Origin of the sequence: Planotetraspora sp. GP83 (assembly GCF_041262585.1) — a bacterium.
Lineage (GTDB): Bacteria > Actinomycetota > Actinomycetes > Streptosporangiales > Streptosporangiaceae > JAOEGB01.
The window spans coordinates 1-57,671 of sequence record NZ_JBGCBZ010000014.1; the positions used below are offsets into that span (position 1 = coordinate 1).

Here is a 57,671-nt window from a genome sequence, read left to right on the forward strand (position 1 = left end):
ATCGCCTTGCTCGACACAAGTTGATCTACCAGAAGTCCCGTTCGCGTCCTCAAGGCCCTTGACTCAGCCGCAGACAGCCAAACGCAACGGCGTTGGGGTTGAGCAGGTCAGGGGGGTTGGCACGGGAACTCGCGCCTGATCACCAACGGGGAAAACCAGATCAGCGGGCACGCGGGGGAACCTGTGCATGATCACGCCGGTGGGAGGCGGGGCGGCGGGAGTACAGAATGTAGCGGGCAACGGACAACTGGCGGCGGACAACGGGCGGTGGGAGAGCGGCATGGCGCGCGCGGTGGTGATCGGGGCGGGAATCGGCGGCCTGACAGCGGCGGTCGCCCTGGAACAGAACGGCTGGACGGTGACCGTCTTCGAACAGGCGGCGTCCATCGAACCCGTCGGGTCAGGGCTGGCCATCGCTCCCAACGCACTGCGGGCGCTCGACACGATCGGCGTGGGCGACGACGTGCGGAAGCTGTCCGCGATCCAGGGCGAGGCGGGCATACGCCGGCCCGACGGCCGATGGCTCTCCCGGACAAGCGCCGAGGAGGCGAAGCAGCGGTACGGCGAGCCGACCGTGCTGCTCCTGCGTTCGACGCTGGTCGATCTCCTGTCCGTACGGCTCTCGCCCGGCGCGCTGCGCCTCAACTCTCGGGTGGAGTCGGTCGACGCCGACAGCGGCCGGGTCACCACGAGCGGCGGCGCGGTCGACGCGGACCTTGTCGTGGCGGCGGACGGCATCCGGTCGGAGATCAGGAAAGTGCTGTTTCCCGATCACCCGGACCCGGTCTACGCGGGTGTGACGAGCTGGCGCGTGGTCGTCCCGGCGACCGGGCCCGTCCGAGCGTCCGAGACGTGGGGCCGCGGCCTGGTGTTCGGCGTGATGCCTCTGGCCGACGACCAGGTGTACTGCTATGCCACCGCCGTGGTCCCCGCGGGCCAAGTCAACGGTGACGAGAAGGCGGAGCTGGTCCGGCTGTTCGGGGGCTGGCATGAGCCGATCCCGGCGCTGCTCGCCGCCGCCGATCCCCGCGCGGTGCTGCGCCACGACATCTACTCCATGGACACGCCGCTCCCCGCATTTCACAAGGGAAAGGTGGCGCTGCTCGGGGACGCGGCTCACTCCATGACGCCACACCTCGGACAGGGCGCCTGCCAGGCCATCGAGGACGCCGTCATCCTCGCCCTCCATGCCGGGCCGGCGGCCGGTGGTCTGGCGGCGTACACGGAGGCCAGGCTCGGCAGGACGACTCGGATCGTACGGCGGTCCCGGGCGATAGGGCGGCTCACCCTGTGGAGCAGTCCCCTGGCCGTGTTCGCCCGTGACGGCGCGATGTCGCTGGCCGGAAAGCTCGGCCCCAACGTGGCGTTCCGCCAGTTCGACGAGGTCTTCAACTGGCGCCCTCCGGTGTGACCGGGGGCGGGTCCGTCCGGTAGAGGACCACGTAGCCCTCACGGTCGAAGAGGGCCTGGTAGCCCATCGCCTTCAGCTCGTCCACGCGCTGGCGCATGCGGTCGGTGGAGGCCCAGGGGAAGGACATGCGGGCGGTGTCGGCCACGATCCACTGTGCCACCGGGGCCCGGTCCGACCAGAGCAGCACCGTCGTGCGGGCGGACAGGTGCGGGCCCACATGGTTGACCGCCTCGACGACCACCCCGCTCGGCACCATCCTGACCGCCTGCTCCGCCGCGGCCACGTCCGGGTGAGTCTCGTAGAACTCAGGGCGGATGAGCTGGTCGAACGGGAAGCGCGGGACGAGCGTGAGCGCCACCACGAACACACCGCTCGCCCACACCAGGGCACCGGTCCGCGCGTCCAGGTTCGTACGGCGACGCCCTATCCACCCGGTGAGCCGTACGGTCCCGTCGACGCCGGCGCAGAGCAGCACGGCCACCGTGAAGGCGCTGTACTGAAAGTCCGACGCCCACCAGTTCGGGCGGTCCGACAGCATCCGCTCCAGGAACTGCGGCAGCGCCATCAACGTGAGCGGCGAGAACAGGCAGGTCAGCAGCGCCGGCCAGAGCAGGAACGCCCAGGTGTCGATCTTCATCTGAGGACTGACCAGCGTCTTCAGCACGCCGAGAGGATCGGTGACCAGCGTGGCCAGCACCTCCGGGGCGTTCTTCCCGAGCTCGTTGTAGGCCCAGAAGTTCTCCGGGTCGCCACCCAGCGCCGGGATCAGCAGCTCACGGGCGAGGAAGGTGTAGATGAGCCCGGTCATGACATACATGACCCCGTCGAAGCGCCGCCCGCGCAGGAAAACGAAGCAGCCGAAGCCGGCCACCATCAGGCCCATGTCCTCCTTGACCAGGAGGAGCGCCAGCGCGGCGACCGCGGTCGCGCCATGCCTGCCCGCGTGGAACCGTTCGATCATCACCGCGGTCAGGACCGGGACGAAAGCCACCTCGTGGAAGTCGAAGTTCACCGCCCGCGCGACCGGCCATGACACGGCGTACGCGATGGCGACCAGATAGGCCGGTGCGGTGCCGAGCACCCGCCGCGTGTACAGCCAGATCGGCGGGATGGCGAGCGCGAACAGCACCGCCTGGGCCACGATCAGCGTCTCCGGACCGTTGTGGAGCCAGTAGAGCGGGGCGAGCACCGCGAGGAGGGGCGACAAGTGGTCACCGAGCTGGTTGAACTCCGGGCCCTGCCCGAGGTCCATTCCCCGCAGCGGGCTGGTCGGCGCACCGAAGGCGGCGAAGCCCCGGACCGCCTGGTCGAAGATCGTGAGATCGTAGCTGGTCGCCCGGTAGAGGTCGAAGCGGACGAGCCCGAGCAGCGCGTAGATGCCGATCGCCGCCACCGTGATCGCCGTGACGGAGACGAGATGCTGGTCCGGCCACCGCCTCGGTGGGACCGGTCGCGCGCCCCACCCCAGAGGCGCGAGGGTTCGCGTGCGTGTCCCGTCGAGTCCGGCCATCATCACGTTGGCCGGTTTGGCGCGGCGTCCTGTCTTGCCCCCAGCATGCTCACGGACGCGGATCCCCCTGTGATCGCTGATCCCCAACCGACAGGACGGTACACCGGATCGCTCCCGACCGAGGGCAACCGGGAATGAATTGTCGTCATACTCGCGGCAACCCGGCCTCCGGCACCTTGCCGGCAGGCCCGCTTCCTACATGGAGACCCCCCGCACGACCGCGGACATCAGGCCGGGCGGAGGTTCGCTGTGATTCCGAGCGGTCACGGCCACTGGGAGACGTGTGGGCCGCTTGGGGGTCAGGGCGAGTTGGAGGTGAACTTACAGTCGCCGAAGGTGTTCGTGCCGGGGCCGCCGGCGCACGAGTCCGACGGGCCGGGGCCACCGTTGAGGTAGTCGTCGCCGGCCATGCCGACGAGGACATCATGGCCGTCGCCGCCCCAGAGCTCGTCGTTTCCGTCCATGCCGAGGAGCAGGTCGTCACCGGCCAGCCCGACCAGCTTCTCACCGTTTTCACGGCCGCTCAGGGTGTCGTTGTGGATCGAACCGTAGATCCACTCGAAGTCGTTGAAGACCTGGTCACCCTCACCCGGCATGCCGTTGGGGGTCACCCGGTTGAGGCTCACATCCACCCCGGCCGTCGCGTAGCGGTAGAGCAGCGCGTCGGTGCCGGCGCCCCCGTTCATGCTGTCGGCACCCACACCGCCCTCGACCACGTCGTTGCCCTCGTTGCCCTCGATCCGGTCGTCACCCGCGCCACCGTAGACGGCGTCGTCACCGAGACCACCATCGATGACGTCGTCACCGCCCAGCCCGCAGATCACGTCGTTCCCGCCGCCGCCATTGATGGTGTCCGGGCCGGGAGACCCGTACAGGACGTCGTCCACCGGGGAACCATAGAGCGTCCCGGAACCGGAGCCGGTGACGAAATCACCCGCGCAGTCCTGCGCCTGGTCACGCAGACCGATGCCCCACCGGCCCGTCTCGGTCTGGACGGCCGACAGCAGGTAGCGGCCGTTGCGGGACAGCACGCCCCAACCCAGGGACGTCGCCGTGCCGTCCATGCCGGTCAGCACCCGCTTCGCACCCGTGGTGAGATTCCAGAAGACCCGCTCACCATTCGTGCCAGGGCGTCGGTAGATCATGTAGTGGCCGTCCGCGGTGATGGTCGTCCGGGAGCTTTCGTCCGTACCAGTGGCCGCTCCGCTCTCGTCGGTGCTGGCCAAGGTGACCGTTCCGTTCACCAGATCACGGATGTAGGCGTCGGCCACGGTGTTGGTGTCCTCCGGGACCAGCTGGTCAGTGGTGGTGAACGTCAGCTTGCCGCCGTTGCTGATACCGCCGATCGCCGACTCCGGCCGGTTTGTGCTGGTCACCCGGGTGTATTGTCCGGTCACCTGATCGTAGACCGACACCGCGGATTTGCCGTCGGCCATCTTCCAGGTGAAGGCGATGAACCTGCCCCCCGGGCTGATCGCCGAACTGACGCCGCCATAGCCGACGCCGTCGTAAGTAGTGGGCTGGGGAGCCTGGGGGTCCTTCAGCAGCCCGGTCACGCCGGTCACCACGTCACGGAAGTACATGTTGTTGGGCCCCGCCGACGGGAGCAGGGGAAGTTCGGATCGGAAGACGACCGTACGGGATCCGTCGAACGTGGCGGCGTCGACGGGATTGTAATCGCTCATTTTCGGCTGATCCACCCGGGTGACGGCTCCCGTGGTGAGGTCCTTCACGAAAAGGCCTCCGTAGCAATCGGCGCAGCCGGGGTAGTAGACCACCTTGCTGCCGTCCTCGCTCAGACCGGCGACTATCTGGTAGTCCAGGAAGAATTTCGTCCCGGTCTTCCTGTTCAGCACCGCATTGCCGTACGTAGTCGAACCCGAATGACCGGAGGGGGTGCTTATGCCGCCGTAAGCGATCGTATTGCCGTCGGCGCTGATCGCAGAGGGGAACCGGTAGACAGGAAATACCTGATCGTCTTCGTACTCGCGATCGAGTTGACCGGCCACGATGGCTTCACCCGCTATGGTGGCCACCGGAAGCGGCGGGCTCGGTAAGGTCACGGCGCCGGTCTCCACGGCGGCGTGCCCCGGGGAAATCAGCGTCATGGACATGACGGCGGCCAGGGCCGCCGCCTGAAAGGCTCTGGCGGGCCTGAGACGGATGCGCTTCACATGAACTCCTTGTGCGGTTTCTCGGAGTGCCCAATGGCAGGCACACGTTGCGGACGAGCGGGCGCGAGGGACTGCCGGAGAGAGATCTCACTAAGTGCCGCGGCGACCCGTCTCGCTGACGGATGGTCGCTAGCGTCACGATCAATGTCAGGCAGGTGACCGCCGGGCCGTCGACGCCGGGTCACGGGTCCACTCCCACGAACCGGCCACCTGGCCACAACTCCTACTGGATCGGCGGAACCGGCGGTTGCGCCGCCGCGGGCGTGCCGCACGACCCCGCGCCACCCACGTGCCAGGTCGCCTCGGACGCCTCCCGCAAGGTGCAGGTGTCGAACACCCACTGGTGCGGGAAGAAGTTCGCATCAAGGTTGGTCCGGTGCACCAGGACGGCGTCGCATTTCACGCTGAACGGCTGTGCCGCGCCGTTCGGCTCGGGAAGGGCAGTGTTGTCTCCGCAGTATTGGACGACGTTCTGCAGCCATCTGGCGTAGTCGCCGCCCGCCGGCTCGCTCTGGTTCGCAGGCATGTAGGCGGCGGCGTTCGTGCTGCCCGTGTCGTTGTAGAACCTCGGATCGACCTCGTTGAGCCGGAACACGGTGGAAGGAAGGACGTTGATCGTGTTGTACTTCTGCCAGTCACCATTGGCGTAATCTCTGGTATCGGCCTGGTCAAACGTGTGCGTGCGCATGTTCGTTACCCCGACGGAGTCATTCGGGCGCAGGGTGATGCCCTCAAGAATCGAACTCATGGCCGTGGTGGTGCGCTGCATGCTGGCGTCGTTCTCGCGGGTCACATCGAGCATCCCGATGAGCGGCGTGCTTCGGAACTGTGACGTCATCAGGGCGTAGGTGCCCTTCCAAGCGTCAGCCTGAAGGCCCGGGTTCGCCGAATTCGAAGGGCAGTCGGTCGACCAGGTGAACTCTCCGGCCTTGGGGATGCCGTCGGGCTGCGTCCCGCCCGGGCCGCCGCCGACGTCAGAGCCGTAGCGACCGTTGCAACCGGTGAACTTGGGGTACCACATTTCCGGGTATCGCGGCGTCCCCGCGCCGCCGAGGTATATTCCGCCGAAATTGGCGTCCTGGTCGAACTTCGCCGCCAGGCGCGCGGTCATGTTGTTGAACATGTCCCCGGCGAGCTTGTCCCAAGGTGTGAAGCCAAAGGCGTCTGGCCCGCCGAGGTAGCTTACGACCCGCTCCCCGAACCCGTCGGTGGTGTCTTCGACGAACCAGAGGGGGGTGGCGTCGTCGCCCTGCTTGATGATGAAGATCACCGGCAGGGGTCCGGAGCGGCCTTCGGCGGCGTGCCCCTTAGCGTAGGCAAGCGCCTCGTCGATACGTGACGTGTCCAGAGCCGCCGGACTTGAGTCCTGGAGGGTCCGCCACGCGACTTCGATGGCGATGCCCTGCACCCAGTTGGGTATCTTCCCACCGTCCTCGATGTAGGAGAACGCCCCGGCGACAGGCGTGTCAGCCCAGCCGCCGGTTACATAAACCCCCTTACTCAGCGACTTTGGCGCGGCGGGCTGCGGGTTGTGCGGCGTGAACATCGCCTGACCGGCGAGCTGCCACGTGCCGCCATAGAGATTGATCACGTACGGGTGGTCCTGAACGAGCGTTGTCGTGTCAATGGTCAGCTTCAGCTGCGTCCGGCCGTTATCGGTTACACAGGCGGGGTGGAGATGTATTGGATCGCCCGTTGTGGTGTCGACCTGGAAAAGGTCATTGGCCGGGCACTCGTTGGCCCGCAGCACGATTGTTCCAGCCACCTTGTCGTAATCCCCAAAGCTCGACAGATAGCGCAGAGAAGAAGCGGCCCCCGCGGGAGTGGCGCCGATGAATGCCGCTTGAGCGAGGGTGAGAACGCATAACAGCCGAACGAGCAGTCGTCTCATTTCCCGGACGCTAAGTTGGCGATCTATCTTTCCTGGCAATATCAGGCGAACAAAGGATTAATCCTGCGCGCCCGGCGCACAGGATTAATCCACCAGAACCGGTTTCACCAGCGGTCCGGCCGTGACGATGCGTATCGGCCAGAGAGCGAAGGGCCGAAATTGGAATTTCGCTCAATACTGAGATCGTTGATCTCAACCGGAGGTGATCAATCGCCCCTGCTCACAATTCCATTGGAATCGGCGATCTGTGCGCCACTAGGTCATCGGCTATTCCCTCGCTGACACCTTGACAAAAGGGTTTCAATCAGGTGCCACACCGCCGATTTCGTCGCGCCTCGGGCTCAGCGGGTCGCGACGAGGGTGAAGGTGAGCAGGGCCAGGTCGGCGGGGTCGTAAGCGCTGTACGGCGCGGCGAGGCCGCGACGGGCCCAGTCGACGTAGTGAGCGGGGGCCACGAGACAGGGCACGATCCGCGCGGTCCAGCCCGTCGCTCGCGCGGCGGTAAGGAAGTCGTGCGCGCGGAGCCGGTTCGGGATGCCGGGGAAGCTCATCGCCCGGTAGAGCCATCCCGGGTAGCGCAGCATGTTGAGCGGATCACGCGACCGGATGCCGCGCATATGGATCATGCCGTCGATGTGGTGGCACATCACGCCGCCGGGGACGACCAGCTCTGCCAGCCGTGCGAAGGTCGCCGGGACGTCATCGAAATGTTCGAGCGCCGCGTTGCTGACCACCAGGTCGAAGGGCCCTTCGACGTCGGGCATCCCGGGAAAGCGGGTGACATGGTAACCGATCCGGCCGAGATCGACCGGCTGGCCGAGACGATGGCCGAGGGCCTCATAGAACGCCGGGTTGGTGTCCGCCGCCAGCGGGAACAGGTCGGCGGCCGCGTACGACTTCGCCCCGCGTGCCAGCAGGATCGCCCCCGTGCCGAGATCGGGGCCGGGGCCGAGCTCCAGGACCCTGCGCCCCACGAAGTCTAGATCGCCGTCCTCGGCCCACCGGTCGGCCACTCCGATGACGTAGTCCACGCTGCGCTCGACCTCGTCGGTTGTGAAGGGACGCGGCGTCCGGTAGCCGCGCAGCCGGTGCCGTACGGCGTTGGCCAGGCCCATGCCCAGGCCGCCGAGCCACCACGCGAGCCGAGGCTGGCCCGAGGCCGCGTAGGTGACGGGGCCCGGGCCCGCCGCGCGTTCAGGAGCGTCAGAATTGGTCATCGGAATCCTGTCTGGTCGGCCGGGATCACTGACCGGCGTCACTGCGTGGCATCACCGTTGCATCACTGAGGCGTCATGAGGCGTCATGAGGCGTCACTGCGGGGCGGGGTTGCCACGGCCCCAGGCCTCGGCGATGGTCGCGGGGTCGGTGACGGTCGCCTGGCCGCGGGCCGCGACGAGCGCGGTGAGGAAGTCGTTGAGGCAGTACGCCTCGGCGCCCCCCGTCCAGTGGGTGCGCCAGTCGGACCCGGTGCAGTCCCACGACTCGCCCATGCCGGAGTTCACGATCCGCTTGCCGCGCATGAACTTGTACGCCTGCAGGGATCGCCAGGTGCCGGGATACCCCTTGAGGAAGTCCGCCACCCGGTCCGGGGAGATGTAGACGTAGCTGTTGGCATTGTCCGAGCTCGGCACCCACCGGCCGCAAAGCAGCGACACATCGGCGCACTTGCCTCCGGGGATGCTCCAGGTGCTCTGGAAGTACGGCGGGGCCACGCCGCCCGGGGTGTTCGGAGGCTTGTTGACGCCCGTGCCGTACTTGCGGCCGAAGGCGAAGCAGGTGGAGACCACGTCCTGCTGGATCTGCGTGGTCAGCTTGTCGTTGGGGTAGACGAACAGCCCCCACGCCCGGGTGTGCCCGTGGCTCGCGAGCGCGCCGAGGGATCCGCACGACTCCGCGCGCTGCTCGTCCGGGCTCAGCGACGTCATGTCTCGGTAGGCCGCGCCGTGGCTCACGAAGGTCCAGCCGTACTGGTCGCGCAGGCCTGCCAGATCGGCCCAGTTGGCGTAGCCGACGAACTCGGGGCCGCACTGGCGGCCCTGGTCCAGCGCCCGGTTGACCACCACCGTGCCGGTGGCGGTGAACCCCTGCGCCTTGAACAGGCGGGCCATCTCGTCCAGTGGTACGGCGCCGCGCAGCGGACGGCAGCTCGGGTCCGTGGCGCCCCACTGCGACCGGGACATGAGCAGCGTGACGTACCTGTCGTTCGTCCTGGGGTCGTAGTCGAAGGACTGCCAGCGGGTGATCTCCTTGCTTGCCGTGTCGATGAGCCTCGCGGCGAGGATGTAGTGGCCGGCGGCCGGAGCGTGCCAGACGTACGACCAGGTCTCTCCCGTCACCGTCGCGGGGAACCACTTGGCGGCGCCCCAGTTCGCCGCCCCCTGCCACCACTTGCCGGTGTCCCGGTCCTCGACTCCGATGAGCACCTTCGCGACCGCCACGTCGTCGGTCACGGTGCCCCGCATGCGGATGTCGGGCGAGGTGAGGCCCTGGCCTCCGGCCGGTTCGGTCATCGTTCCCGTGGGCGCGCTCGCGTCGGGACCGGGTGTGACGACGGAGAAGGGCACCCAGGGATGCGCGGTGTCGACCAGCCCCGTCACGTCGGTGGACAGCACCGACAGGCCGTAGTCCCCCACTGCGGGCGGGGTCCAGGTGTACGACCAGCCGGCCTCCGTGAAGGACAGCTGCCCGGTCGCCGACGCCGCCCACGGCTTCCCGTTGAGCGGGCCGGTCAGCGTCGCCGGGCGGTCCTGGTAGGCGCCCCAGGTGCCGTCGTTGCGCCACCACAGCTTGGCGGCCCGGTCGAAGATCGCCACCCGGACGGAGGAGACTCCGTGGTTGTCGGTGACGGATCCCGTCCAGGTGATCGGGTGCTGCGCGGGGTAGGTGGGCTGCCCGGCGGCGGCCGTGACCACCGGCGGCGCGGCATCCACGACCAGGAGCACCGATTGCGAGACGTTGGTAACGTTCTGGGCATCCCGGGTCCGCACGGCCACCCAGTACTCCCCGTCGCGCGGCGGCGTCCAGTCGAAGGACCACTTCACCTTGGCGGCGCCGGGCGAGTCCAGTGTCACCGGAAGCGCCTCGAATCCCCCCCAGGTGCCGTCCGCGTGCCAGAAGGTCCCCGAGGCCCTGTCGAAGATCGTGAGGGCTGCCCAGATGACTCCGTTGGCCGCCTGGCCCACGCCGCGCATCGTCATCGCCGTCCCCACCCGGGCGATGGCTCCCTGGGTGGGGCTCGCCACGACCCCCGTCGGCTCCGCCGGGGTCGCCGGGAGGTCCACGACGGTGAACCGCGTGTACGGCAGGGCGGTGTCGATGGAGCCGTCCGCCGCTATTGCCTTGGCCTGGACGAGGTAGTCACCGGGCTCGGGGCTCTGCCAGGTGAAGCTCCACGACCCCGCCCCGTCGAGCGTGGCCTCCTGGCCTTCGTAGTCGCCCCAGCTTCCGTCGGCGTGCCACCAGACGTTGTTCACCCGGTCGGAGATGGCCACGATCATCTTGACCGCGCCGCTCAAGGTGCCCCGGAACGTGATCGGCGCCCGCGTGTACAGGACGCCGTCCGAGGCGGGCTCCGCGATCGTGCCCACGGGAGCGGCGACGGCGGGCTGGGCGGCCACGACCAGCAGGCCGACGCCGAGGGCCGCCAAGGCCGCCACACCGGCGAGTAGTCCTCGAATCCTCATCGTGCTCTTTCTTCGCTCTCACTCGCCGGACGGGGCTTGTCAGTAGTCCGGGCTGTTCAGTCGCGGGGCTGGCTCATCCGGATGAGACGGCGCAGGCCGCCCACGATCATGGGCGCGAACACGATGGCGAGCATCATCAGCGCCAGTGCGAACAGGCTCCATGGCGTTCCGGCCGACGACGCCACCGTGTTGAGCTCTTTGGAGGCTCCCGCCGCGAGAGTGGGATCGATGAGGCCGTTGCCGGTCGAGCCGGGCACGCTCGGCACGGGCTGCCCGTTCTGGTCCAGGGTCACCGGGACGCCGCTCGTATCGGTGGCACCGCCCGTCGCGCCTGGAACGGTGGTCCCGGATGCGGTGACGCCGGGGGCTGTGGCGCCCGCCGTGGTGCCGGGGGAGGCGGAGCCGGGCGTGGTGGGACCCCCACTGGCCTTGGCGCCCGCCGTCGGCGTGCCGTTCGTTCCGGTCGTTCCGTTCGTTCCGTGCGCCTTCGAGCCCGCGCCAGGACTCTTGGAGGGAGTGCTGCCGCTGCCGCCCTTGTTGCTCTTGGTTCCGTTGCCGCTCTTGTTGTTGTTCTGCGCGTTGTTCTGGTTCTGGTTGTTCTGGTTGTTCTGATTGTTATTGTTATTGTTGTTTTGATTCTGATTCTGGTTGCCGTTGTTGTTTCCGGCGTTATCGTTGTTGTTTCCGCCGTTGTTGTTTCCGCCGTTGTTTCCGCCGTTGTTTCCGCCGTTGTTATTGTTGTTGTTATTGTTGTTGTTGGCGGGAGGAGGGTCGTTCGCGGTCTGCTCTCCCACGTCGCCGCATTTCTTGCCGTCCGGCAACTGCAGGCTCTCGTAGTACTTGCCCCACGTGTCGGGGTTTCCGGGGACCGCGGGATGGCCGGGCACCTGCCCGAGCACGTCGAAACCCTGCTGGATGAGGTTCGACGGCAGCGGCGAATACCCGATCTGGTCGACGTTCTTCTGCCCGTCGGTGATGGAGTACAGCACGAACTTGGCGAGCGTCTCGCCCTTGCCGGCGTCGAAGCCGTCGGTGGGAACGATGATGTAGTTGTAGCTGGAGATCGGGTAGGCGCTCGGATGCGGGTGCGTGTGCACGTTGTCGAGCTTGTACGTGCCGTCGCCGTTGCGCTCCGCGGCGGTGAGCGCGATGGCCTGGTTGCAGGCCGTGGGCAGGGTGTAGTTGCCCGAGGCGTTCTTGATTTTCGCCACCGGGACGTTGAGCTGGATGGCGTACGCGTACTCCGCGTAGCCGATCCAGCCCCAGCTCGCGTTGCCGTTCTTCACCTGGATCGCCACGCGGTCGGAGCCGTCCACGAGGTCGGTGTCGGGCCGGTTCGGCCACACATCGGTCGGGCCGCACACCTTGTCGGTGCACTTGGGCGACTGCTCGGTGGAGCATCCGTTGGGATTGCCGGCGACGCCCTGCATGTAGGCCTTCCACCGGGCCGGGTCCATCTGGTTCAGGTAGTCGGTGAACACCGCCGTCGTGCCGGAACCACCGGCGCGTACGACCGGGCGCACCCGTACGTGCGGCAACTGGGCCGCGATGGTGGGGTTCTCATCCTTGACGGCCTGGTCGTCCCAGTACATCTCCGGGTCCGTGCTCTTGTTGGCGCACGAGAACATGTTCTGCGTGAACAACTTCACCAGGAGGTTGCCGGAGAGCTGCAGGTTCGTGATGGGCCTGCCGGCGTTGTCCTTCAGGTTGACCATGATCGCGGTGCCGCCGGCGACGAGCGGCATGTAGGTGAACTTGAAGGGCGGGTCCTGCTCGACGCCCAGGCCTCCGGGAAAGTTGTAGGACACGTCACTTGAGGCGAAGTCGACCAGGCGGCTGGCGAACTCCTGCCGCCCCTGGGTCGAGCCCTTGGGCGCGAAGTTGACGCTCAGCCCCTGCAGCCGGGCGACGTCAGACATCCACTGCTGGATGGCGACATAGGCGAAGGTGGACCCGGAGCCGTTGACGCCGGTGGCCCCCCACGCGGGTGAAGCGCTCAGCGGCGCCAGCATGACGATCAGCATCACCATGATCACATGGGTGCCTCGGCGGAGATTTCGCATGTCCGTGCTCCTGCGTTCGCCGGCGGCTCAGCCGAACCGGCCGTTGACGTAGTCGGCCGTCCGCGGGTCGTGGGGGTCCGAGAAGATCTGCTCCGTGGGGCCCTGCTCGACGACCCGCCCGGGCTCGTTCTCGGCCGCGAGGAAGAAGGCGCAGTGCTGGGAGACGCGCTGCGCCTGCTGCATGTTGTGGGTGACGATGACGATCGTGACCTGGTCCTTCAGCTCGAGGATGGTCTCCTCGATCCGCCTGGTCGACGTGGGGTCGAGGGCCGAGCACGGCTCGTCCATGAGCAGCACGTCGGGGCGGACGGCGAGGGACCTCGCGATGCAGAGCCGCTGCTGCTGTCCACCGGAGAGGCCGCCCGCCGGGGCGTCCAGCCGGTTGCGGACCTCGTTCCACAGGCCCGCCCTGCGCAGGCTCGTCTCGATGAGCTCGTCGCGATCGCGCACCTTCGCCCCCGTCAGCTTCAGGCCCGCCGCCACGTTGTCGGCGATCGTCATCGCTGGAAACGGGTTCGGCTTCTGGAAGACCATGCCGATGCGGCGGCGGACCTCGGTGAGGCGCAGGCCGATGCCGTAGATGTCGTGTCCGTCCAGCAGCACCGACCCCGCGAGTGTCGCGATCGGCACCAGCTCGTGCATCCGGTTCAGGGTCCGCAGGAAGGTGGACTTGCCGCACCCGGATGGCCCGATCAGGGCGGTCACGACCCCCGCGTCCATCTTGATGTTGACGCCTTCGAGCACCTTGCGGGAGCCGAACCAGCAGCTCACCTCCACGCCCTCGAGGACACCGCCCAACGGGCCCGGCGCGGCCTCCTGGGCCGCGACCTCCCGCGACATGGGCGCCGTGTGGTCGATCTCTGGCGCGGTCATGATGTCCGTCCTTCCACAGCGGGTGCGTCGAATACGGCGTTAGCGGCCACGGCGCTGCCTCCCGCGGCCGGGGAGCCGGAAGCGGCGCCGTCCAGGGCCCGCCGAGCCGGCGACCCGGGCGAGCACGAACAGCAGCAGCACGACGACCAGCAGGACGAGCGCGCCCGCCCACGCCCGGTCCACCTGGTTCTCCTGCGAGCTTCTGATCTGCGTGAACACGAACAGCGGCAGGTTGTCCTGGTAGCCGTGGAGCGGGTTGGTGTTCAGCACCGTCGTCCCACCCGTGGTCATCAGCACCGGGGCGGTCTCCCCCACCACGCGCGCCATGCCGAGGATCACAGCGGTGGCCAGGCCCGCGCGGGCGGTCGGAAGGACCACCATCAGCACACTGCGCCAGTACGGCGCGCCAAGCGCGAGCGCGGCCTCGCGCAGGCTTCCGGGGACCACGCGCAACACCTGCTCGGCGGCGATCGTCACCGTCGGAAGCATGAGGATGGCCAGCGCGAGGCTGCCCACGATCCCCGACTGCAACCAAATGTGGGGCTTGATCAGCATGGAGAAGACGAAGAGGCCCGCGACGATCGACGGCAACGCGGTCATGGCGTCGGCCACGAGGCGAACCGGGCGGGCGAGCGGACCCCGGATCTCACTCAGATAGACCGCGGTGAGCACGCCCAGCGGAACCGCGACCGCCGTGGCGAGCGCCAACTGCTCCAGGGTGCCGATGATCGAGTGGAGGGCGCCGCCCTCGGTCGCCTTCGACAGGGGGCCGACGATCTGCATGGTCTCGGTGAAGAAGTTCGGGCGCAGCACCGCGACACCGCGGTACACGACGTATCCGACCACGAGCACGATCGGTGCGAAGGCGATCAAGGCACCGGTTGTGATGAGAACCGTGACCAGTCTGTCCTTCGCCGCCGTCGCGCCCTGGCCGTCATTGATCACGAACCAGTAGACCGGCAGGAAGAGCAGGTACCACAGCACGAAGAAGGCGATCGGCATGATCCGGAAGGGCAGCAGCCGGGCGAAGATCAGCCACGTCAGGAAGAACGCCGCCGCCAGCGAGCCGGCGAACTCCGCGACATCGCTCCACCGCCACGCCTTGGGCCGCCGGCGCGGCGGGACTTTGCGGGACGGTCCGGCGGCCGGGACGGGATCGGGCCGCTTCCGCGCGCTTTCTCGGGCCCCCTCTCGGACCCCCGATGTGATGGGCAGCACCTTGGTCTCCGGCGTCGTCACGCGCCCGCTCCCGACCGTGACTTGTTGACCACCATGGCCGCGAGGAAGTTGATGGCGAAGGTCACCAGGAAGAGGGCGAGACCCGCGGCCATGAGAGCGCTGAGCCCCATCTCCTGCGCGTCCCTGAACTCGATGGCGATGCCGCTCGCCACCGTGATGCCGCCGTTCTCGAGGATCCGGGGCTTGATCTCGAAGGCGATGGACAGGATGAGCGTGGCGGCGAGCGTCTCCCCGAGCGCGCGGCCGAGTCCCAGCATCGAGCCGCCGATGATGCCGGTCCGGCCGAAGGGGAGGATCACCGCGCTGATCATTCCCCAGCGCGTCCCGCCCAGGGCCAGTGCGCCCTCGCATTCGTGCCGCGGCGCCTGCCCGAGCACCTCACGGATGATCGAGGTGGTGATCGGGATGGCCATGCACGAAATGATCAGTCCCGCGTTGAAGAGGGAGCCGCCTGTGGCCGAGGCCTTCGCCAGTGGCAGCCATCCGCCGAACTGCGCGACGGCCCAGTCCTCGATCGGCTGGAGCAGCGGCACGAGGAAGAACAGGCCCCAGATCGCGAGGATCAGGCTCGGGATGGCCGCCATCAGGTCGACCAGCGACGTGAGAGTCCTGCGAATGGCACGGTGGGCGTACTCGTTGATGAACAGTGACGTGCACACCGCGATCGGCACGGTGATCAGCATCGCCACGGCGGCGCTCACGAACGTGCCGAACATCATCGCGGCGACACCGAACTTCGGTGGCTGGCCGTCGGGAGCCCAGGTCTGCGTCGTGAGGAACGAGAAACCGGCAGTCTTCAGCGCCGGCAACGCCCCGATCAGCAGGAATATGCCGATGAGCGTGATCAGCAGCAGAGTCGCGCCCGCGCCGGCCGAGACGAATGCCCGGTAGACGCGATCGGCATCGGTGAGACGGGCCTCCAGCTTGCGTGGTTGCTGAGCCTCAAGCCCTGCTTCGGGCATGCCACTCGTGACCGACCCCTCGGGGTCAGTTGTCTGCACGTCGATCCCCTCGTCAGCGGGTGGTGAGTTCGTCGGTGGATTCCCGCGGCAGTCCCCGTTCAGAGGTCGGTAGTCCGCGTTTCCGGAGGTCCGCCGCAAGTGTCGGGCGAGGTGTGTGGCGGACGCGCGAATGGCGCGTGAACAGGCGCAGACGGCTCCCCGACGGCTTCGCTTCGACGTTCAGAGCGGATTTGACCCAATTTCCAAAGCGCGAATGCCGGATGAACGCCACAGGACGGCACCTCGACGAATGCCGCCGGCCATTGTCTGGGGAAGTCCCGAGCGCTTCCCTATATGGGGGCATGCGCGTACGAAACCGCATAGCCCTCGCGCTGGGGAACTTGAGGAGAGCGGACGTGTGGCGAGGTAGGCGTTTGGGGCTGCTGGCGATCGCGGTGACCGGGACATCAGCCGCCTTGGCCCTCACCCCGGTTCCACAGCAGCCCACCGCGCACGCGGCGGAGGACGCGCCGACAGTCGGGGTGTGGACCTCCGCGAGTGACGGCACGAGACTGGACGGCGACGCCGACCAGAAGCTCGGCGCCGACCAGCAGGTGACCGTCCGCTGGAAGGGCTTCACCCCGAACTCGTCCGTCGTGCTCACCCAGTGCGTCAGCCCAGGCCGAGCCTGGTACCAGTACAACGGCGCGCTGTACAACTACACCGAGTGGCACCCCTTCGACTGGTGCGCTCCCCAGACCCGCCAGGCGGGCACCACCAAGGCGGATGGAACCGGCTCGGCGACCTTCACAGTGAAGCAGGGCACGATGGCGCCTTCCACCATCTACTACAACTCGGGCTCCAGTACGGCGAACACGGCCTTCACGTGTACGGCGAACGCGGCCTGCGTCGTCATCGCCAGCGAGTGCGAGTGGCAGCAGCCGCTGCAGTACCACACCGACTGGCCACAGGCATTGCTCCCTCAGACGACGCCACCGGCAGGGGTCGACGAGCCCGCCCGCGCGGCGGCGAGCCAGAACCTGAACTTCGCCCCGGGCAGCGACGGGAAACCGATCACCAGCGTCGTCCCCGCGCTCAGGCCGCCGGACTTCCCGACCGAGAAGCCGCCGCCCGTGCTGGAGCCCGTCACGGGGCAGCAGGTGGGCGCGCCGATTTACGGCACGGGGGCCTCAAACGTCGCCATGGCCTTCGAGACCTGGCTGACCGGCGTCCGCAGCCAGTCCCAGGCCGCCGACGTGAGCTTCTCCCGCACGACGTCGATGCAGGGCGCCGCGACGCTCAAGTCCGGGTTTCAGAGCAAGTTCACGCGGGGCGCCGACTTCGCCGTCACCGGCGTGCCGTACGACAAGGACACGGTCGGAGGGGATGTCGCCTACGCGCCCATCTCGCTCACGGCGCTCGCCATCGCCAACGAGGTCGAGATCGCCGGCCGCTCCGTCCGCGAGGTGCGGATGAGCCCACTCACCGTCGCCTGGATGCTCGGCCGAGCCTCCGCGCCCAACTCCGGGCCGCTCGCGTACCTGAACGGGTACGAGACGAGCTGGGGCGCTCTGTCCCCCGCGAAGACCTTGCTCGCCCTCGACAACCACGGCTGCGAGCTCCCTCCGCGCGACATCGTCCCCCTCTTCCGCCTGGGGCAGTCGGCTCAGAACCAGGTGCTGTCGGCGTGGCTCGGGGCGACCATCCCCAAGGACCTCTTCGATCGCGAGTTCGCCGGCAGCGAGCCAGGTGGTCTCGAACTACTGGCGACCCAGGCCGGAACGCGTGGCACCACGACCGGCGCCGAGACCGCCCGGCAGATCGCGACGCAGTTCGGCGACCTCACCAAGCTGGGTGTGGACGGCAAGCCCGACCCGGACGCGCTCGCGAAGAGAGACTCCAGGGCGGGGCTGGGGTATGTGGACATCACCGAGGTCAAGGCACTGGCCGAACGCGGCTTCCCCCTCGGCGTCTCCGCGCTGAAGAACGCGGCCGGCAAGTACGTCGCGCCCACCAAGGACTCGATCCTCGCCGCGTTCTCGACGATGAAGAAGAACACCGACGGGATCTACACGGCCGTCTTCGACGACAAGGACCAGGCCGGCGCCTACCCGCTGCCGATGGTCCACTACATCGCCGTGCCCAAGCCCGACGCGACGGGCAAGAACCCACTCCCCCTCGAGAAGCGCAAGGCCCTGTCCTTGTTCATCAAGTACGCCGTGAGCGACGCGGCACAGGCCCGTATCGAGCAGCTCGGGGGCGCGCCGCTTCCGAAGGCGCTCCGTGACCAGTCGAACCAGGTCGCCGACATGCTGCTCGCGCCCGACCCGACTCCCTCCTCGTCTCCGAGCCCGACCCCCTCGACGTCGCAGACGAGCAACAACGGGAACGGGAACGGCGGCACCACGACCGGAGGCACGTCGGGCGGCGGCACGAGGACGGAAGGCGGCACTCCCGGACCCGCCGACCCGAACGCGGACGTGATCGACGGCAACTCGAAGCCGGCACCCACCGTCACGATCACCTCGACCCACCGGCCGACCGCGACGCACCGTGCCACCACCACCCGCAACGGCGGCAGCGGCACCTCGACACGATCCCAGAACAGCGGCTCCCGGAACGGCGGCTCGGCGGACACGAGCCCGCACACCGGCGCCGACACTCACACCGATACTCACACCGGCGCTGACACCGGCACTGGAACCGACACCGGGGCGGGGGCCGGGACGGGAACGGGTCAGGGCCAGCCGCCTGCGGGGAACCCGCAGCCGAGCCCGGTCGCCAACGCGCAACCCGCCCCTCAGACGCTGGCCAATGAAGGCACCGTCCGAGGCGGCACGATCCCCGCGCCCTCCTGGGTCGTGCAGACGAGCATGCTGATGATCCTCGGAGCCATCGCCCTGTCGCTGGGCGGCACGTGGCGCGGCTACCTCCTGTGGAAGATCCGCTCGAAGCCCTCCGGCGCGGCGGCCTCCTCAACCACGGCCTCCTCAACCACGGCCGGCCCGCCCGAGGCCGCAGCTTCCGCCGGACCTTCGGCGACCCCGGATGTCACGGCATGACGCCGATGGACACCGCCACGTCGGCAGGCGACGGCGAAGAGGACGAGGCGGCGTACTCCGCCGCCCTGGAGCTGGCTGAGCAGGCCGTACAACGGCTGGAGGAGACGGTCGCCCGCCTCGCGGGGACCAGCGGCGGCCCCGAGCACGCCAGCGCGCTGGTCCTCGCCGGGTCGGCCTCGGTGCTGCTCGGGCAGGTCGAGGTGACCGTCGGCTCTGCCGGCACGACTGTCCAGGCCAAGACAGCGGCCCTGCGTTCGCGCTACGACGACGCGCTCCTGCGGCTTGGAGCGGTCCCTTCTCCGGGACAGCCCCCGTCCGCCCCGCCGTACGGCCAGGCGCAGTGGGTCCAGATCGGCCCAGGCCAGTGGGCCCAGGTGGCTCAGGTGGGCCATGCCGTCCCCCCGGGATATGCCTTGCCGCCCGGCTATCCGATGCCGCCGGGCTACGCCGTGCCTCAGATGTACGGCATGCCGCCCGGCTACGGCGTGCCCCCGGGCTACCCGCCGGGCTACGGCCTGCCGCCGGGCTACCCGCCGGGCCCTGGCATGCCACCGGCGGCGGCACCCGGCCAGAGCGCGCCGGCCGGCCCACCGCCCACGATGCCAGTCGGCCGGCCCGGGGCGCCCGCAGCCCACCCGGGGGCGCCCGGTGCCACAGCGCCCACAATGACCAGTCCGACGATGATCGGGCCCGCGACGCAGACCGTGTACGGCCAGACGATGTACGGCCAGACCATGTACGGCATGCCGGCCACCGGAGCTACGTCCACCACCGGCGCCATGACGGGGTTCGTGCCGCCCGCTCCCCGTGCGAAGCGGAAGACGCTGCGGGAGTTCGTGAACGGGCTCCCCCCGGAGGTGCGCAGGCTCGGCGGCGTCTCGATGACCGCCCTGACCTTTATGGGTGCGCTACTGCTCGCCTTCTCCCTCTACGCGTCCTCTATCGGCCATCTGACCTACGAGCGCAACCAGCGGATCATGATCGACCAGCTCAACGAGAACTTCAGGGTCGCCGCCGCCATCGCCGCCGCCCCCGTCGCGGGGGACAAGAACCTGGCGGCCCTCCCGCCCCGGGGCGAGCCGATCGCGCTGCTGGAGATCCCCAAGATCGGTGTCCGTGAGGCCGTCGTCCAGGGCACCGGTACGGCGGAGCTGAGGTCGGCCGTCGGGCACTACCGCCCCTCGCCGATGCCGGGCCAGGTCGGCAACACCGTACTGGCCGGGCACCGGAACCTCTACGGCGCGCCGTTCGCCCGCATCGCGGAGCTCAATCGCGGAGACAAGATCGTCGCCACCACGCAGGAGGGCCGGTTCTCCTACACCGTCGAGACGACGCTGCGGGCGAGGACCGGAGAGCAGGACTTCATCTCCCAGGCGACGATCGTCAACCGGCTCACGCTGCTGACCACCTCCGACGGTGACCGGCCCGGTGGCAGACTGGCCGTCATCGCGCGGCTCGACGGCCAGGCGGCGTCCCTGAAGACCCGCGACCCGAACCAGGTCAAGCTCGATGAGCTGGGCCTGGGTCGCGACCCCTCCGCGTGGTGGCCGACACTCGGGTGGGGTGCCGTGTTCTTCGGCTTGCTCAGCGGCACGCTCATGCTCTACCGCCGCTGGCGCCGGATCTCGACCTACCTGCTCACCACCCCGGCACTGCTGGCCATCGCGCTCATCTGGTTCGAGGCACTCGCGCGCCTGATCCCTTCGACGTTCTGATCCGTGGAGGCCACGATTCGCCGCAGCAGGCTCGCGTTCACGCCGAAGACCGCATGGGGACTGGCGGACCAGGCGCTGGCCAGCGCGACGAGCATCGCTCTCACCGTGGTGGTCGCCCGCGAGGTCGACACCTGGGCACTGGGCGCGTTCGCGACCGCCAACACCCTCTACATGATCGTTCTCGGCTTCTCGCGGACTGTCGTCTCCGAGCCCCTGCTGGTCCGGTTCAGCCACGTGGCGGAGACCGAGCACCGGCAGGGCGTCCGCCAGTCGACGGGGCTCGCGCTGCTGATCGGCCTGCTCGGCGGAGCGCTCCTGCTGGGCGCCGCGCTGCTGTACGGGGGCCTGGTGGCGGAGGCGATCATGCCGCTCGCGATCTTCCTTCCCGGGCTCCTGCTCAAGGACGCCTGGCGGTTCGCCTTCATCGCGGCTGAACGGCCGGGACATGCCATACTCAACGACCTCATCTGGGCACTCGGCCAGGTCGCCGGGGTCGGCTGGGTCATCGGCTCGGGGCATCCGACCGTGGGCGGGATCGTGGCGGCCTGGGCCGTCTCGGCGACCGTCGCCGCGGCCGCCGGGGTGCTGCAGGCGCGCCTTCTGCCGGCCCCCTGGCTGGCCCGCAGGTGGATCCACGGCACCAGAGACCTGCTGCCCGCCTACACCGTCGAGTTCGTCGCCCGCGTCGGCGGGCGCAACCTGGCCCTCCTGGCCGTAGGCTGGGTCAGCGGGCTGCCCACTCTGGGCGCGATCCGCGCCGCGGAGGTGGTGTTCGGCCCGCTGAACGTGCTACTCCAGGCGGGCAACCTGGTGGCCATCCCGCAGGCGGTGGGCGCCCTGAGGCGGTCCGTCGCGACGCTGCGCGCCACGGTGGTCGCCCAGTCCGGCGCTTTGATCGTCCTGTCCGCCGGCTATGCCGCGTTCGCCCTCATCCTGCCCGCCGGACTGGGCAGAGCGCTGGTCGGGGAGTCGTGGGGCCTGGCGGAGGCCATACTGCTGCCTACCGCGCTGCTCTACGCGTGCGTCGCCGCCATGACGGGCCCGATCGTGGGGCTGCGCGCCCTGGGCGACAACCGCCGCAGCCCGGCCGTCCGCCTGCTGTTCGCCCCTCTTTACATCGGCTTCGGCGTGGCCGGGGCGGCCGCGCAGGGGGCCGCTGGAGCCATGACGGGCCTGGCTCTCGCCAATCTGGCCGGCGCGGCGCTCTGGATCTGGCAGTTCCACGACGCGCTCCGCAAAACCGAGCCGCCGAGTCCCCCACCACGCCTGACGACCCCCGTGCCCGCTGTATCCGTGCTCACCATCCCCGTGCCCACCAGACCCGTGCCCACCTTCGCGGCGGCGTCACGATCCGCCGTTCCCCCCATCCAACAAGTCACCCGAGGAGACACGATGGAACTCTCCGAATATGGGCGACGGTATCGCGGGATCATCCTTCCGCTGGCCGCCATCCCCATTGTCGCCGCGGTAGGCGGCGGGGGCTGGGCGATCGTCCAGCCTGTGACCTACCAGCACGTCGTCTCGCTGCAGGTGACCACACCGGCCGACGCCGTCGGCGCCGCCCTCGCCGAGCAGACCGTTGCCAACTACCGCACCCTGGTCACCTCCCCCACGGTGACCGCGACCGTCGCGCGCGAGACGGGCACCGATCCCGGCGAGATCGCCGACGGGCTGACCACCGCGCGGCCCGACAACGTCAAGGAACGCGGCACCGTCGTGCAGGTCATCTACGTCGGAAAGGACCCCGTCAAGGCCGCGGCGGTCACGCGGTCCGCCGCGATCGCCGCGGTGAGCGAGCTGATCCGCCCCTACATCGAGCGGGCGAAGTCCGATGTCGAGACGGCGAAGCAGACCGCCGCCGGCAGCGCCAAAGCAATGGCGAAGGCAGTGAAGAAGAGCGGTCTGGCGCCCGATCGATATCGCGTGCTCTACGCCGAGATCACCCGGCTGCAGTCCGAACTCGCGGCGCCGAGCGGAACCCGGGAGCGCGACGCGATCCTCAAGGCCATCGGCGACCGGCAGAGACAGCTCGCCGCCCTCACGCCGGACCTCGTCCCCTTCATGTCGATCCAGAACGAGGCCGACCAGGCGAACCGCTACCTCGTGGAGGCCGAGCAGAACCTGCGCCAGGCCGAGGCCCGTCTCACCCAGTCGAAGGCGTCCATCACGCCGGTCACCCCTGAGGGGGTGGTCGTCGAGAAGTCCTCGCTGGTCGCCAGGGCCGCGGCGATGGCCGGTGGCGTCGGCGCCCTTCTGGCGCTCGTCATCTTGATGTTGCGCGAGCTCCTGCGCCAGCGACGCCCCGCCGCCCACCTGGGGCCCTCACGGGCCTCGGCGGTCCGCGCGCCAACCGGCCCCCCGCATCCGGCCGTGAGTCCCGCCGAGTTGCTCATCATCGAGCGCACCACCGCGGATCGCCCCGACCATCAGCTCCGCTGACGTGGACCGGCTCACGACGAGGCGAACAGGACCGCTCAGACCGCGTAGCCGTACCGTTCGAGATGTCCGCCGAGCGATCGGTCGAGCAGGGCCAACTGGTCCGGAGTGAGGTCGCGGCGGAAGGCGTCAGCACGGCCGGCGGAGAAGGAATGCCTGACGAATCCGCGCTCGAAGCCCGGCGTCCAGGGCAGGCCGAGGAACTCGAGGATCGCCTCGAGTTGCTTGCGCGGGTCCGCGACGATGTCCTCGTAGCGGACCTCCAGCCAGACGTCGTCCGGGAGGGCCGCCCGGGCCATGGCGTAGGCGTCGATCAGGTGCTTCCACGCGATACCGGCAAGCTGGACGTATGAGCGGCCCGCGCCGTCCCACTCCCGCTCGTACGTCGCGGGCAGCGGGCCGAACGGCCAGCCCTCGGGGCCGAGGTGCCCCCGCCACCAGGGCATCTGAAGCAGAGAGTTGGCCACCGCGCGCCCGTCGCGGACGATGTGGACGAAGCGCGCCTCCGGAAAGATCTCCCGCAGGAAGCCCGTCCGCGGCCACCCCGTGAACTTGTGGAGGTAGGCCGGCGCGCCCTCCGCCACCGAGCGGGACTCGAAGAAGGCCTTCGTACGGCGGGCGAGCCAGGGGGTCACGTCGGAGGCCAGAAGGTCCCTGGACGGATCGACGAGCAGGGGCGAGACCTCTCGGGCGAGCGCGTCATACCCCTCGGAGGGGGCGTAGCGGAGGCGGCCCTTGGCGGTCAGCGCCGGCGGCACTCTCCGGTAGATCACGCCGCTGCGGCGGCGTATCCAGCCGGGGCAACGTGCGTACCGGTCGTCGAGGTTGGAGACGAACCCCACGTCCGGATGCCTGGCCAGCACCTCGTGGACGAGTGTCGACCCGCAACGTCCAGTGCCGATGACGAAGCTGAGCACGTGCTCTCCTGCCCTGAAATCGCTCGAAGTGGCTCTGAGCCGCACGGAGACGACCTCGAGTGCCCGATGACGTGAGGGGTGAACGGCGGAACCGGGCCGGGCTCCCAGCGAAGCCCGGCCCGGCACTGTGGACCCGGGTGGTGTCCTAGGTCAGTGGATGTCGAAGGTCACGCACTTGTTGCCGATCGGGTTGACCTTCACGAAGCCGTTGGAGGTGATGACCTTGTCCACGGCCGCGCCCCAGTTACGGTCGACGTTGTTGTTCGGGATGCCGGGGTTGGGGTCGCTGGTCGGCTTGCTGTGCAGCGCGTTCGGCTTGCAGATGAAGCCGGCCTCGCCGACGTAGCCCTGGATCCACGCCGGACCGCCGGTGCGGTAGACGTTGAACAGGGTGCGGTTGAACTGGTAGGTGCCGTTCTGGATGGTGGTCGGGGCCGGAGCGACGCCGCCCACGCTGATCAGCGCGGTGTCCGTAGCGCTGCAGTCAGCCTCACCGGTGGTGTACTTGCCGAACGACAGGGCCCAGATCGAGCGCTGACGGTCGTTCGCGCTGGGGAGGTTGTTGATGGGAACGCAGTTGTTCTCGAACAGGACCTGACCGCCGGTGGCCGAGACGCAGGTGTTCGGGTCGCCTCCGATGAAGGACGAGAACGCGGAGTAGGTGCCGGAGCTGGTCTGGATGCCGTTCACGATGATCGCGACGTCGGCGCCGCCGTAGTCCGACCAGTTGGTGTTGCAGCCCCGCGGGCCGGTGCCGAGGAAGATCTCCTTGACCTGGGCCACGGTCAGGTTGGTCACGCCGTCGGAGGCGCCACCCTTCCAGCGCGGGATCGCGATGGCGTCCTTGGCCCACCCGACGTAGCGCAGGTGGTCGTTGGGGTCGTTCTTGCACTCGGAGGGAGCGCTGGCCGGCGCGGACGAGGAACGCGCGTAGCTGTAGTAGAGGGTGCCCGCGAGACCGTCGTTCTCCTGGCAGAGCTGGCGGAGACCGGCCCCGGAGCCCTGCGGGTACATCTCGGTCGCGACCTCGTGGTCGTAGTTCTCCGTCGTCACCGTGGTCGGGGTGTCGGCGACGCAGGTCCACTGCGGGGTCGCCGGCGGGACGGTCAGGTTACAGCCGGGGGCCTGGTTGAACAGCGTGTCCATGGCCTGCATGGCGAAGAAGGTCGTGTCCGACCCGGTGCCGGTCATGACGAAGTTGAACTTGCCGTCGGAGAAGTCGGGGGACGCGGAGGCGGGGGACGCCAGGGCGCCGACGGAGGCGATCACGAAGGCGATCGCGCCGATGCGCTTGCTCAGACCGCGGAATCGGAACTTCTTTTGCTCGTGCATTTCGCCGGACATGAATCCTCAATCCTCTGGGGACAGCGAACATTCGGTGCGCCGCCCATTCCCGACTACGAATGGCGGGAGGCTTGGTCGCGACACCACTGGGATCATCAGTGGGGCCCGGCCGTTCGCCAACTAACCCGACGTGTCGGCAGCGAGAACACGAGGTTAGAAATGCGGATATTCCAGAATGCGCAGCCCCTTCCCGCGACTTTTCTCGCCGTTTACCGAATTAGCACCGGCAAGTCGGGCCGAGGGCATTTCCTCCCCGCATAGTGCCGTCCCATGAGAAAACTGCTGATCACTGTCTCTGTCGCGATGACCGGGCTCGTCGGCGTCACCGGATGCGCCGCCGGCGACCCGGACGGCCGGCCCGAGCAGTCGCCTCAGGCACGGACCATCGCCCAGATGGAGCAGCCCGCGAGCCCGCTGCCCGCCTCCCCCGATGTGATCAGCGCAGGGGATTCGATCCGCGTCACCGGCAAGGGCCCGGTGCCGCGGCAGCTGGTCACCGGCACCGGTGAGACGATCACGTGGCGGAACGAGACGGCCAAGCCGATCTCCGTACGGTTGATCGACGGCAGCAAGCCCTCGGGCGCCATCCCGCCCGGCGGCACGTACACGCACGTCTTCGACACGGCGGGCTCCTTCGCCTACCGGATCGGGAAGTCGGACGATCCCGCCGGCGTCGTGGAGGTCCTTCCCCAGCCGAGCTCGGAGCCCACCCCCGCCGCGAGCGCGGTGGGATGACGCGCGCCCTGCCGTACGGTCAGCCGTTACGGCAGGCGATCAGCGACTTGGTGAGCCCGGCGAAACGTTCGGCGATGAGCGTGGAGTCCGGGAAGTAGTGCCGCATCTGGGTACGGCTCAGCAGCTCGACCTCCAGCACCAGGGGCAGCGCCTCGGCGCGGGTCCGCGGCCGTTTCGCCCAGGCCGACAGCGGCCAGCGCGCGGCGAACGCCGTCTGCAGCGGCAGCGGCAGGAACTGGAACAGCGGGAACACCCAGTGCGGTTCGATCGGGAAGTACAGATACGGCACCTGCACCCAGTGACGGTCCGAGAGCCGGTGGACGGAGTCGGCGAACCGCCCGCGCATCTCGTGGCCGCCCACATGCTCCATCACCGAGTTGGAGAAGACCAGGTCGAAGCGGCGTTCGGCGAGGTGGCGGGGAAGGTCGCAGGCGTCGCCCAGCTCCATGGTGACCCAGTCGGGGAGCTCGTCGTCGGCGACTCCCCTGACCGGAGGCACAGGGTTGATCAGGTGGACGTGGGCGGGGCGCACCGGAGAGCGGGTCCAGGTGCGCACGGTGCCGCCGAGATCGATCACCTCCATGCGCTCCAGATCCGGGAAGCGTTCCAGCAGCATCCTCATGCGCCGGGCGCGCAAGCCCGTGTTCAGCGAGCCCGGCTGGCCGATCAGGCGTTTCCGCAGCCTTTCACCAGAGCTCGGACGGGCTTCACCCACCGCTGTCATCTCTGTTCCTCATCTCTCTGATGTGACGTCCCGCTCTTCGCCCTGGCGCGACGGGCTTCGGCATACAGCTCGCCGAGAGCGCTCAGGTGACCCTCGGACGAGAACCGCGCCATCGCCATCCGGCGGGCGGACTTGCCCATGGCGAGGCTTCCCTCGGGGTCCCGCAGCAGCGCCAACGCGGCCGACGCCAGCTCCATGGGCTCACCGGGAGGGATCAGGCGGCCGGTGGCGCCGTCGATGATGAGCTCGCCCATGCCGCCGAGCGCCGTGCCGATCACAGGCACGCCGCACGAGAAGGCCTCGATGACCGTCATCGGCTGGTTCTCATGCCAGCGCGAGGGCACCAGCAGCGCGGTGGCGGAACGGAACAGCTCCAGCACCTCCTGCCGTGATCTCTGACCGAGGAAGCTCACACGTCCGGGGGCGACGTCGGCGGCCATCCGCTCCAATGTCTCGCGCTCGGGCCCATCACCGGCGATGACCAGGCGCGCGTCCGCTCCGAGCAGACCCATGGCGCGGATGGCCGTGTCGATGCCCTTGCCCTCGTGCAGGCGGCCGACGCAGACGAGCGGGCCCCCCGGTTCGGACTTGGGCGGCACACTGGTGGGATCGGTGAAGTTGTCCAGGATGCGCAGCCGGTCGGGATACACATCCGCGCGAGTGAGCTGCCCGGCCAGGAACCTGCTCGGGCTGATGAACACGTTCACCGCGTCGTAGGCGCGGAACCGGCGGTGCAGCCAGGTTTCCGTAGCCAGTACGGCGCTGGCTCCGAGAGAGTCGTCCTTGCACCGGCGCCGCACCGCCTCCCGCAGGCTTCCGCCCACACACGCGGTGCACACATTGCCGTGATCGAGGAAGGAGTACGACGGGCACACCAGCTTGCAGTCGTGCAGGGTCATCACGACCGGCACGCCGGCATTGCTCAAGGCGGACAGCACCGAGGGCGAGAGCTGGTGGTAGATGTTGTGCAGGTGGGCCACGTCCGGTTTGAAGTCCTCGATCACCCGTGCGATCCCCCGGCGGGCGCTGGTCGACCACAGCATGCGGCCGACGCTCTTCGCCCTGGCTATCGGGCCCCTGGGCGGCGGGTTCAGCTCCAGATTGCGGGGGAAGTGCTCCTCGTACCGGGAGGGGATGTTGTCCGGGTGCGCCATGGCGAAGAAGGCCACCTCACTGCCCCGCTCGACCTGCAGGTCGGCCAGGTCCAGCATGTACGCTTCCGCGCCACCGCGCCGGTAGAGGAACTTGTTGACGTGCAGGACCCTCACTGGATCTCCCTTTCGGGCGCCCCGATGTGAAGGGCCAGCCCGGCGAACGCCGCTTGGTACCACATCACGGCCACAGCGGTCATGATGTTGTCGGAGAGCGCCGACACGCTCAGAGCGACCACGCAGCCGGTGAAGCCCACGGCGATCCCGCGTTCCAGGCTGACGGCCGGCGCTCCCGCTCGCGGGCTTGTGACGCGCAGAGCACGCCGGGCGGTGACGAACAACGCGGCCAGCAGCCCCAGGTACGCCAGCAGGCCGACGACGCCGGACTCCACCAGCGCGCGCACGTAGTCGTTGTGCACCTCTTTGTAGAGGACCAGGCGTGTGGTTCCGAGCCCGATGCCGGTGACCGGATTGTCGGGCAGCAGATCGACGGCCTCGAACCAGTGATCGAGCCGCCACACCAGAGAGTTGGCCTCCCGGCCGCCGGGCGTGTAAGCCTGCGACAGGTCGGAGAACCGCTGCAGCACCGAGGGCACCGCCACGAGCACGCCCGCGACGATCAACCCCAGTGCGTAGATGACACGGCGATCCTGGAGGAGACCGACCACGACGACACCGGCGAGAGCCGCGATCCAGGCCCCGCGCGCGGCCGTCGCCAGCAGAGCGGCGCCGAGACCGGCGAGCAGCAGAAGAAGCGCGATCCTGGTCCGCCCGCGCACGTGCCACAACAGCGCCACGCCCATGACCAGCAAGGTGTAACAGAATTCGCCGAGCGGATTCGGATGCCAGAAGGTGCCGACCGGCCGCATCAGCCCGTCGAGATCCACCAACCCGTTACCTGTGACGACCTGGTAGATCGTCACGAGCACCGGAATCACCCCGGAGACCAACGCGGCGCCGAGCAGCGGAACCGTCCGGCTCGGATCGTCGGCCACCAGCCGCTCGACCACGAAGATCATGATGAGGAACGCCCCGATGCGCGACACCTCGCCGACGCTGACGGCGGGGGCGCGCGAACCGAGCAGGCTGAGCAGCGAGGCGCCGAAGAAGGCCGCGGCCGCCACCGGCAACGCCGGGTGCGGACGGGCCTCGGGGAGGCGACGTTCCTGCACGACCAGCCACGCGAGACCGGCGCAGATGAACAGCACGCCCAGCATGGAGGACGGATCGAACAGGCTCGACGACGTCGGCTGCCCGCCACCCGCGTCGACGGTGTCGCCCATGCTGGCCAGCTTGGTCGCGTCCAGGCTCGCCCGGACCACGAGGACGACGACGAGGAACACCGTGAACCGGGAGAAGGCGACGACGGTCAGCGCGACGGCCATCGCCAGCGCGACCGGAAGGACCACCGCGGTGCGCGACCCGCCCGAGGCGAAGACGACGCCGCTGTACACCGCCAGGACGACCGCGACGAGGCCGGCGGCGACGAGTCCCTTCTCGACGGGGACGCGCCGCCGGCTATGCGAGGCGGTGTGCGGGATCACGTCGACTCCAGCCAGCGCAGCGTGGCCGCGTACGGCTCGGGGAAAGTGACGATGAGCGGCTCCGCGCCCACGTCCAGCGGCGTCCCGCTCGACCACGTCCGGGACTGTCCGGCCGGCAGCGTGGTGACCGTGATGGCCGCCGGCGACCCGTCCGCCGGGCGCGGCAGGGAGACGGTGCCGCCGCCGGTGCTCCAGACCACCAACGCCGACGTGGCCCCCTGGTCGACGATCCCGCCGTCCAGCCCCGGGCGCGTCACGGGATGCCAGGCGCCCGTCGCAAAATGCTGCCTGAACTGGTCGAACACCATCTTGGCCGGGCGGGCGACGTTGTCGTCGCCGTACAGCCCCCGCCAGTGCTCCGTCGAGACGATCGCCCCACCGGCCTTGTAGTTCAACGGAAGGTAGACGATGCGCTTGACGCCGCGGGCGAGAAGGGTGGCGACGAGCTTGGCGGTCTCGACGCCGTGGGCCACGGGGTCGTAGTCCGAGCCCGGCCAGTAGGAACCCAGCTCCCACGCCTCGATCGGCATGCTGGGCGGAACGCTCTCGTGGATGTAGCCGATCACGTCGGGCACCGCCGCCCAGCCCCCGTAGTAGTGAAGCTGGACGATGTCGAAGACCCCCGCCTTGTCCAGCTCGAAGTTCACTGCGTGGGCGGCGATCGCCCGCTGCGCCCTGGGCAGGGTGAAGACGGCCCGTAGCTCGTCGGCGGTGTTCGCCAGAGGAAACCCGCCGTCGGCGCGCCCCGCGTAGAACGCCCGGTAGAAGGCGAGGGCCCGGTCGGTCTGGCCGGAGTCGAGGAGGTCACGCGCCACCGTGATTCCGTAGCCGGCGCTGGTGACCCCCACGTCGAGGACCCGCGCCTGCGGGTCCGCCTCGCGTACGGCCTGCGCTCCGGCCCTGCCCACCTCGCGGAAGGCGAGGGGATCCGCGCCCCACATGGTGTAGGCGTCGATCTCGTTCTCGATCCCGTACAGGTGGACGCCCTTGGCGGCGTAACGGGTCACGAGGTCACGCACGAACGCCTGGTAGGCCGCCATGTCCGCCGGAGGGAAGGAGACGGCCACCCGCGGGCGGCCGGCGGTCGGCTGACCGCTCGCCCAGCAGGAGCCGGTGCGGATCCGCAGCATCACGCGGTAGCCGTACGCGAGCAGATCGGTGACGACACGGTCGTCGAGCCACCAGTTCCGCTCGCCCTGCCGCGGCTCGACCGCGCACCAGACGATCTCGTGGAACGTCGCGCCGCCGCCGTACGCCTCGATGACGGGGTCGTAGCGGGTGGGCGGATGCTGATATCCGTCCCACTTCAGCCCGAACGGCTGCTCGGGCAACTGCCGGGCGGCCCGCGTCGCGCCGGCACCCGGACGCTCGGAAGCGGCGGTGCACCCCGTGGCCCACAGCAGGGCCAGGATCGCGAGTACGGCCGCGGCGCCCCGAATCACGTTCTTCCCCTCCCGACGGACAGCCCTTTATAGCCGGACATGTCGGGATTGCACAGTCACTATCGAGCAAACCGGAAGATACGCGGACGCGAATGACCGGTAAAGCAAAGTTCACCCTCGTTCCCCGGCAAAGACTCACTCCCACAAAAGGGCATAAAGGCGCTAGAGGCAGCGGCACAGCCTAATTCCCTGCACATTTTGTGGGTTATCCTCCGCCGCCCCGGACAGCCGCGCCGATCCGCCGGCAGAGCCGCACAGGCCCAGCTCACGACCAGGGCCACAGCCCGAGAGGGCGCTCTTTATACCGGATTTATGGCAATTCATTCGTGCGCCGCACGAACGTTGGCGGGCACAGACGTGAACATCCGGCAAATGAGACGGAGGCCGGTCCGGCGGTGCGCCCTGGGGCGGTCGCCGGGGCTAACCGGTAGTGAAGAGCGCGGAAATACCGTGATCACCTCTTTTCGGGCCTTCTGCGATTCCCTAACGTCCAGGCCAAAGGCGCGTTCCGCGTTTGTCTTATATGGGGGGTTCGGGCATGCCCGCCGCCGACACGTCAGGATCCATCACCTTCTCCCCGGCCTCCGCTGACCGCCGGGTGCTCCGCATCGCCATGATCGGGCAGCGCGGCCTGCCGGCCACCTTCGGCGGCATCGAGCACCACGTCGCCCATCTCGGCCGGCGGCTGGCCGCCCGGGGACACGAGGTAACCGTCTACTGCCGCAGCAACTACGTGCCCGAGCGGCACGACGCCGTGGACGGCATGCGACTGCGGCACCTGCCCACCCTCGGCACCAAGCACCTCGACGCGTTGACGCACAGCCTGCTCTCCACCGTGTCCGCCCTGGGCGCCGGCAACGACATCGTCCACTACCACGCGCTGGGCCCCGGCCTGTGCGCTCCGCTGCCCCGCTACCTGTCGGGCGCGCGGGTCGTGCAGACCATCCACGGGCACGACGACCGCCGGCAGAAGTGGGGCGGCACCGCCAAGGCCGTGCTGCGCAGCGCGCGCTGGCTGAGCGAGCACGTCCCCGACGCCGTCATCGGCGTCTCTCGCGAGATCGCCGACGAGTACGCGCTGGTCCGCGGCCGTCCCACCGTCCACATCCCGAACGGGGTCGAACGGCCGATGTCCGGCCTCTCCCCCGAACCCGTCATCCAGCGCGGGCTGCGTCCCGGGAAGTACGTGCTGTTCGTCGGTCGGCTGGTGCCCGAGAAGGCCGTCGACCTGCTGCTCGGGGCGTTCAGCGGGGTGCCCGGTGACATCCAGCTCGCCGTCGCGGGCGGCTCGTCCTTCACCGACGGCTACGTCTCCGGACTGCACGAGCTCGCAGCGGCCGACCCCCGGGTGCACATGCTGGGGTACGTCTACGGCGACGAGCTGGCGTCCCTCTACCGCAACGCCGCCGTCTACGTTCAGCCCTCGCACCTGGAGGGTCTCCCGCTCGCCCTGCTCGAAGCCGCGTCGTACGGCCTGCCCACCATCGCCAGCTCTCTTGGCTGCCATCGCGAAGTGATCGCGGAGGAGGGCCCGGGCGGCTGGCTCTTCCGCGAGGGCGACGCGAGACACCTGCGGGACGTCATGGTGCGGGTGCTGGCCGCGCTCGACGACGAGAGGGACAGCGCGCGGGCCAGGACCGAGAACGTGCTCAGCCGATACTCCTGGGACGTCGCCGCCGACCTGACCGAGGCGCTCTACCGCTCGCTGCTCGCGACGCCGAGGCGGGTGCGATGACCGCCACGTCCCTCGCCAGGCCGGTCACCACATCGAGCACCCCGGCGCTGTCGTGGGTGGGACGCTACCGGCGGTGGGTGGTGGCCGGCGACGCGCTCGTCATCTGCTCCGCACTCGCGGGCGTCTACGGGGGCCGGTTCGGGAGCCGGTTCGAGCTGCCGTCGCCCCTCGTCTCCGGCGTGCCGTACGCGGTGGTGGGCTTGAGCCTCGCGGCGGCCTGGCTGCTCTCCCTGCAGCAGATGCGCTGCTACGACGGGCGCGTGCTCGGCCACGGCAGCGACGAGTATCGCCGGGTGGCGACCGGCAGCCTGCACGTCGCGGCCTTCGTCGCCATCGGGTGCTACGTGCTCGACCTGCCGCTCGCTCGTGGCTTCGTCGCCCTGGCATGGCCGGCCGGCACCGCGGGCCTGATCGGCTGGCGGTTCGCCGCGCGGAAGTGGCTGCACAGCCGGAGGCGGCGGGACGCCTCCTGGTCGCACCGCGTTCTCGTGGTCGGCACCGAGTTCCGCGCCGCGCACCTCATCCGGCAGCTCCGGCGTGAACCGTACGCCGGGTACGCGGTGGCCGGGGTGTGCCTGCCGGACGGCTACGACGACACGCTCCCGGGTTTCCCCGACGTCCCCGTGCTCGGCACCTTCGACGACGTACGGCAGACCCTCGCGCGGCTGGGCGCCGACACCGTGGCGGTGACCGGGCTGACCATCCCCCGGATGCGCTCTCTCGCGTGGGAGCTGGAGGGCACGGGAGTCGACCTGGTCGTCGCCCCCGCGCTCACCGATGTCGCGGGACCGCGCGTCCACACCCGGCCGGTGGCCGGCCTCCCCCTCCTCCATGTGGAGGAGCCAGAACTCCAGGGCCCCAGGCGAATCGCCAAGAACGTCCTGGAGCGGGCCATCGCGGTGGCCGCCGTCGCCTTACTCCTCCCAGTAGGCGCGATCATCGCGATGGCCATCCGCCTCGACAGCCCCGGGCCGGCCCTGTTCCGGCAGACAAGGGTGGGCATCGGGGGCCGCCGTTTCACCCTGTACAAGTTCCGCTCGATGGTCCGCGACGCCGAGAGCATCCGCGAGACCCTGCGGAACGACGGCAACGGCGTCCTGTTCAAGATGCGGCGCGACCCCCGCGTCACCCGCGTCGGCGGCCTCCTCCGCAGGTGGTCGCTCGACGAGCTGCCCCAGCTGGTCAACGTGATCAAAGGCGACATGAGCCTGGTCGGCCCGCGTCCCCCGCTGCCCGCCGAGGTCGCGACGTACGGCGCCGACGCCTCCCGGCGCCTGCTCGTACGGCCCGGCCTGACGGGGCTGTGGCAGGTGAGCGGCCGGTCGGACCTGTCCTGGGAGGACACGGTGAGGCTCGACCTCTACTACGTGGAGAACTGGTCGATCACCACCGACCTGGTGATCCTGTGGAAGACGATCGGCGCGGTGCTCCGCCGCGACGGCGCCTATTGAGCATTCGGCGTTTGCGGGGCCGCGCAGGTCACTGGGAGACCGTGGCGTCGTCGAGTCCCAGCAGGGCCTCAAGCATCGGGAACACGGCGTACCAGAGCAGGGCCAGCACGACCGCCACGATGACCACGGCGGTCGCCAGCTTGCCGAAGAACCTCCCGGGAAGCCTCTGCCAGATCCACGGATAGATCACGGTTTCCCCTTCAGCTCCGCGGGACGCCCCTGTGACTTGGCCTGCGTGTGGTCCAGCTCGGCGAACACGATGAGCCGCTGCCAGTTCTGCAGCTTGGGGTTGCAGGTGGTCAGGGTCAGCATGGCCTTCTCCGGCCGCGCCTTGGGATGGAAGGGGTCGGGCGCGATGACCTCGACCTGCGTGGGCAGCACCTTGCGCTGCCCGACCACGCGGTAGATGTACCAGCCGGTCTTGGTCTCGGCCACGATGGCGTCGCCGTCGCGCAGCCGGTCGATGTCCCAGAACACCGAGAGGATGCGGTGCCCGGCGATCGCCATGTTGCCCACCTGGCCGGGCTGGGCCGTGCCGGGGTAGTGGCCCGGCCCCTTCCGCAGGTCGTCCCAGGTGACGCCCTCGACGACGGCCCACTTCCGATCCAGCTTCGGGATGTGGATGCGCCCGATCGGCTGCCCCTCCACCGGCGTGGCCGCTGCGGCCGTCTTCCACTGACGGTCGAGCGTCGTGTCGACCTGGTCCTGCTCGGCCTGGATCCGCCACGCCTTGCCGTAGAACTCGTACGCCGCGAAGAGGCAGGCCAGCAGGCCGAGCGTGATCATCACCTCGCCGGCGCCGCGTGCGATCCGCCGCGACGGCGGATCCCACAGTTCCTCAGCCGTCGCGCCGGTCGGCGCCACCTGGTCGGCGACCACGATCAGAATTCGTCCGCGACGTGGCCGCCACGGCGCGCGACCCGCAGCGTCAGCACGCCACCCATGATCAGCGCGACGCCCGCCAGCGTGAGCGGAGCGACGAAACCGTCGCCGGTCTTGGCCAGCGTGTCGTCGTCAGAGCCGCCCCCTCCCGCCTCGACGGTCTTGTACGTCGTGGAGGGCCCGTGATGAGTGGGCGTGTTGCTGGCGGCAGGCGTGTGGGACGTCCCCGTGGTGGTCGTGTTCGTCGGCGTGTGAGACGTCGATGTGGTGGAGGAGGGGCAGGCCGACGCGGAGGTGCTCGCGGAGGTGCTCGGGGAGGTGCTCGGGGAGGTGCTCGCGGACGCGCTGGCACTGGCGGAGGCGCTGGCGGAGGCGCTGGCGGAGGCGCTGGCGCTGGCCGACGCACTGGCACTGGGCGACGCGCTCGCGCTGGCCGACGCGCTGGGGCTGGTGCTGGTGTCCACCTCCGCCGCCATCAGGGTGAACGCCATCGCGGCCACGCTCCGGGAGGCGCTCGCGGACGGGCTGGCCGACGCACTCGCGCTGGCGGACGCACTCGCACTGGCCGACGCACTCGCGGAGGCGCTCGCCGAGGCGGTCGCACTCGGCGACGGACACGGGGTGGAGAAGGAGGAGCGCGACGCCGACGCACTCGCGCTGGCCGACGCGCTGGCGGACGAGCTCGCCGAGGCGCTGGCAGAGGTGCTTGCCGACGCGCTCGGGCTAACGGAGGCGCTCGGGCTCGGCGACGGACTCGCCGAGGTCGATGCCAGGGCCAGTTGCTGCTGCGCGGTGGGGTTGGTGGTCTCGCTGTAGGTGATGCTGATCGACACCGGAGCCAGCGAGCCAGTGGACGTGGCGAGGGACGCCAGCGGCTTGGCGGTCTCCTCCGTCACGGTCGCCGCCATGTTGAGCCAGCTCACCGTCTGGCCGGTGACCTGGGGCTGCGCGGCGGCGAGCCGTGCCACGTCGGCACGGGGATCCGCGGCGTCCGACGGCCCGGGAGTCAGTGGTGTCCCGACCGGCGAAGAGCTCTGGTGCACGGAGGGAGAAGGCGACGGCGTCGCCGGCGCCTCGGGGCTGGAGATCTCGGCGCGCAGCACGGACCCCCCGCCGTCGATGACGACCTGCGGACGGGCGATCACCACGGTCCTGCGGGCGTCGGTCAGGGTCACCGTACCGTCGTAAGTCACCGTCGCCCTTCCCGACACGGGATCGTAGGCGCCGCTCTTGGCCGGGAACCGCACCGTGCCGTCCGGCAGCCGCTCGGCGCCGCCTTCGAGCCCGACCTTCACCTCGTCGTGGCCCTCCGGCCCGTCGTGGCCCTTCGGCGCCTCATGGGTCTTCGATTCGCCGTGGGTATTGGGCTCGTCGCCGCCTTTGGGGGCCGGGAGGAGCAGGTCGCTCACCGCCCAGGTGAGGCTGCCGCCCGTCACCTCCCTGGCCGTCGGGGCATCCGGGGCGGTGGCGGCGAGCGCGCCTATGGTCGCCATCGCCCCGAAGGCCAACTGCACGACGGCCAGAGCCGTCAGCCTGCGGGCCCGGCGTCGCCGGCCGTCACGCGCACTGTTCATTGCCAACCACCACAAGAGGTCTCGTTATCGGGCGTCGGAAACTCGGGGCCGGTACGGCTGCCGCCACGTCGGCGGACAGGCCCGCGGTCGGGCTCATGGCGACTTCACCGAGCTCAGCGAGGCGTACACGACGAGGTTGTCGGTGTAGCTGTGGGTCTTCCTGTTGTAGACGCCGCCGCAGGTGATCAGCCGGAGCGCGGCGTGGTCGGTGTTCCCGTAGACCCGCTCGGTGGGGAATGCCTTCTTGGACACCTGCTCGACCCCGTCGACGGTGAACACGGCGACCGTTCCATCGCGGCGGCCGATCTGCACCGTGTCTCCCTGAGCGAGCTCCCGCAGCCTCATGAAGACGGCCGGACCCGAGCGGGTGTTCACGTGCCCCACGATGACCGCGGGGCCCAGTTCTCCGGGTGTCGGGCCGTACTGGTACCAGCCCGCGAGGTTGCGCGCCGACAACGGCGGCACCTCGATCTCGCCGTTCGGGGTGAGCCCGACGGCGCGGAGCGGCGCGTCCACGCCTATGTCGTGGATGACGAGCCGGGTCGGTGCGGACTTGGCGAGTGGCTCGACGGGCTGCACGTACGGAGGCGGCGGCGGCGCGGACTCCACCGCGGCGGTCAGAGCGACACCTGGACCTCCCGGCCCCACCGCCGGCGCGAGGGCGAGCGCCCCCGGCCTCTTGGGCCCGGGAATGCCCGAGGTGCCCGAGGTGCCCGAGGTGAACGCCGCGTCCCGCTCCGGCGCGGTCGCCAGCAGAAGCAGGCTGACCACCGCGGTCACGAGCGCCGCCACCGTTCCCAGCAGGAGCGCGACGCGCAGAGGTCCGATCGCGGGGCCCGAAGGGTTTCCGGGATCGGGAACCCACCACGCCGGAGCCTGCGCTCCAGGCACCACACCAGACCCACCAACGACCACACCGGGCCCACCAACGACCACACCGGGCCCACCGGCCGCCGGGCCCGGCCAACCCGGGACCTGCGCCGGCCCCATCACCATTCCAGGCGCACCGGTATCCGGGGCCGGCGGGAGTTGACCGCTCGCCACTTCAGAGGTGCCCGCGTCTGGAGCCGAGGCCGCAAGAGGCTGGCCTGCGTCCTGGTTCAGCTCTTCCATCCTGTTCAGTCCTTTCGCGCGTTACGGGCCGGACGCCTCCGGAGCAGCGCCAGCCCGGCCAGCCCGGCCAGCCCGGCCAGCCCAGAGGTGATGGCCAGCGCCCAGAGGTTCCGTCGTGGTCCGGGGGCCTCTCCCGTCGCGGCGGCTCCCTGCGGGGTGAGGGTCACCTGCGGCGAGGCGGTGGCCGTCGCCGTCACCGTGATGGTCGGCTTCGGCGTGGCGCTGGGCGATGCTGACGACGAGGCGGACGACGTGGGAGACGGGGTGGAAGAGGGAGAAGGCGACGCCGACGGGGAGGAGGCCGCCGAGGGTGAAGCCGAAGGCGACGGCGACGGTGACGGGGAGGGCGGCGGGCTGCTCACCGTCACCTGTGCGCCGCCACTCGGGGCCGTCGTGACGCAGGTGACCTTCCCCGCGTCCGCGCCGAGGTCGAGCTGGAAGTCGCCTGGCATGATCGTGATGACCTTGCCGGGGGCCATGTCCGCCGGGATGGTGAGATTCCCGGTCATGGGTGGCACGGCCAGAGCCTCGCCGGGCTTCACGGCGGTCGCCAGCGTCGACCCGCCGGTCAGGGGGGCCAGCTCTCCCTTGATCGCACCGTTCAGACGGAGCCTGCCGTACGCGCCGACGTCGGAGCCCTGCGCCAGGGCCGTCTCTCCGGCATAGCTGGGCCCGCCGGCGAGCGACCACTTCACGGTGATCGTGGAGCCGATGAGGCCGGCGCGGGGAGCGTCCAAGGTGACGTCGAGCGTTATGGCGCCGGCGCCGCAGGTGTAGGGCACGTTGAGGATCTGGGTGTCTGCGGCCGCGGCGTCCTGCGGAAGGACCGTTCCTAGGGATATGAACGCGAGGACGACGCCGGCCCGGAGCCCAGCCGGCAGGAGAGGCACGATGCTCGGCCTTTCAGCATGGTGAGGGGGTTCACTGTTTGTCGGGCAGCGAAGTTCGTCGGGCAGCGAAAGGCTCGCGAGCGACGGTTAATCGCCGGGGCTGCGACAGTGACCAGCCGGTGTTTCCCCTGTGAAGCATGGGTCCTTACGTGAACGGCAGGTGATCCCAGATGGACGCCGGGCGTATCGAGGGAGGCCGGTAGTGCCAAAACGGTCAAACGATGCCAAATGCCGTCAGGTGCGGGCGGCATCGACCGCCGTGCCGGAGACCTCCTCGGCGACGGTGGCCGCACGCAGATGGTCGGGGGTAAGGCGGCCGAGCGTTATGGTCCCGGCGATGAGCACGGCGGCGGCCACCAGGGCCGGGATGACGTTCCCCACTCCCGTGGGCAGCGGCTCGCCCAGCAGCAGGGCTCCGGCCGTGACCGAGGTGATCGGGTCCACCACCTGCACCCCGGCGTAGGCGATGCCGAAGTAGCCCACGGCGTACGACTTCTGCAGCAGCACCACGGCGCAGACCAGCAGCACGGGGACGGCGAGAGTGAACCAGTGGAGCAGCCGGGTGAGGTCCCCGCCGAGCCCGCCTCCCACGACCCGCACGAACGTGGACACCGTGGCGGTGACCGAGCCCGCGCCGATCGCCATGGACAGCGCCTTCAGCGGCCCTCGCAGCCACCGTGCGATGGTGAACGTCACGGCGACGATCAGAGCGACGCAGCCGATGAGCCCCAGCGCGGCGCGGTCCGACAGCACGGGGGTCACGTTGCGCGCCGGGATCAGCAGCATCAGCCCCAGCAGCCCGGCCGCGACCGCGACCGACCCGAGGATCTCAGCGCGGTGCGGGCGTCTACCGTGCAGCAGCGCGGACAGCGGCACGGCGAAGACGAGCGTCGCCACGCTGACCGGCTGCACGACGACGAGTGGCGCGAAGCTCAGCGCCACCGCGTGCAGGGACGCCCCGGTGAAGCCGATGACGCCGCCGATCCACCAGCGTGGCCGCTTCACCAGCTTGAGCGTGGCGCCCTCGCTGACCGCCTCGAACTGCTGCAGGGCGGCGCCCAGCGCGTATCCCAGGGCGCCGACGAGGGCGATCGAGATTCCCACCCAGATCATGGGCGCCGGCCGGTGAGTCGCGAGTCGAGGGTCACCACGCAAGCTTAGGGACTAAGCGGACTGTCCCGGCCCCTTCGACCGGGACAGAACACGTGAAAGCTACGACCTTTCCGGGCAGACGCAGAAGAGATGACCCTCCGGGTCGGCGAGCACGACCCATCCGTCCCCGGGCTGGAACTCGGGCTTGGTGGCGCCGAGGTCGAGATACTCCTGTACGGCTTCCGCCACGTCGGGCACCCGGAAGTCGAGGTGGAACTGCTTGTCGGGGCCGGGCCAGGAGGCGGGCTTCCGGTCCGGCACCCGCTGGAAGAAGATGTTGACCGTGCCGTCGCTGATTCCGGCGTACTCGTCCTCGGCGTACTGCACCTCATATCCGGTCACCTTGGCGTAGAACTCGGCCAGCTTGCGCGGCTCGGCGCAGTCGATGGTCATGGCGATCAGCTTCGCGGTCGTTGTCATGGCCGCCATCCTGCCCGCCATACCTGTCAACCGATGTCAGCTATGCCGGGGATGCCCTTCACCCCGGCCGCGCCCGGATAGTGGGACCATGAATCGGGCAGACGGAACCAGTCCGGCAGGTGAGTCGTTGGAGCGTGCATGGCCTCGGTAGTTGGGTTCATCCGGCGTTTCCTCGACAAGCCCGGCAGTATCGATCTCTCGCCGTTCGAGCGGATCGTCGCCGAGGCCGGCGAGCTGGAAGACGAGGTCCGCGGGCGCCCTCGTCGAGACCGGCGCGCCGGCCTCCGCCCGGACACGGTCGGGACCGCCGAGTTCTGCGCCGTGGTCCGGGAGGCGGCCCGCCGTACGCTGGGCCAGCGGCCCTTCGACGTCCAACTGGTGGGCGTGCTCGCCATGCTGAACGGTCACGTCGTCCAGATGGCCACCGGCGAGGGCAAGACGCTGGCGGGCGCCCTGACCGCGGCCGGGTTCGCCCTGCGGGGCAAGCGGGTCCACGCGGTCTCGGTGAACGACTACCTGGCCCGGCGTGACGCCGAATGGATGGCCCCGCTGTACGAGGCGCTGGGCCTCACCGTCGGCTGGATCGCCGAAACCTCGTCCCCCGAGGAGCGCCGGGAGGCCTACTCCCGGGACGTGACGTACGCGGCGGTCAGCGAGCTCGGCTTCGACGTGCTGCGCGACCGGCTCCGCACCGACCCCGCCGACCTGGTCGTCCCCACGCCGCAGGTCGCCCTGGTCGACGAGGCCGACTCGGTGCTCGTGGACGAGGCGCGCGTGCCGCTCGTGCTGGCCGGCGCCGCGGATCCGGGTGCGGCGGTGCCGGAGATGGCCGCCCTCGTCCGGCGGCTGTCGAGGGGCTACCACTACAAGATCGACGAAGAGGGTCGCAACGTCTTTCTCACCGCCAAGGGCACCGACACGGTGGAGAAGGCCCTCGGCATCGACCTCTACCACGACCCCGGCATGGTGACCGAGGTCAACCTGGCCCTGCACGCGCACGCGCTGCTCACCCGCGACGTCGACTACATCGTCAGGGACGGTCGGGTCCATCTCATCAACCCGTCACGGGGGCGGGTCGCCATCCTGCAGCGGTGGCCCGACGGTCTCCAGGCCGCCGTGGAGGCGAAGGAGAAGCTGCCCGCCTCGGAGACCGGCGAGATCCTCGACTCGCTGACCATCCAGGGCCTGCTCCGGCGTTATCCCGAAATATGCGGCATGACGGGTACGGCGGTCGCGGTGGGCGAGCAACTCCGCGAGTTCTACGACCTGCGGGTCGCCGTGATCCCGCCCAACAAGCCGTGCGTCAGGCTCGACGAGCCGGATCGGATCTATGCCACGGCGGAGGACAAAGAGCGCGCCCTGCTGGACGAGATCGCCGCCCAGCACGCCACCGGCCGCCCCATCCTGATCGGCACGCTCGATGTGGCCGAATCGGAGCACCTGGACGAGCTGCTCCGAACCCGGGGCCTGCGGCCCGTCGTCCTCAACGCGAAGAACGACGCGGAGGAGGCCGCGATCATCGCCGGAGCCGGCGCCCGTGGCACGATCACCGTCTCCACCCAGATGGCCGGCCGCGGCACCGACATCCGCCTCGGCGGCCAGGCCGTACCGGACACGAACGGCGCCACCCCCGATGGCCAGGCCGTACCTGAGCAAGATGGAGACGCGGCCGCGCGGGAGCGGGAGGTCGCGGACCTCGGCGGGCTTTACGTCATCGGCACCGGGCGGCATGACAGCAGCAGGCTCGACGACCAGCTCCGGGGGCGGGCGGGACGGCAGGGCGATCCCGGTGGCTCGGTCTTCTTCGTCAGCGGTGAAGACGCGCTGCTCACCGCCTACGTGCCGGACGAGTCACCGCCTCCCGCCGACCCCGCCGACCCCGACGGCGTCGTACGGCACAAGCGGGCCGCCGAGCTGATCGCGCACGCGCAGCGAGTGGCGGAGGGCGTCAACCTGGAGATCCACCGGAACACCTGGCGCTACACGCGGCTGCTGGAGCAGCAGCGGGCCCAACTGCTCGAACGCCGTGATCGGGTGCTCCACGGCGACACCGCGGCGGACGCGCTGAGGGAGGCGTGCCCGGACCGGTACCGCGAGCTGTCCGAAGCCGTCGGTGAGGACCTGGTGAAGCGGGCCGCCCGGCAGATCGTGCTGTTCCATCTGGACCGCTGCTGGACCGAGCATCTCGGCTACCTGGCCGACCTCCGCGAAGGCATCCACCTTCGGGCGCTCGGCCGTCTCAACCCGCTCGACGAGTTCAACCGCGAGGCTGTCCCGGCCTATCGGAGCCTCCTCGACGAGGTCGAGCGGCGCTCCAAGGAGACCTTCGAGACGGCCGACATCACCCGCGACCTGGCGGACCAGGGTCTCAAGCGGCCCACCGCCACCTGGACGTATCTCGTTCAGGACAACCCGTTCGGCTCCGAGTGGGACCGGATCCTCCAGCGCGTGTCCGGAGCCCTCAAGCGCCGCAACCGCGGCACGTGATGGTGATCATGAATAGGCTCCCTGGCACGCCTCCTGACGTGCCCACATAAGGCACGTGATCATGCAGGGATTCCTCGTCGGGCCGCTGACCTGCGTCAGCCCGTCTGGTGACCTTGCAGCAGAGCAGGCAATGCCAGATCACGAAGAGGCTTTTCGCAGGTCACAGCGGAATTCAGGAATGTGTGCATGATCACGGGGAGGAGGGGGCGGCGGCGTGAGCGGTCGCGGCGCGGCGGAGGACCATCTTGGTGGCGGTCACAGCGAGCGCGCCGACGACCAGAGCGGCCGAGACCACCGGAAGCGGCATGGCCTGTTCGGTCTGGGGCCCGGACGCCGAGACGGAACTGAAGCCCACGGTGGTGCTCTCCTTGGCCGCCGCAGGGCAGGGGCTCGCGCTCGGGGCCGTCTGTGACGAGTCGTTCCGGGTGCGGTAGGCGCCCGACGAAAACGGCATCGGGGCGCCCTTCTTCCCCGGCCCGGACCCCCACTCTGTGACGACGTACTCCACCGGGATGTGGCCCATGCCGCCTGCGCCCTCGACCGTCAGCGACGAGCTGTCCCAGGTGCCTCCCGTGAGGTCCGCGAAGGTCTTGCCGTCGAGGTCGAGCATGACGCCCTTGTTCGACGGAATTCCCGGGCCGCGGTCCCCGATGAAGAAGTCGGCCTTCTTGCCCTTGTAGACGACGTAGCCCTTGGTGCCCATCGGCCAGCTGGGGCTGGCCGCGAGGCCCTTCTGCATGGGCTCGCCGGAGGCGGGAGACCCGGTGTCGCCGTTGACGCCCGAGCCGTCGTCCCAGAAGTACGACGCGATGGTGCTGCCCTTGAGCAGCGGCTGCTGGCTGCCGCCCTTGGCGCCGCAGTCACCGGCGTCCTGGCGCTCCGCCGAGCTCAGCAGCTGGTGTGCGGGGGTGGCGGGGAGGTTGTCCGCGATGCTGGAAATGGGGGATCTCCTGACTGGTCACGGTTTGGTAATCGGACACTAAGTCAGGAACCACATCAAACTCAAAGCTTCGTGACGAGATTTTACTTTCGGGGGAATAAACGATCATAACTGGACAAAAAGGTAGGACAACCCGACGGCTGTGCCGTACGGCAAGGTCCTGCTGTGCAGGGTTCAGCGGCGAAGGGCCGCGACGAGTGGTCGCGGCCCTTGGACGTGCGGGAGGGTTACGCCTCGGCCGGTTGCGGCGCATCCTCCTTGGTGCGGGCCTGCCATAACCCGCACCCCTCCGGTGGTGATCACGCACACCTTCCCGGCAACGCCCTCCGACCCGCACCCTCCCCGTTCGTGATCACGCAGACGTTCCCGGCGATGGCACATGACCTGGAGCAGGGCCATCCGTGATCATGCCCCCCGAGGGGATGCATGATCACGGGCGGAGAGAGCGCAGGTCACACCGCAGAGCCGGGAACCCGTGCATGATCACCACAAGGTGGGCGCGGGGAGTCGGGATGGGCCTTGACCGGCCACTTCGTTGAGAGTAGCTTCGGGCAAACTCTTAGGAAACTTAACTAAGAGTTAAATGCAGCACGATGCCGTGACCTGCGCCAAAACTCCACGGTAAAGGAGATGCCTGATGAACAGGCGACGAACAGCGGTGCTCGTGGCCGCTCTCGGCAGCACCCCTCTGCTCATCGTCCCCGCAGCCAACGCCCACGGCACCATGCAGAACCCGGTCAGCCGCGTCTACGCGTGCTTTCTGGAAGGACCGGAAACCCCGCAGTCGGCGGCCTGCAAGGCGGCCGTCGCCACCGGGGGCACCCAGGCCCTCTACGACTGGAACGAGATCAACCTGGCCAACGCCAACGGCCAGAGCAAGTCGATCATCCCGGACGGCAAGCTCTGCAGCGCGGGCCGCGACAAGTACAAGGGGTTCGACGTTCCGAGGACCGACTGGCCCGCCACGAATCTCAGCGCCGGCTCCTACACCTTCACCTACCGCGTCACGGCGCCTCACCGCGGCACCTTCGAGTTCTACATCACGAAGAGCGGCTACAACCCCGCCCTACCGCTCAAGTGGTCCGACCTGGAGGCGACGCCGTTCCTCAGGGTGACCAACCCCGCACTCACCAACGGGTCGTACGTCATGACCGGCACGATCCCCTCCGGAAAGACCGGCCGCCACCTGATCTACTCGATCTGGCAGCGCTCCGACAGCCCCGAGGCGTTCTACACGTGCTCGGACGTGGTCTTCGGCGGGGGCACCCCCACGCCGACCCCCACCCCCACGCCGACCCCCACCCCCACGCCGACCCCCACCCCGACTCCGACCCCCACCAAGACCCCCACGCCGACCCCGACTCCCACGCCCACCAAGACGCCGACGCCGACTCCCACCCCGACCGGCGCCTACCCCGCGTGGAAGACCAACACCGTGTACGCCACCGGAGCGAAGGTCAGCTACGGCGGTTCCAACTACCAGTGCCTCCAGGGACACACGTCCCTGCCCGGCTGGGAGCCCCCGAACGTCCCGGCCCTCTGGCAGAAGATCTAAGCCCGTGGCGGTACGGCCCGCCCAGTCAGGCCGGGCCGTACCGTCCGGCCGAGCCGCGTTGCCCCACCGTCGGCCGCGCTGTTCCGCAGGCCCGTGCCTACAGCAGGCCCGTCCCTAAGCGGAGCCGTCTCTGAGCACGGCGGCGGGGAGCGGGATGGCCGGGAAGGGGTTGTCGGGCAGCAGGATCAGGCGGCGCGGCGCGTTGGAGAGGCCCGCGGCGTCCAGGTGGAGCAGCGCCGACCCGATTCCCGCCGCGCCGACCATGTAACCGGTGTCCGCCGTGACGTCCCACGGCCGCAGCCGCCGGTAGGCCTGATACCAGCGGTAGCCGGTCTCGTCATGCCCCGTGGCCCGCCCGATGAGGTTCTCCGCCAGGGACCGGGCGAACTCGAGGTACTGCTCGCGCCCCGTGGCGGCCCAGAGGCCGACGAACAGCTCCAGGATCCCGGCCGCGCCGCAGCACTGGCAGGCCACGTTCCAGTAGCCCGGGGTGTGCCGCTGCGGCACGCCGCTCTGGACGATGCCGTGCGCCAGCCGTTCGACCCAGTCGAGGTCGCCCGGATCGCCGGTGACCCGGTGGAGCTCGTAGAACATCCGGGCGACCCCCGCCGACCCCGAGCAGAAACCGAGGTAGTGCAGGCCGCGCCCCTGCGGCACGTGGTGCGGCACGAGGGAGCACTTCTCCGTCACCGCGCTGATCGTACGGACGAAGTCCGCGCCCCTGCGGGCGGCGGCCAGGAACCGCTCGTCCCTCGTCACACCGTACAGACGGGCGAGCAGGAACGCCGTGCCCGCCGTACCGGAGAGGAAGCCGGGTGTGACGGCGTCGACGGGCAGGTCGGCGCAGGAGTCACCGCCGAAGCGGTGTCCCGGCACGGCCAGCCCGGCGATGCGCTCACCCGCTTCGACGGCCACCTGCTCGTAGACGGAGACGCCGAGGCTCCCGGCCGCGTGGAGCAGCGCCAGCACGATGCCGCCGTCGCCACGTTGGGCGGGGTCGCCGGTCCAGCCGATGCCGTCGCCCATGGGTCGCACACTGCGGACGATCTGGTCGGCCGCCGCTCTGGCACTGTCCGTGACGTACTCGTCACCCGTCACCCATCCCGCCTCGGCCATCGCGAAGACGCTGCCCGCCAGGCCGTGGTAGAAGGTCAGGTCGGCCTGGTCACGCCAGGTGGCGGCGAGGTAGCGGGCCCCGGCCTTGGCGTCTTCAAGGTACGCCTCGTGTCCGGTGGCCGCCGCCAGTTCCAGGAAGAACAGGACGATCCCGGCGGCACCGGAGTAAAGCGACGACGGCTGCCCGGCCTTGGCCGACTGGCCCCGGGGGTCCGGATTGGCCAGCCAGTGGCGGCCGAGCGCGTCATCGACGGCCGCGGACCGCACCCAGCGCGCGGCCATGATGGCGGCGGTTATCGGCGTCTCAGCGCGGGGCCACGAGCTCATACCTCATTGTCCCACATTCTTGGTAGGTAATATGGCTACTTTCGCCTTGCTCACCCGCCAGGCGGAGACACCTCGGAAGGCGACGGCCGGTCAGAAGGACACCGGCATGCTCTCAGCTCTCTTCACCGGCGTCCTGGGAAACGATCGACTGCGGGTCGATTCCATGCTCGGAGGCGAGCCGCAGGAGGTTGTCGAGGCGCCCCGTGATGACCTGGATGTCGTACTCATCCCGATCGTCATGTGCCTGCTGCAACTTCTCCCGAGCTTCCAGCACGCGAGCACGCAGCTCCGCGGTGAACTCGTCCATATGACTTTTGCCCCCTTCGTCGGTGGCATGATGTCGCGAACCGTGAAGAATCTCAATCCGTCACCGCTGGTCACGCCGCAGCGGGTGATCCGGGGGGATCTCGACCAGGACGATGGGCGTGCCGTCAGGATCCTCAATCCACATCTCCACCAGGCCCCAGGGCTCGAGCTTAGGCGGCCGGACCACCGTCACCCCACCGGCCACCAGCCTGTCGTGCTCGGCGTCGACGTCCCGGACCTGGAGCCAGATGCCGGGCCCGTGGCCAAAGGAGCCACCAGACCCGCCCGAGCCACCTGATCCACTCGCGCCACCCGGCGCACCCGGGCCGTCCGGGCCGTCGGAGCCGACCGGGCCGTCCGAATGTCCGGACACCTCCAGGAAGCCCTGTCCGAGGAAGAACACCACGCCCGGGTCGTCGGCCGGGCCGAACTCGCGGTAGACCGCCAGGCCCAGCACGTCTCGATAGAAACGACGGCTCGCGCCCAGGTCGTTCGGCCGGAGTAGGAACCGGCTGCTCAGCACTTCCATGTGTCGTTTCTGCCCGTGCCGGCCGATTACCTCACCCATGGACAGGGGCGATCATTCGGGAATTATCGGGCAGGCCTTTCGTCCCTACGAAGGGTGACGGAAGGCGGTGCCGCGGGAAGGAGCACACGGGAGATGCTGGAGCCACGGTGTTCGACGAACGCGGATGACGGCTTCGGCCGGTTGATCTGGCGGGTCACGAACTCCGGCCGATCTTGCGCTATGGGGAGATTCGCATGACTGAGCACGCCACACCGGCCGGCACTCCGGGCGGCCCGGAAGCGGCCCTGCCGAAGCTGGAGAAGCTCGAGGGAGACGAGTGCCTGCGGTTGATCTCCCCAGGGGGCGTCGGGCGCGTGGCCTTCAACGATTACACCGGCCCCGTGATCCTCCCGGTCAACTACGTGATCCACGACGGCGCGGTCCTGTTCCGCACGGCGCTCGGAGGACCGCTGGACCAGGAGCTCCGCACCGGCGTGGAGGGAGCCGAGTTCATCGTCGCCTTCGAGGTGGACCACATCGACGAGACCACCCGTCAAGGCTGGAGCGTCCTCGTGCGGGGTGGTCTGCACCACGTCGTCTCCAGCGAGGAGCGCGCGGAAGCGGCCGAGTCGGGTGTCCAGTCCTGGGCGGGCGGCGAGCGCGAGCTGTACATCAGGATCGCGCCCGTCGAGATCAGCGGCCGCCGGATCCAGCACGCATAAGTCGGGCGCGCATCGAATGCGACAGATCCATCCATCCGGCAATGCGCTGTCCGGAGAGCAGGACGAGGCCACACACTCACCCGTCGCGGCGGGAAGCCATCCCGCCAACTCGCCCGCCACCGCCGCAGACAAGACCGTCGCAGCACGGAGCGCGAACACGCTGTCCGGACCGGGGGTCGCGGCTACGGACGTCGTGGCGCAGGAGCGAGTGGAGGGTCCGGAGCGGCTACCCAGGGAGATGGACGCCTGGGTGGTGGCCCGGCCGGGGCCTGTGGAGACGCACCCCCTGGAGCGGACGCGGCTGCCGGTGCCCACACCGGGACCGGGCGAGCTGCTCGTGCGGGTCGAGGTGTGCGCGGTCTGCCGCACCGACCTTCACCTCGCCGAGGGCGACCTGACACCACGGCGGCCGCGGACCGTGCCGGGGCACGAGGTGGTGGGATGGGTGGCGGCTCTCGGTCCCGGTACGGCGGGGCCGGCGCCCGGCACGCGAGTGGGCGTGGCCTGGTTGCGCTCGACCTGCGGGATCTGCCGATACTGCCGCCGTGGTGCGGAGAACCTGTGCCCGTCGTCCACCTACACGGGCTGGGACGCCGACGGCGGCTACGCCGAATACCTCACCGCCCTCGCGGACTACGTCTACGTCCTCCCCGAAGACGAACCGGCCGACAAGCTCGCGCCCCTCCTGTGCGCCGGGATCATCGGCTATCGCGCCCTCATGCGGGCGGACCTGCCGCCGGGCGGCCGGCTCGGCATCTACGGCTTCGGCGCCTCGGCGCACCTGACGGCCCAGATCGCCATCGCCGAGGGCGCCGCCGTACACGTGATGACCAGGTCGGAGGCGGCGCAGGAGCTGGCCAGGACGCTGGGCGCGGCCTCGGTCGGCGGCAGCGCGGACGTGCCACCCGAACCGCTCGACGCCGCCATTCTGTTCGCCCCCGTCGGCGACCTGGTGCCGGTCGCGCTGGCCGCCCTGGACCGGGGCGGGACGCTCGCCGTGGCGGGCATCCACCTGACCGACATCCCGGTGCTCAACTATCAGCGCCACCTGTTCCAGGAGCGGACACTGCGCAGTGTCACCGCGAACACGCGGGCCGACGGCCAGCGGTTCCTGGAACTGTCATCGCTCCACCGGCCCCGCGTGACGACCACTCCCTATTCCTTCGACGCCGCCGATGAGGCGCTGCGCGACCTCGCCGCCGATCGCGTCGACGGCGCCGCCGTCCTGTTCATGTAACGCTGAGTCATGCACCAAGCCATAGTGCTGAGTAAGGCCCCCGGCCGAACCGTCCGGTGACCATCCGGGATCCTCTCGCCACTGCCGGATCAGCCAGGACCGAGCCGGTGCTGGGCTCGGCGTCGCATCAGGAAGCCGGCTGCCGAGCCCTGGTCGAACGCCGAGGCTGGCAGGTCACCGGCGTCTGCTGTAGAAGAAAAGCCGCAAGGGGGCTCCGCCCCCTGCACCCCCGGCCCTCCTAGGAGATGAGCCGGTTCCTGGGGTGCGCAAGAGCATGTCCCGGGCGGCGGCGACAATTCGTGGGACCGTGACTGGAAGCTGCTGACCGGGTGGAAGCGCTGGCTCGTGCTGTCGGACGCCGAACACCAGTCCTTCACCGACATCTCGCTGGTGGCGGACGTCCTCGGCCTCGAACCTCTCCCTGGCATGCTGCCCGCGGCCCGTGGCGCAGAACTCACCCGCACCTACGTGGCAGCCTTCCTCGACCAGCACCTGAAGTCGCAGCGGCCGCCCCTGCTGGAGAGGCCGTCATCCCGCTACCCCGAGGTCAAGTTCTGTCCCGCGACCTGCGGTCACTCCTGAGACCCCGCGCCGCCGAACGCCAACGGTGAGGTCAACTGTCACTCCAGCCACCTGCTGTATCAAATACGTGCTGAATCTCATCGCAGGAGACCTCCGAGCAGGCCTAACCACGCCGGGAGATCTCATCAATGCCAGGGCTACTCTTCCGGCGAGGGCGACAGCCCTGTCGAGGAGCATGCCGCGAAGGGTCACATAGCTTGACGCTGGTACCGCCGAGGCCGCAGTAGCCCCAAGGCTCTCGGCACGTGATAATGGGCTCCGAGCGGCACTGGCACCTCAGTTCAGGCAGCGGGTGCCCGGCGCGTCAGCCGGACCTCGACATCCGCGTCCAAGGCACGTGCCAGGCGCTCCAGAACCGGCAACGTGGGAATGGTTCCGCCCGCTTCGAACCGCGCCACTGCCGACTGGGTCATGCCGGCCTCGCGTGCCAGGTCGTTCTGGCTCCAGCCACGCTCCTCACGCATCGCGCGCACTGTCTTGCCCAGTTCGTAGGCGAGACGTGTGGCTTCGTAGGCCTCAGCCGCACCCGGCTCGGCCATCCGGCGATCTCTGAGTTCCCGCCAGCTTCCCTGCTCGCTCATACCGCTTCTTCTTCCTCGTCGACGGTGTGCGCCAGTTCGACACAGCGACGCATGGCTCGCCGAGCCCGCTCAACCTCACGATGATCGCGTGACCGTGTCTTGTGGAACACGGTCAAGAGCACGATCCGGCGGCGAGGTGCGATCCAGTACAACCAGGACTTGAAGGGCTATTCCTCGCTGGGCGCCAGGCCCGACTTGTCAGGCACGCGGATGGGTCACCCAACTTGACGTTGGCGCCGCCTATGCCGCAGTAGCCGTTGGGGACCGAGACTAATGGAGCGCGATCAGGATCACCCGATGTTGGCACAGATGGAGCCGAAGACCCAAGAATCGGTGCCCACCACGGTCTCTGGTGATCGCCGGTGTGGGGGCGCTGTGGCCGGTGGGCCATCTTTCACGGGGCCCCTGCCCGCAGGCGCGCGACTCCACGCTGATTTCTATACGCCGCCTGATTCCAGTGGTTACGGTCAGGCCGTTCTCAGTGTGGTTCTGCGGCAGTCTCGTGAAGACGCATGGGTGTCTTTTCCGGTGATAGACCGGTGTATTTTCCGGCGAAAGCTAGGATGTCCGCGGCCAGGGCGCGTTCTTTGCTCGCGGGAAAGGCGGCGTGGGCGGTGTCGGGTTCTCGGCGCATGAGGATCGGCCGGTCACTAATGGTGGCGTGTTGGAGGGCCGCGCACATTTTGGTGACGTGGGCCTCTCCGGTCTGCAGATCGGTTACCGCGCCGGCGAGGAGGAATGCGGGATAGGGGGCTCCGGGCGTGATGTTGTGGTAGGGGGAGTATGTGAGTAGCCATTGGAGTTGTTCGGGTTGGGAGGCGGTACCGAATTCGTCGGTCCACGTGCATCCCAGGCCGAAGTGTTCGTAGCGCACCATGTCACATAGCGGCCCTTCGGCGATAACCGCGGCATACAGGTCTGGTCGCTGTATGGCGGCGGCGGTGACCAGTAGTCCGCCGGCGGATTGGCCGAAGATCGCCAGTTGGTCGCGCGTGGTTCGACCGGTGTTGATGAGCCAGGTCGCGGCGTCGTTGAAGTCGCTGACCGCGCGGTGTTTGTGTGGTCCGCGGCCGGCGTCGTGCCAGTGTTGGCCTTCTTCGCCGCCTCCGCGTACACAGGCGACCGCGTAGGTGCCGCCGGCGCTGACCCATGCGGCCGCCATGGGGAAGAACCATGGGCGCATAGGCATGCCGAAGCTGCCGTAACCGTAAAGGAGGGTGGGTCGGGGGCCCTGATGTTCTTCAGCCGGGGTGAACAGGAACAGCGTGATCTCGGTGCCGTCGCCGGCCTGATAGCGAACGCTGCGGCTGCGGATTTCTGGAGTATGTCCGGCTATCGTGGCGCCGGTTTCTTGTTCCGTCGTCCCGCTGGTCGCGTCGTAGCGATAGATGGTGGGGGGTGTGGTCGCGTCGCAGTAGCTGAACCATGCGCGATGTCCGTGTGGGATGTTTGTGCGCAGGGATGACACGACGCCCGCGCCGGGAAGGGGCAGACCGGTGAGCAGCCGGCCACTGGCCAGGTCATGCAGGGTCAGGGTGGAGGTGCCCTGGCGGGTGCGTGCCACCAGCAGGAGGGGCCGCGGAAGTGCCGGGTCGTCCAGGACCAGACACTCGTCCAAGGGAGCCTGGAGATCTTCGGCTACCAGCGCGCGCCATGCAGCCGGGTCGGCATCGTCCCGGTGCGCCATACAGATGCGGCCACACGGGGCCTGGTAGTCGGTGACCAGCAACAGATTGTTGTCCGCGAGGAAGCGTGGGAGAACACGGGCGCGTATGGTGCGCCCGTCCACGATCTTGACGAAATGCGGGGCTTCCGGATCGATGAGCTCGGCCACGTACACATCGTTGTGTGAGGCGGGCCCAACCATCGCAGTGATCGCCAGATAACGGCCGTCGGCGCTGACCGTGAGCCCGTAATAGTGGTCTGGGGCATCGTCGCCGCCGAGCACCACAGCGTCGGTCCGCCACGGCGAACCGATCCGATGCAACCTCACCCGCCGCTGCAGACGCATGTCGCCGGGGGCCAGTTCCTCATCAGGGACACGGCTGACGTAGTAGAACGCATCCCCTCCCGGCAGCCAGGCGAGCGAGGTGTTACGGGCACGTGGCAACGGCCCGTCCACCGCCTCGCCGGTACGCACGTCCAGCACCATGATGTCGCTGCCGGGCTGCTCGCCGACCTCCATTTGGACAGCCACACGTTCGCCCTCACGCGATGGCCACCAGGCATGCAGCCCGGTATGGCCGGACGGATCGATCTCTACCGGATCGACCAGCACCCGCCTGTTCCCCTGGGCGTCAACGACGAGCAGGCGCCGTTGCTCATCCCCACGGAGCTGCTCGGCAAGGAACATGACCGAACCACGCGCCATTGGAGGCTCCGACACGCCGAAGGATGACACCTCATCCACCAAGGACGCCCACGATTGCTTCTCACGCCATTCGGCGCGATACCCGCGGAAGAGACGATCCTGGGCCGCCGCCCAGTCGCGCACGCGCGCATCATCGCCGTCTTCCAACCACCGGTAGGGATCGGAAACCGGGAATCCGAACAGATCCTCCACCACATCGCTGCGCCAAGCGGCAGGGTAAAGCAATCGCGCCATAAACGCCCCCCGATGTGTTGCCCCGCCTGCCATAGGTCGAGGCACTGCGGCCTATACGCACCGCAGTACCTCGGCTCACTCGGCTACGACTGGCCGCGTAGAATTTCCGCCTGCCAGCCGCGTACGGCCCCAATGCGGGCAGCCGGAGTGGAATCACGATACGGTAGGTATCCGTTCATGTCTGCCTCCCGGATCTGTCGATTCGCCCGAAATGAGCGATTGCGACAGTAGCCATCCCCGTGCCTGCGATCGATAAACACAGGCGTCGCTCTCGACAGTGAGCGCCAATCCTCCTGGATCCTCGGCAGGTGCGGACCGGGCAGCCGGCCGGTTGTATTGGCCATCCTCCCGCCAAAATTTCATGCAAGGAAAGAAGGCATACTGGAATGCCGCGTGTAGATCAATCTTGCGCAAAAGTAATTCGGAGCCTTTCGAGATAGATCCCAGGGCTGACGGAGTTCTCGCATCGCGCGACCGAGAGTAATCAACCGGTTGCCATAGTCATCGCTGGCCCGAGCCCTACTGCTGATTTTGCGTTCACTGGAGCCGGCGATTCATGGTCACTGGCAGGGGACGTGGCCTACTTGGTCGCCGCAGTGCCTCGAAACATCGGCGCGTGTTGGCCAGAGCGTGACGGCACAACTCCTCCCAGCCCTTGACCGCATCACTGGCACCAAACCGGACATCCCACTCGTTGTCCGGAGGTGGGAGCGTCACCCGGTCTCCACGCTTCGGACTCACGCCGAGACCTCTACCGGCCCGAAGTCGCCGCTCGTAGCCGTACGGGCCTGAGAGTAGCGCGCGGGGTCGGCCTTGATGCGAGCGGTTGCCCTCCAGCCTGCGATTACTTCTTGCGTGGTGGTGTCAACGTCTAGCTCTGCGGCATCAGAGAGCGCTTCGACCAGTTCGAGGGTAAACGCGCGAAGTTCGGCGGAGGCGAGGTGGCGGACCCAGGGGAAGACTTCGGGCATGGCGATGACCAGCGCGCGGGCGGTCGGATCGTGCTTGAGGAGGGCGAGGAACAGGCGAGATGCCGTAGCCAGCGTCTCCCCACGCTGATCCTCACGATCGGCCGCGGTTAGGTAGAAGTCGGGGGCATCGCGGTGAGTCACGCGTACTCGACCGAGGCGTGCGGCGCGTTCGGCGACGGCTCGGGGGTTTCTCGACAGATCCGAGAAGGTGACGGCGTCGGCATTTCTCGTGGACACCCCACCATCGTAAGTCAGAACACATTCTGATACCCGGCGGGCAGAGAAAGAGTGCCGCGCCCATACTTGCCGGCAAAGGGAGCCCTCTCTGTCCAGCCTGAGTGAGATCAGGGGATGAACCTCCGGAGTCAGATGGCATCGACCACGAGATCCCGGCTGAATGATCGCTCTGGCTTCGGTATAGACCTCGGCGCCGGCCCTTTCTCCGACAGCCCAGATCTCGCAGATCTCGACCGCCTTGTCGTCGGTGATCCGGTAGACGACCCGCCAGATGTTCCAGCCGACGACAAGCTTGCGGAATCCGGTCAGCTTCCCCGGCCGAGCGGGTAGCCGGCCTCGGGGTTCTCCAGCAGCAGGAGGATCTGAACCGGGCAAGGCGAGCGGGAACGTCCTAGGCGACCTTGTTCCGCAGGGCCTGCTCGAAGTCGTAGCGACGAGCCCCGAAGACGGTCCGCCGGGCCCCTTGTTTGACACGTCAATCATATGCCTATGCTTGACGTGTCAAGCATTGAAGGGACGACGATGGCGACCACGCCTGAAGAGCACCCGATCGTGATCGGGGTCGACAGCTTCGGAGACATGACCCTCGACGGCGACGGCACCATGTTCAGCCAGCCGCAGAACATCCGAGAACTCGTCGCGGAGGGGGTCCTATCGGAGGAGTCGGGCATCGACTTCTTCGGCCTGGGCGAGCACCACATCAAGGAGATGCCGCTGCCGGCGCCGGACCTGGTCCTGGCCTCCATCGCGGCCCGTACCTCACGAATCCACCTGGGGTCCGCGGTGACGGTGCTCAGCTCCGACGACCCCGTGCGCGTCTTCCAGCGGTACGCGACCCTCGATGCCCTCTCCTCAGGGCGCGCCGAAGTGATCCTCGGCCGCGGGTCGAGCATCGAGTCGTTCCCGCTGTTCGGATTCGACCTCGCGGACTACGAGCGCCTCTTCGAGGAGAAACTCGAACTGTTCGCCCAATTGCGCACGGAACAGCCGGTCACCTGGGCAGGAACCACACGGGCCGCCCTACCCGGGCTTCAGGTCTACCCGCGCACCGCCGGCGGGGCGTTGCCGACCTGGGTGGGCGTCGGCGGCAACCCTGCGTCCGTCGTGCGCGCCGCGAAGTACGGCTTCCCGCTGATGCTCGCGATCATCGGCGGCAACCCCGCGCGCTTCGCCCGGCTGTCCAAGCTGTACCGCGAGGCCACCGCGCAGGCGGGCCTCGCTCCCCTGCCCATCGGTGTGCACTCGCCTGGACATGTCGCGGCCACGGACGAGGAGGCGAAGGAGGAGTACTGGCCCACCTACGAGAGCTTCATGCTCGACACGCGGCGGCAGCGCGGATTCCCGGCGATCACTCGCGAGTATTTCGAGCACGAGGTGGAATATGGCTCCCTCTACGTCGGGTCCCCCGAGACCGTCGCCCAGCGCATCGTCAGGACCATGACCGCCCTGGACGCCACCCGCTTCGATCTCAAGTACGGCATGGGCCCGATGCCGCACGAACACATCATGGAGAACCTCCGCCTCTTCGGCACCGAGGTCGCACCGCGGGTGCGCGAGCGACTCCAGCAGGGGTAGAGGCACTGTTCGTGCCGAATACCCGTACTCAGTGCTCGTTCCCCGCTCAGATGTAGAGGGGCGGGACGGCCCGGGGGAGATCATCGATCTCGAAGGAGAGGTCGGCCTCCACGTCGACGACTCCGTCCACCTTCCAGACCTCGTCGAGCAGAGGGGCGATCTGCGAACGGCGTTCCACGGTGCCCGCCAGCGAGACGACACCGTTGTTCACCCGAACGGAACAATCACGGCACAGCAGCCCGGCCGCCGCGGCGACCTCGTCGCGGACCTCCACCCCCGGCCGGACGAAGACCTGAAGCAGGTCGGACTGGCGGACGAGGCCTAAGATCCGCCCCGTCTCGGGGTCGACCACGGGCAGTTGCTTGACCCTGTTCTTGTGCATGATCCCGGCCGCCCACCGGAGGTCGGTCTCCTCGGTGACGGTGATCGCCGGGCTCGTCATGAGCTCAGCGGCGGTACGGCCGGCCGCTTTCCGGTGCTGCCGGCGGCGCGACGGACCCTCGAAAATCGAATCGCCGGGGCGTCTGGTGTCGATCTCCTTGAGGAGCAGATCGTCGTCCGAGATGACCCCCAGCACGCGCCTGTCCTCATCGACGACGGGTACGGCGTCCACGTGGAACCGGCACATCGCCTTCACCACGTCGGTGAGCGAGGCGCCCGTCTCGACCGCGATCACGAACCGGTGCATGACGTCTCTCACGGTCATCGACATGATGCGCTCCCGCTCCGCCCTCCGCTCAAGGCTCCGCCCTCCGCTCAAGGGTCCGCCGCCCGGCCGGGAGCGGGCAGCGGCGAAGGTCACCCCGTTCCGGGACTTACGTCCCCGCCCAAATCACCGTTCTTCTGGGATAGACAGTGCGCCCGCCCCAAGGCGATACCGTCAATCGACTCAAGCGGACACAGAAAACGCATGGTTTGATGTCGTTTATGGCGAACCCCGCGATCCTGACCGTCGACGACGACCCGGCCGTGTCCCGCGCCGTGGCCCGTGACGTGCGGCGCCGGTACGGTGACCGCTACCGCGTGGTCCGGGCCGAGTCCGGCGACGCGGCCCTTGACGCGCTGCGCGAGATCAAGCTGCGCGGCGAGCAGGTGGCCGTCATGCTCGCCGACTATCGGATGCCGCAGATGAACGGCATCCAGTTCCTCGAGGCCGCGATGGACCTGTTCCCGCTGGCCCGCAGAGTTCTGCTCACGGCGTACGCCGACACCGACGCGGCCATCGACGCGATCAACGTCGTCGACCTCGACCACTACCTGCTCAAGCCCTGGAACCCGCCCGAGGAGAAGCTTTACCCGGTGGTCGACGCCCTCCTCGACGCGTGGACGGCCACCCCGGACACGGCGATGCCGGAGACGCGGGTCATCGGCCACCGCTGGTCGGCGCCGTCTTTCGAGGTGCGTGACTTCCTGGCCCGCAACCTCGTGCCGTACCGGTGGCTGCTGGCCGACGACCCGGAAGGCCGGCGCCTGCTGAGCGCGGCGGGGCTGTCCGAGGCGGACGTGCCGGTCGTGGTGACCGCCGACGGCAAGTCGCTGGCCAGGCCGAGCGAGATCGATCTGGCGGCCCACGTGGGGCTGACGACCACGCCGGCGTTGGAGTTCTACGACGTCGCCGTCGTCGGCGGAGGGCCGGCCGGCCTCGGCGCGGCCGTCTACGGCGCGTCCGAGGGGCTGCGGACCGTGCTCGTCGAGCAGCGGGCGACCGGCGGCCAGGCCGGCCAGAGCAGCCGGATCGAGAACTACCTCGGCTTCCCCGACGGCGTGTCCGGAGCCCAGCTCACCGATCGGGCCCGCAGGCAGGCGCTCAAGTTCGGCGCAGAACTGCTCACCACCCGCGAGGTGGTCGG

Annotated in this window: 43 protein-coding genes and 2 pseudogenes (1 of these 45 running past the window's edge); 15 read left to right on the forward strand and 30 right to left on the reverse strand. The window is 69.0% G+C overall.

Going from position 1 to position 57,671, the window contains the following annotated elements; all coding sequences use genetic code 11:
• Positions 1 to 187 precede the first annotated feature (187 nt).
• On the forward strand, positions 188 to 1,411 hold the full coding sequence (locus ABH927_RS20125; RefSeq protein WP_370023732.1) for an FAD-dependent monooxygenase: 1,224 nt from the start codon (positions 188 to 190) through the stop codon (positions 1,409 to 1,411).
• Here the strand turns inward: ABH927_RS20125 and ABH927_RS20130 are convergent.
• The 9 genes from ABH927_RS20130 to pstC form a co-directional block, all read right to left on the reverse strand.
• The gene (locus ABH927_RS20130) at positions 1,389 to 3,008 is read right to left on the reverse strand and encodes a DUF2079 domain-containing protein (RefSeq protein WP_370023733.1); all 1,620 of its coding nucleotides are present in this window, start codon (positions 3,006 to 3,008) and stop codon (positions 1,389 to 1,391) included. The genes ABH927_RS20125 and ABH927_RS20130 overlap by 23 nt on opposite strands.
• Before the next feature lie 212 nt (positions 3,009 to 3,220).
• The gene (locus tag ABH927_RS20135; RefSeq protein WP_370023734.1) at positions 3,221 to 5,095 is read right to left on the reverse strand and encodes a hypothetical protein; all 1,875 of its coding nucleotides are present in this window, start codon (positions 5,093 to 5,095) and stop codon (positions 3,221 to 3,223) included.
• 223 nt (positions 5,096 to 5,318) lie between these two features.
• A complete protein-coding gene (locus tag ABH927_RS20140) occupies positions 5,319 to 6,986 on the reverse strand; it encodes a hypothetical protein (protein WP_370023735.1) in 1,668 nt (555 codons plus the stop codon).
• A 341-nt stretch (positions 6,987 to 7,327) separates the two neighbouring features.
• Complete coding sequence (locus ABH927_RS20145) at positions 7,328 to 8,203, reverse strand: class I SAM-dependent methyltransferase (RefSeq protein ID WP_370023737.1); 876 nt, start codon at positions 8,201 to 8,203, stop codon at positions 7,328 to 7,330.
• Between the two features lie 93 nt (positions 8,204 to 8,296).
• Positions 8,297 to 10,669 carry a hypothetical protein gene (locus ABH927_RS20150; protein ID WP_370023739.1) on the reverse strand — a complete coding sequence of 791 codons (2,373 nt, stop codon included), beginning with the start codon at positions 10,667 to 10,669 and terminating at the stop codon, positions 8,297 to 8,299.
• Positions 10,670 to 10,725: 56 nt separating this feature from the next.
• The gene (locus ABH927_RS20155) at positions 10,726 to 12,732 is read right to left on the reverse strand and encodes a substrate-binding domain-containing protein (RefSeq protein WP_370023741.1); all 2,007 of its coding nucleotides are present in this window, start codon (positions 12,730 to 12,732) and stop codon (positions 10,726 to 10,728) included.
• A 27-nt stretch (positions 12,733 to 12,759) separates the two neighbouring features.
• Positions 12,760 to 13,605, reverse strand: a complete 846-nt coding sequence (locus tag ABH927_RS20160) for a phosphate ABC transporter ATP-binding protein (RefSeq protein ID WP_370023743.1) — start codon at positions 13,603 to 13,605, stop codon at positions 12,760 to 12,762.
• Between the two features lie 39 nt (positions 13,606 to 13,644).
• A complete protein-coding gene (pstA, locus tag ABH927_RS20165; protein WP_370023745.1) occupies positions 13,645 to 14,844 on the reverse strand; it encodes a phosphate ABC transporter permease PstA in 1,200 nt (399 codons plus the stop codon).
• Positions 14,841 to 15,845 carry a phosphate ABC transporter permease subunit PstC gene (gene pstC, locus ABH927_RS20170; protein WP_370023747.1) on the reverse strand — a complete coding sequence of 335 codons (1,005 nt, stop codon included), beginning with the start codon at positions 15,843 to 15,845 and terminating at the stop codon, positions 14,841 to 14,843. The genes pstA and pstC overlap by 4 nt, the downstream gene beginning before the upstream one ends.
• A 356-nt stretch (positions 15,846 to 16,201) precedes the next feature.
• On the opposite strand from pstC, the gene ABH927_RS20175 reads away from it, so the two are divergent.
• The 3 genes from ABH927_RS20175 to ABH927_RS20185 are packed head-to-tail and all read left to right on the forward strand — an operon-like array spanning position 16,202 to position 23,001.
• The gene (locus ABH927_RS20175; protein WP_370023749.1) at positions 16,202 to 18,847 is read left to right on the forward strand and encodes a hypothetical protein; all 2,646 of its coding nucleotides are present in this window, start codon (positions 16,202 to 16,204) and stop codon (positions 18,845 to 18,847) included.
• On the forward strand, positions 18,844 to 20,562 hold the full coding sequence (locus ABH927_RS20180) for a sortase (RefSeq protein ID WP_370023751.1): 1,719 nt from the start codon (positions 18,844 to 18,846) through the stop codon (positions 20,560 to 20,562). Before ABH927_RS20175 ends, ABH927_RS20180 begins: the two co-directional genes overlap by 4 nt.
• A 3-nt stretch (positions 20,563 to 20,565) precedes the next feature.
• On the forward strand, positions 20,566 to 23,001 hold the full coding sequence (locus ABH927_RS20185; protein WP_370023753.1) for a hypothetical protein: 2,436 nt from the start codon (positions 20,566 to 20,568) through the stop codon (positions 22,999 to 23,001).
• A gap of 35 nt (positions 23,002 to 23,036) precedes the next feature.
• Here the strand turns inward: ABH927_RS20185 and ABH927_RS20190 are convergent, their stop codons facing one another.
• Positions 23,037 to 23,915, reverse strand: coding sequence for a sulfotransferase (locus ABH927_RS20190; RefSeq protein WP_370023755.1), 879 nt, complete (start codon positions 23,913 to 23,915; stop codon positions 23,037 to 23,039).
• Positions 23,916 to 24,065: 150 nt separating this feature from the next.
• The gene (locus ABH927_RS20195; protein ID WP_370023757.1) at positions 24,066 to 25,259 is read right to left on the reverse strand and encodes a substrate-binding domain-containing protein; all 1,194 of its coding nucleotides are present in this window, start codon (positions 25,257 to 25,259) and stop codon (positions 24,066 to 24,068) included.
• Between the two features lie 270 nt (positions 25,260 to 25,529).
• Between ABH927_RS20195 and ABH927_RS20200 the strand changes: the two genes are divergently transcribed.
• Positions 25,530 to 25,994, forward strand: coding sequence for a hypothetical protein (locus tag ABH927_RS20200; RefSeq protein WP_370023759.1), 465 nt, complete (start codon positions 25,530 to 25,532; stop codon positions 25,992 to 25,994).
• A gap of 19 nt (positions 25,995 to 26,013) precedes the next feature.
• On the opposite strand, the gene ABH927_RS20205 is transcribed toward ABH927_RS20200, so the two are convergent.
• From ABH927_RS20205 to ABH927_RS20220, 4 genes are read right to left on the reverse strand one after another with little or no spacing between them, the layout of a single operon-like run.
• Positions 26,014 to 26,718: a methyltransferase domain-containing protein gene (locus tag ABH927_RS20205; RefSeq protein ID WP_370023761.1), complete on the reverse strand. Its 705-nt coding sequence runs from the start codon at positions 26,716 to 26,718 to the stop codon at positions 26,014 to 26,016.
• Entirely contained in the window at positions 26,715 to 27,986 is a 1,272-nt protein-coding gene (locus tag ABH927_RS20210; RefSeq protein WP_370023763.1) for a glycosyltransferase family 4 protein, read from the reverse strand. Before ABH927_RS20210 ends, ABH927_RS20205 begins: the two co-directional genes overlap by 4 nt.
• A complete protein-coding gene (locus tag ABH927_RS20215; RefSeq protein WP_370023765.1) occupies positions 27,983 to 29,413 on the reverse strand; it encodes an O-antigen ligase family protein in 1,431 nt (476 codons plus the stop codon). The genes ABH927_RS20210 and ABH927_RS20215 overlap by 4 nt, the downstream gene beginning before the upstream one ends.
• Positions 29,410 to 30,855 carry a hypothetical protein gene (locus ABH927_RS20220; protein WP_370023767.1) on the reverse strand — a complete coding sequence of 482 codons (1,446 nt, stop codon included), beginning with the start codon at positions 30,853 to 30,855 and terminating at the stop codon, positions 29,410 to 29,412. Before ABH927_RS20220 ends, ABH927_RS20215 begins: the two co-directional genes overlap by 4 nt.
• A 538-nt stretch (positions 30,856 to 31,393) precedes the next feature.
• Between ABH927_RS20220 and ABH927_RS20225 the strand changes: the two genes are divergently transcribed.
• Together ABH927_RS20225 and ABH927_RS20230 are read left to right on the forward strand one after the other, a co-directional pair.
• Complete coding sequence (locus ABH927_RS20225) at positions 31,394 to 32,590, forward strand: glycosyltransferase family 4 protein (protein ID WP_370023769.1); 1,197 nt, start codon at positions 31,394 to 31,396, stop codon at positions 32,588 to 32,590.
• Entirely contained in the window at positions 32,587 to 34,041 is a 1,455-nt protein-coding gene (locus ABH927_RS20230; RefSeq protein ID WP_370023771.1) for a sugar transferase, read from the forward strand. Before ABH927_RS20225 ends, ABH927_RS20230 begins: the two co-directional genes overlap by 4 nt.
• A 28-nt stretch (positions 34,042 to 34,069) precedes the next feature.
• Here ABH927_RS20230 and ABH927_RS20235 read toward each other — a convergent pair whose 3' ends face one another.
• Positions 34,070 to 34,231, reverse strand: coding sequence for a hypothetical protein (locus ABH927_RS20235; protein WP_370023773.1), 162 nt, complete (start codon positions 34,229 to 34,231; stop codon positions 34,070 to 34,072).
• Complete coding sequence (locus ABH927_RS20240) at positions 34,228 to 34,920, reverse strand: class E sortase (protein ID WP_370023775.1); 693 nt, start codon at positions 34,918 to 34,920, stop codon at positions 34,228 to 34,230. Before ABH927_RS20240 ends, ABH927_RS20235 begins: the two co-directional genes overlap by 4 nt.
• 270 nt (positions 34,921 to 35,190) lie before the next feature.
• On the opposite strand from ABH927_RS20240, the gene ABH927_RS20245 reads away from it, so the two are divergent.
• Positions 35,191 to 35,739: a hypothetical protein gene (locus ABH927_RS20245; protein ID WP_370023973.1), complete on the forward strand. Its 549-nt coding sequence runs from the start codon at positions 35,191 to 35,193 to the stop codon at positions 35,737 to 35,739.
• Between the two features lie 65 nt (positions 35,740 to 35,804).
• Here the strand turns inward: ABH927_RS20245 and ABH927_RS20250 are convergent.
• The 5 genes and pseudogenes from ABH927_RS20250 to ABH927_RS20270 form a co-directional block, all read right to left on the reverse strand.
• Positions 35,805 to 36,497 (reverse strand): annotated as a pseudogene (locus ABH927_RS20250) (HtaA domain-containing protein); the annotation flags it as partial.
• A 93-nt stretch (positions 36,498 to 36,590) separates the two neighbouring features.
• Positions 36,591 to 37,391 carry a class F sortase gene (locus ABH927_RS20255; RefSeq protein WP_370023777.1) on the reverse strand — a complete coding sequence of 267 codons (801 nt, stop codon included), beginning with the start codon at positions 37,389 to 37,391 and terminating at the stop codon, positions 36,591 to 36,593.
• Positions 37,392 to 37,615: 224 nt separating this feature from the next.
• Positions 37,616 to 38,500, reverse strand: coding sequence for a hypothetical protein (locus ABH927_RS20260; RefSeq protein ID WP_370023779.1), 885 nt, complete (start codon positions 38,498 to 38,500; stop codon positions 37,616 to 37,618).
• 234 nt (positions 38,501 to 38,734) lie between these two features.
• Complete coding sequence (locus tag ABH927_RS20265) at positions 38,735 to 39,613, reverse strand: DMT family transporter (RefSeq protein ID WP_370023781.1); 879 nt, start codon at positions 39,611 to 39,613, stop codon at positions 38,735 to 38,737.
• Positions 39,614 to 39,712: 99 nt separating this feature from the next.
• Positions 39,713 to 40,072 (reverse strand): VOC family protein, encoded by a 360-nt coding sequence (locus ABH927_RS20270; protein ID WP_370023783.1) that lies wholly within the window; start codon positions 40,070 to 40,072, stop codon positions 39,713 to 39,715.
• 138 nt (positions 40,073 to 40,210) lie between these two features.
• Here ABH927_RS20270 and secA2 point away from each other — a divergent pair, with 138 nt between their 5' ends.
• Complete coding sequence (gene secA2 / locus ABH927_RS20275) at positions 40,211 to 42,559, forward strand: accessory Sec system translocase SecA2 (protein WP_370023785.1); 2,349 nt, start codon at positions 40,211 to 40,213, stop codon at positions 42,557 to 42,559.
• A gap of 442 nt (positions 42,560 to 43,001) precedes the next feature.
• Here secA2 and ABH927_RS20280 read toward each other — a convergent pair.
• Positions 43,002 to 43,388: pseudogene (locus ABH927_RS20280) on the reverse strand (hypothetical protein); the annotation flags it as partial.
• 748 nt (positions 43,389 to 44,136) lie between these two features.
• Between ABH927_RS20280 and ABH927_RS20285 the strand changes: the two are divergent.
• The gene (locus ABH927_RS20285) at positions 44,137 to 45,054 is read left to right on the forward strand and encodes a lytic polysaccharide monooxygenase (protein ID WP_370023787.1); all 918 of its coding nucleotides are present in this window, start codon (positions 44,137 to 44,139) and stop codon (positions 45,052 to 45,054) included.
• 114 nt (positions 45,055 to 45,168) lie between these two features.
• Here ABH927_RS20285 and ABH927_RS20290 read toward each other — a convergent pair whose 3' ends face one another.
• The 3 genes from ABH927_RS20290 to ABH927_RS20300 all read right to left on the reverse strand — a co-directional run bounded on the left by ABH927_RS20290 (position 45,169) and on the right by ABH927_RS20300 (position 47,332).
• Positions 45,169 to 46,497: a lanthionine synthetase LanC family protein gene (locus ABH927_RS20290; RefSeq protein ID WP_370023789.1), complete on the reverse strand. Its 1,329-nt coding sequence runs from the start codon at positions 46,495 to 46,497 to the stop codon at positions 45,169 to 45,171.
• A 112-nt stretch (positions 46,498 to 46,609) separates the two neighbouring features.
• The gene (locus ABH927_RS20295) at positions 46,610 to 46,804 is read right to left on the reverse strand and encodes a hypothetical protein (protein WP_370023791.1); all 195 of its coding nucleotides are present in this window, start codon (positions 46,802 to 46,804) and stop codon (positions 46,610 to 46,612) included.
• A 60-nt stretch (positions 46,805 to 46,864) separates the two neighbouring features.
• On the reverse strand, positions 46,865 to 47,332 hold the full coding sequence (locus ABH927_RS20300) for a VOC family protein (RefSeq protein ID WP_370023793.1): 468 nt from the start codon (positions 47,330 to 47,332) through the stop codon (positions 46,865 to 46,867).
• A gap of 233 nt (positions 47,333 to 47,565) precedes the next feature.
• On the opposite strand from ABH927_RS20300, the gene ABH927_RS20305 reads away from it, so the two are divergent.
• From ABH927_RS20305 to ABH927_RS20315, 3 genes are all read left to right on the forward strand, one after another.
• Positions 47,566 to 48,033 (forward strand): pyridoxamine 5'-phosphate oxidase family protein, encoded by a 468-nt coding sequence (locus ABH927_RS20305; protein ID WP_370023795.1) that lies wholly within the window; start codon positions 47,566 to 47,568, stop codon positions 48,031 to 48,033.
• Positions 48,034 to 48,049: 16 nt separating this feature from the next.
• Positions 48,050 to 49,270 carry a zinc-dependent alcohol dehydrogenase family protein gene (locus ABH927_RS20310; protein ID WP_370023797.1) on the forward strand — a complete coding sequence of 407 codons (1,221 nt, stop codon included), beginning with the start codon at positions 48,050 to 48,052 and terminating at the stop codon, positions 49,268 to 49,270.
• 345 nt (positions 49,271 to 49,615) lie between these two features.
• Positions 49,616 to 49,852 (forward strand): hypothetical protein, encoded by a 237-nt coding sequence (locus ABH927_RS20315; protein WP_370023799.1) that lies wholly within the window; start codon positions 49,616 to 49,618, stop codon positions 49,850 to 49,852.
• Positions 49,853 to 50,133: 281 nt separating this feature from the next.
• Here ABH927_RS20315 and ABH927_RS20320 read toward each other — a convergent pair whose 3' ends face one another.
• The 3 genes from ABH927_RS20320 to ABH927_RS20330 all read right to left on the reverse strand — a co-directional run bounded on the left by ABH927_RS20320 (position 50,134) and on the right by ABH927_RS20330 (position 54,246).
• Positions 50,134 to 50,433, reverse strand: coding sequence for a helix-turn-helix domain-containing protein (locus ABH927_RS20320; protein ID WP_370023801.1), 300 nt, complete (start codon positions 50,431 to 50,433; stop codon positions 50,134 to 50,136).
• A 478-nt stretch (positions 50,434 to 50,911) separates the two neighbouring features.
• Positions 50,912 to 53,038 carry a prolyl oligopeptidase family serine peptidase gene (locus ABH927_RS20325; RefSeq protein ID WP_370023803.1) on the reverse strand — a complete coding sequence of 709 codons (2,127 nt, stop codon included), beginning with the start codon at positions 53,036 to 53,038 and terminating at the stop codon, positions 50,912 to 50,914.
• A gap of 737 nt (positions 53,039 to 53,775) precedes the next feature.
• Complete coding sequence (locus ABH927_RS20330) at positions 53,776 to 54,246, reverse strand: hypothetical protein (protein ID WP_370023805.1); 471 nt, start codon at positions 54,244 to 54,246, stop codon at positions 53,776 to 53,778.
• A 522-nt stretch (positions 54,247 to 54,768) separates the two neighbouring features.
• On the opposite strand from ABH927_RS20330, the gene ABH927_RS20335 reads away from it, so the two are divergent.
• Positions 54,769 to 55,821, forward strand: coding sequence for an LLM class flavin-dependent oxidoreductase (locus ABH927_RS20335; RefSeq protein WP_370023806.1), 1,053 nt, complete (start codon positions 54,769 to 54,771; stop codon positions 55,819 to 55,821).
• Between the two features lie 46 nt (positions 55,822 to 55,867).
• Here the strand turns inward: ABH927_RS20335 and ABH927_RS20340 are convergent, their stop codons facing one another.
• Positions 55,868 to 56,533 (reverse strand): CBS domain-containing protein, encoded by a 666-nt coding sequence (locus ABH927_RS20340; RefSeq protein WP_370023808.1) that lies wholly within the window; start codon positions 56,531 to 56,533, stop codon positions 55,868 to 55,870.
• A gap of 215 nt (positions 56,534 to 56,748) precedes the next feature.
• On the opposite strand from ABH927_RS20340, the gene ABH927_RS20345 reads away from it, so the two are divergent.
• Positions 56,749 to 57,671 carry the 5' portion of an FAD-dependent oxidoreductase gene (locus tag ABH927_RS20345; protein WP_370023810.1) on the forward strand. The gene runs 736 nt beyond the window's last position, so 923 of the gene's 1,659 nt are visible here — the first part of the coding sequence; the start codon lies at positions 56,749 to 56,751; its stop codon lies beyond the right edge, outside the window.

Excerpts from the sequence above, each read along its gene's own strand:
- ABH927_RS20125 (WP_370023732.1), top strand. The coding sequence starts at position 188 with ATGATCACGCCGGTGGGAGGCGGGGCGGCGGGAGTACAGAATGTAGCG.
- ABH927_RS20140 (WP_370023735.1), bottom strand. The coding sequence starts at position 6,986 with ATGAGACGACTGCTCGTTCGGCTGTTATGCGTTCTCACCCTCGCTCAA.
- ABH927_RS20145 (WP_370023737.1), bottom strand. The coding sequence starts at position 8,203 with ATGACCAATTCTGACGCTCCTGAACGCGCGGCGGGCCCGGGCCCCGTC.
- ABH927_RS20150 (WP_370023739.1), bottom strand. The coding sequence starts at position 10,669 with ATGAGGATTCGAGGACTACTCGCCGGTGTGGCGGCCTTGGCGGCCCTC.
- ABH927_RS20155 (WP_370023741.1), bottom strand. The coding sequence starts at position 12,732 with ATGCGAAATCTCCGCCGAGGCACCCATGTGATCATGGTGATGCTGATC.
- ABH927_RS20160 (WP_370023743.1), bottom strand. The coding sequence starts at position 13,605 with ATGACCGCGCCAGAGATCGACCACACGGCGCCCATGTCGCGGGAGGTC.
- ABH927_RS20180 (WP_370023751.1), top strand. The coding sequence starts at position 18,844 with ATGACGCCGATGGACACCGCCACGTCGGCAGGCGACGGCGAAGAGGAC.
- ABH927_RS20195 (WP_370023757.1), bottom strand. The coding sequence starts at position 25,259 with ATGTCCGGCGAAATGCACGAGCAAAAGAAGTTCCGATTCCGCGGTCTG.
- ABH927_RS20200 (WP_370023759.1), top strand. The coding sequence starts at position 25,530 with ATGAGAAAACTGCTGATCACTGTCTCTGTCGCGATGACCGGGCTCGTC.
- ABH927_RS20205 (WP_370023761.1), bottom strand. The coding sequence starts at position 26,718 with ATGACAGCGGTGGGTGAAGCCCGTCCGAGCTCTGGTGAAAGGCTGCGG.
- ABH927_RS20225 (WP_370023769.1), top strand. The coding sequence starts at position 31,394 with ATGCCCGCCGCCGACACGTCAGGATCCATCACCTTCTCCCCGGCCTCC.
- ABH927_RS20230 (WP_370023771.1), top strand. The coding sequence starts at position 32,587 with ATGACCGCCACGTCCCTCGCCAGGCCGGTCACCACATCGAGCACCCCG.
- ABH927_RS20265 (WP_370023781.1), bottom strand. The coding sequence starts at position 39,613 with ATGATCTGGGTGGGAATCTCGATCGCCCTCGTCGGCGCCCTGGGATAC.
- ABH927_RS20270 (WP_370023783.1), bottom strand. The coding sequence starts at position 40,072 with ATGACAACGACCGCGAAGCTGATCGCCATGACCATCGACTGCGCCGAG.
- secA2 (WP_370023785.1), top strand. The coding sequence starts at position 40,211 with ATGGCCTCGGTAGTTGGGTTCATCCGGCGTTTCCTCGACAAGCCCGGC.
- ABH927_RS20285 (WP_370023787.1), top strand. The coding sequence starts at position 44,137 with ATGAACAGGCGACGAACAGCGGTGCTCGTGGCCGCTCTCGGCAGCACC.
- ABH927_RS20290 (WP_370023789.1), bottom strand. The coding sequence starts at position 46,497 with ATGAGCTCGTGGCCCCGCGCTGAGACGCCGATAACCGCCGCCATCATG.
- ABH927_RS20295 (WP_370023791.1), bottom strand. The coding sequence starts at position 46,804 with ATGGACGAGTTCACCGCGGAGCTGCGTGCTCGCGTGCTGGAAGCTCGG.
- ABH927_RS20300 (WP_370023793.1), bottom strand. The coding sequence starts at position 47,332 with ATGGAAGTGCTGAGCAGCCGGTTCCTACTCCGGCCGAACGACCTGGGC.
- ABH927_RS20305 (WP_370023795.1), top strand. The coding sequence starts at position 47,566 with ATGACTGAGCACGCCACACCGGCCGGCACTCCGGGCGGCCCGGAAGCG.
- ABH927_RS20310 (WP_370023797.1), top strand. The coding sequence starts at position 48,050 with ATGCGACAGATCCATCCATCCGGCAATGCGCTGTCCGGAGAGCAGGAC.
- ABH927_RS20320 (WP_370023801.1), bottom strand. The coding sequence starts at position 50,433 with ATGAGCGAGCAGGGAAGCTGGCGGGAACTCAGAGATCGCCGGATGGCC.
- ABH927_RS20325 (WP_370023803.1), bottom strand. The coding sequence starts at position 53,038 with ATGGCGCGATTGCTTTACCCTGCCGCTTGGCGCAGCGATGTGGTGGAG.
- ABH927_RS20335 (WP_370023806.1), top strand. The coding sequence starts at position 54,769 with ATGGCGACCACGCCTGAAGAGCACCCGATCGTGATCGGGGTCGACAGC.
- ABH927_RS20340 (WP_370023808.1), bottom strand. The coding sequence starts at position 56,533 with ATGTCGATGACCGTGAGAGACGTCATGCACCGGTTCGTGATCGCGGTC.